At 55.7% G+C, this 57365-nt stretch carries 60 protein-coding genes (2 of these 60 cut by a window edge); 40 read left to right on the top strand and 20 right to left on the bottom strand.

The annotated features are described in order from the left end of the window. The 7 genes from BN1135_RS17825 to BN1135_RS17795 all read right to left on the bottom strand — a co-directional run. Positions 1–1613 carry the beginning of an NAD-glutamate dehydrogenase gene (locus BN1135_RS17825; RefSeq protein ID WP_042023383.1) on the bottom strand. Its footprint begins 3226 nt before the window's first position, so 1613 of the gene's 4839 nt are visible here — the first part of the coding sequence; the start codon lies at positions 1611–1613; its stop codon lies off the left edge, out of view. Between the two features lie 278 nt (positions 1614–1891). Further along, complete coding sequence (locus tag BN1135_RS17820; protein WP_042023382.1) at positions 1892–2113, bottom strand: DUF2835 domain-containing protein; 222 nt, start codon at positions 2111–2113, stop codon at positions 1892–1894. 71 nt (positions 2114–2184) lie between these two features. Next, a complete protein-coding gene (pepN, locus tag BN1135_RS17815; protein WP_042023379.1) occupies positions 2185–4809 on the bottom strand; it encodes an aminopeptidase N in 2625 nt (874 codons plus the stop codon). 161 nt (positions 4810–4970) lie between these two features. Next, complete coding sequence (prc, locus tag BN1135_RS17810; RefSeq protein ID WP_042023378.1) at positions 4971–6986, bottom strand: carboxy terminal-processing peptidase; 2016 nt, start codon at positions 6984–6986, stop codon at positions 4971–4973. A gap of 8 nt (positions 6987–6994) precedes the next feature. Continuing rightward, positions 6995–7633 (bottom strand): RNA chaperone ProQ, encoded by a 639-nt coding sequence (proQ, locus tag BN1135_RS17805; RefSeq protein ID WP_042023376.1) that lies wholly within the window; start codon positions 7631–7633, stop codon positions 6995–6997. Between the two features lie 102 nt (positions 7634–7735). Then, complete coding sequence (locus tag BN1135_RS17800; RefSeq protein WP_042023375.1) at positions 7736–8194, bottom strand: GAF domain-containing protein; 459 nt, start codon at positions 8192–8194, stop codon at positions 7736–7738. Between the two features lie 98 nt (positions 8195–8292). After that, the gene (locus tag BN1135_RS17795; RefSeq protein WP_042023373.1) at positions 8293–8754 is read right to left on the bottom strand and encodes a hypothetical protein; all 462 of its coding nucleotides are present in this window, start codon (positions 8752–8754) and stop codon (positions 8293–8295) included. Positions 8755–9034: 280 nt separating this feature from the next. Between BN1135_RS17795 and ccoN the strand changes: the two genes are divergently transcribed. From ccoN to ttcA, 11 genes are all read left to right on the top strand, one after another. Then, entirely contained in the window at positions 9035–10459 is a 1425-nt protein-coding gene (gene ccoN, locus BN1135_RS17790; RefSeq protein WP_042023370.1) for a cytochrome-c oxidase, cbb3-type subunit I, read from the top strand. A 16-nt stretch (positions 10460–10475) separates the two neighbouring features. After that, positions 10476–11090 carry a cytochrome-c oxidase, cbb3-type subunit II gene (gene ccoO, locus BN1135_RS17785; RefSeq protein WP_042023367.1) on the top strand — a complete coding sequence of 205 codons (615 nt, stop codon included), beginning with the start codon at positions 10476–10478 and terminating at the stop codon, positions 11088–11090. Positions 11091–11100: 10 nt separating this feature from the next. After that, complete coding sequence (locus BN1135_RS17780; RefSeq protein ID WP_042023364.1) at positions 11101–11283, top strand: CcoQ/FixQ family Cbb3-type cytochrome c oxidase assembly chaperone; 183 nt, start codon at positions 11101–11103, stop codon at positions 11281–11283. Next, positions 11280–12263 (top strand): cytochrome-c oxidase, cbb3-type subunit III, encoded by a 984-nt coding sequence (gene ccoP / locus BN1135_RS17775; protein ID WP_042023362.1) that lies wholly within the window; start codon positions 11280–11282, stop codon positions 12261–12263. The genes BN1135_RS17780 and ccoP overlap by 4 nt, the downstream gene beginning before the upstream one ends. 140 nt (positions 12264–12403) lie before the next feature. Beyond that, on the top strand, positions 12404–12904 hold the full coding sequence (locus BN1135_RS17770; protein ID WP_223290157.1) for a FixH family protein: 501 nt from the start codon (positions 12404–12406) through the stop codon (positions 12902–12904). Between the two features lie 86 nt (positions 12905–12990). Further along, the gene (locus BN1135_RS17765) at positions 12991–15387 is read left to right on the top strand and encodes a heavy metal translocating P-type ATPase (protein ID WP_042023360.1); all 2397 of its coding nucleotides are present in this window, start codon (positions 12991–12993) and stop codon (positions 15385–15387) included. A 139-nt stretch (positions 15388–15526) separates the two neighbouring features. Next, the gene (gene ccoS, locus BN1135_RS17760) at positions 15527–15715 is read left to right on the top strand and encodes a cbb3-type cytochrome oxidase assembly protein CcoS (protein WP_042023359.1); all 189 of its coding nucleotides are present in this window, start codon (positions 15527–15529) and stop codon (positions 15713–15715) included. Then, positions 15699–16385, top strand: a complete 687-nt coding sequence (locus BN1135_RS17755) for a sulfite exporter TauE/SafE family protein (RefSeq protein ID WP_042023357.1) — start codon at positions 15699–15701, stop codon at positions 16383–16385. Before ccoS ends, BN1135_RS17755 begins: the two co-directional genes overlap by 17 nt. 68 nt (positions 16386–16453) lie before the next feature. Then, the gene (locus BN1135_RS17750; protein WP_042023353.1) at positions 16454–17209 is read left to right on the top strand and encodes an FNR family transcription factor; all 756 of its coding nucleotides are present in this window, start codon (positions 16454–16456) and stop codon (positions 17207–17209) included. A 147-nt stretch (positions 17210–17356) separates the two neighbouring features. Beyond that, on the top strand, positions 17357–18298 hold the full coding sequence (gene uspE / locus BN1135_RS17745; protein WP_042023351.1) for a universal stress protein UspE: 942 nt from the start codon (positions 17357–17359) through the stop codon (positions 18296–18298). 88 nt (positions 18299–18386) lie between these two features. Further along, positions 18387–19295 (top strand): tRNA 2-thiocytidine(32) synthetase TtcA, encoded by a 909-nt coding sequence (gene ttcA, locus BN1135_RS17740; protein ID WP_042023349.1) that lies wholly within the window; start codon positions 18387–18389, stop codon positions 19293–19295. A 103-nt stretch (positions 19296–19398) separates the two neighbouring features. On the opposite strand, the gene BN1135_RS17735 is transcribed toward ttcA, so the two are convergent. After that, on the bottom strand, positions 19399–20082 hold the full coding sequence (locus BN1135_RS17735) for a DUF2987 domain-containing protein (RefSeq protein WP_042023346.1): 684 nt from the start codon (positions 20080–20082) through the stop codon (positions 19399–19401). Positions 20083–20098: 16 nt separating this feature from the next. Further along, positions 20099–20839: a DUF2189 domain-containing protein gene (locus tag BN1135_RS17730; protein ID WP_042023344.1), complete on the bottom strand. Its 741-nt coding sequence runs from the start codon at positions 20837–20839 to the stop codon at positions 20099–20101. 459 nt (positions 20840–21298) lie between these two features. Between BN1135_RS17730 and BN1135_RS22585 the strand changes: the two genes are divergently transcribed. The 10 genes from BN1135_RS22585 to BN1135_RS17695 all read left to right on the top strand — a co-directional run bounded on the left by BN1135_RS22585 (position 21299) and on the right by BN1135_RS17695 (position 30520). Further along, positions 21299–21421, top strand: a complete 123-nt coding sequence (locus BN1135_RS22585; protein ID WP_263053674.1) for a hypothetical protein — start codon at positions 21299–21301, stop codon at positions 21419–21421. A gap of 287 nt (positions 21422–21708) precedes the next feature. Then, positions 21709–22701 (top strand): ParA family protein, encoded by a 993-nt coding sequence (locus BN1135_RS21800; protein ID WP_082186832.1) that lies wholly within the window; start codon positions 21709–21711, stop codon positions 22699–22701. Further along, complete coding sequence (locus BN1135_RS21795) at positions 22698–23567, top strand: SIR2 family protein (protein ID WP_082186831.1); 870 nt, start codon at positions 22698–22700, stop codon at positions 23565–23567. The genes BN1135_RS21800 and BN1135_RS21795 overlap by 4 nt, the downstream gene beginning before the upstream one ends. A 195-nt stretch (positions 23568–23762) precedes the next feature. Next, positions 23763–24380, top strand: a complete 618-nt coding sequence (locus tag BN1135_RS17725) for a glutathione S-transferase family protein (RefSeq protein WP_042023343.1) — start codon at positions 23763–23765, stop codon at positions 24378–24380. A 221-nt stretch (positions 24381–24601) separates the two neighbouring features. Continuing rightward, entirely contained in the window at positions 24602–25021 is a 420-nt protein-coding gene (gene rbsD, locus BN1135_RS17720) for a D-ribose pyranase (RefSeq protein ID WP_042023342.1), read from the top strand. A 21-nt stretch (positions 25022–25042) separates the two neighbouring features. After that, positions 25043–26578, top strand: coding sequence for a ribose ABC transporter ATP-binding protein RbsA (gene rbsA, locus BN1135_RS17715; protein ID WP_042023341.1), 1536 nt, complete (start codon positions 25043–25045; stop codon positions 26576–26578). Then, positions 26575–27543: a ribose ABC transporter permease gene (rbsC, locus tag BN1135_RS17710; protein WP_042023338.1), complete on the top strand. Its 969-nt coding sequence runs from the start codon at positions 26575–26577 to the stop codon at positions 27541–27543. Before rbsA ends, rbsC begins: the two co-directional genes overlap by 4 nt. 35 nt (positions 27544–27578) lie before the next feature. Next, the gene (gene rbsB / locus BN1135_RS17705; protein WP_042023335.1) at positions 27579–28454 is read left to right on the top strand and encodes a ribose ABC transporter substrate-binding protein RbsB; all 876 of its coding nucleotides are present in this window, start codon (positions 27579–27581) and stop codon (positions 28452–28454) included. Positions 28455–28562: 108 nt separating this feature from the next. Next, positions 28563–29495 (top strand): ribokinase, encoded by a 933-nt coding sequence (gene rbsK, locus BN1135_RS17700; protein ID WP_042023334.1) that lies wholly within the window; start codon positions 28563–28565, stop codon positions 29493–29495. Continuing rightward, entirely contained in the window at positions 29495–30520 is a 1026-nt protein-coding gene (locus tag BN1135_RS17695; RefSeq protein WP_042023332.1) for a substrate-binding domain-containing protein, read from the top strand. Before rbsK ends, BN1135_RS17695 begins: the two co-directional genes overlap by 1 nt. Positions 30521–30585: 65 nt before the next feature. Here BN1135_RS17695 and cobB read toward each other — a convergent pair whose 3' ends face one another. From cobB to BN1135_RS17645, 11 genes are all read right to left on the bottom strand, one after another. After that, positions 30586–31359 carry a Sir2 family NAD+-dependent deacetylase gene (gene cobB, locus BN1135_RS17690; protein WP_042023331.1) on the bottom strand — a complete coding sequence of 258 codons (774 nt, stop codon included), beginning with the start codon at positions 31357–31359 and terminating at the stop codon, positions 30586–30588. 60 nt (positions 31360–31419) lie between these two features. Next, on the bottom strand, positions 31420–32061 hold the full coding sequence (locus tag BN1135_RS17685; protein WP_042023329.1) for a hypothetical protein: 642 nt from the start codon (positions 32059–32061) through the stop codon (positions 31420–31422). Positions 32062–32064: 3 nt separating this feature from the next. Further along, positions 32065–33309: a response regulator gene (locus BN1135_RS17680; protein ID WP_042023328.1), complete on the bottom strand. Its 1245-nt coding sequence runs from the start codon at positions 33307–33309 to the stop codon at positions 32065–32067. Further along, positions 33296–37267, bottom strand: a complete 3972-nt coding sequence (locus tag BN1135_RS17675; protein WP_042023326.1) for a response regulator — start codon at positions 37265–37267, stop codon at positions 33296–33298. The genes BN1135_RS17680 and BN1135_RS17675 overlap by 14 nt, the downstream gene beginning before the upstream one ends. Before the next feature lie 15 nt (positions 37268–37282). Next, positions 37283–37579, bottom strand: a complete 297-nt coding sequence (gene ihfA / locus BN1135_RS17670) for an integration host factor subunit alpha (RefSeq protein ID WP_005300715.1) — start codon at positions 37577–37579, stop codon at positions 37283–37285. 3 nt (positions 37580–37582) lie between these two features. Continuing rightward, entirely contained in the window at positions 37583–39982 is a 2400-nt protein-coding gene (gene pheT, locus BN1135_RS17665; RefSeq protein WP_042023325.1) for a phenylalanine--tRNA ligase subunit beta, read from the bottom strand. A gap of 12 nt (positions 39983–39994) precedes the next feature. Beyond that, on the bottom strand, positions 39995–40978 hold the full coding sequence (pheS, locus tag BN1135_RS17660; RefSeq protein ID WP_042023323.1) for a phenylalanine--tRNA ligase subunit alpha: 984 nt from the start codon (positions 40976–40978) through the stop codon (positions 39995–39997). Between the two features lie 425 nt (positions 40979–41403). Continuing rightward, entirely contained in the window at positions 41404–41631 is a 228-nt protein-coding gene (locus tag BN1135_RS22580) for a tyrosine-type recombinase/integrase (RefSeq protein WP_254783828.1), read from the bottom strand. Position 41632: 1 nt separating this feature from the next. Next, positions 41633–42427 carry a phage integrase gene (locus BN1135_RS22575; protein WP_254783830.1) on the bottom strand — a complete coding sequence of 265 codons (795 nt, stop codon included), beginning with the start codon at positions 42425–42427 and terminating at the stop codon, positions 41633–41635. Positions 42428–42677: 250 nt separating this feature from the next. Next, a complete protein-coding gene (locus tag BN1135_RS17650) occupies positions 42678–46208 on the bottom strand; it encodes a hypothetical protein (protein ID WP_042023321.1) in 3531 nt (1176 codons plus the stop codon). 140 nt (positions 46209–46348) lie between these two features. Continuing rightward, entirely contained in the window at positions 46349–47038 is a 690-nt protein-coding gene (locus BN1135_RS17645; protein WP_042023318.1) for a LexA family protein, read from the bottom strand. 124 nt (positions 47039–47162) lie between these two features. On the opposite strand from BN1135_RS17645, the gene BN1135_RS21790 reads away from it, so the two are divergent. The 19 genes from BN1135_RS21790 to BN1135_RS17550 all read left to right on the top strand — a co-directional run. Then, complete coding sequence (locus BN1135_RS21790; RefSeq protein WP_082186830.1) at positions 47163–47474, top strand: Cro/CI family transcriptional regulator; 312 nt, start codon at positions 47163–47165, stop codon at positions 47472–47474. Between the two features lie 21 nt (positions 47475–47495). Then, positions 47496–47765 (top strand): hypothetical protein, encoded by a 270-nt coding sequence (locus BN1135_RS17635; RefSeq protein ID WP_042023315.1) that lies wholly within the window; start codon positions 47496–47498, stop codon positions 47763–47765. 37 nt (positions 47766–47802) lie between these two features. Beyond that, a complete protein-coding gene (locus tag BN1135_RS17630; RefSeq protein WP_042023312.1) occupies positions 47803–48312 on the top strand; it encodes a phage regulatory CII family protein in 510 nt (169 codons plus the stop codon). 8 nt (positions 48313–48320) lie between these two features. After that, positions 48321–48545 (top strand): Ogr/Delta-like zinc finger protein, encoded by a 225-nt coding sequence (locus tag BN1135_RS17625; RefSeq protein WP_042023308.1) that lies wholly within the window; start codon positions 48321–48323, stop codon positions 48543–48545. Between the two features lie 48 nt (positions 48546–48593). Then, on the top strand, positions 48594–49052 hold the full coding sequence (locus BN1135_RS17620) for a hypothetical protein (RefSeq protein WP_042023304.1): 459 nt from the start codon (positions 48594–48596) through the stop codon (positions 49050–49052). A gap of 65 nt (positions 49053–49117) precedes the next feature. Continuing rightward, entirely contained in the window at positions 49118–49306 is a 189-nt protein-coding gene (locus BN1135_RS17615) for a hypothetical protein (protein WP_042023303.1), read from the top strand. A 2-nt stretch (positions 49307–49308) separates the two neighbouring features. Then, the gene (locus tag BN1135_RS17610; protein ID WP_042023302.1) at positions 49309–49569 is read left to right on the top strand and encodes a helix-turn-helix domain-containing protein; all 261 of its coding nucleotides are present in this window, start codon (positions 49309–49311) and stop codon (positions 49567–49569) included. Then, positions 49566–49766 (top strand): hypothetical protein, encoded by a 201-nt coding sequence (locus BN1135_RS17605; protein ID WP_042023301.1) that lies wholly within the window; start codon positions 49566–49568, stop codon positions 49764–49766. The genes BN1135_RS17610 and BN1135_RS17605 overlap by 4 nt, the downstream gene beginning before the upstream one ends. Further along, entirely contained in the window at positions 49763–49969 is a 207-nt protein-coding gene (locus BN1135_RS17600; protein ID WP_042023299.1) for a hypothetical protein, read from the top strand. Before BN1135_RS17605 ends, BN1135_RS17600 begins: the two co-directional genes overlap by 4 nt. Further along, positions 49966–50166 carry a hypothetical protein gene (locus BN1135_RS17595; protein WP_042023297.1) on the top strand — a complete coding sequence of 67 codons (201 nt, stop codon included), beginning with the start codon at positions 49966–49968 and terminating at the stop codon, positions 50164–50166. Before BN1135_RS17600 ends, BN1135_RS17595 begins: the two co-directional genes overlap by 4 nt. Continuing rightward, a complete protein-coding gene (locus BN1135_RS17590) occupies positions 50144–50455 on the top strand; it encodes a hypothetical protein (protein ID WP_042023295.1) in 312 nt (103 codons plus the stop codon). Before BN1135_RS17595 ends, BN1135_RS17590 begins: the two co-directional genes overlap by 23 nt. Positions 50456–50475: 20 nt before the next feature. Beyond that, positions 50476–50709: a hypothetical protein gene (locus tag BN1135_RS17585; protein WP_396027178.1), complete on the top strand. Its 234-nt coding sequence runs from the start codon at positions 50476–50478 to the stop codon at positions 50707–50709. After that, positions 50706–53042 (top strand): replication endonuclease, encoded by a 2337-nt coding sequence (locus BN1135_RS17580; protein ID WP_082186829.1) that lies wholly within the window; start codon positions 50706–50708, stop codon positions 53040–53042. Before BN1135_RS17585 ends, BN1135_RS17580 begins: the two co-directional genes overlap by 4 nt. Positions 53043–53044: 2 nt before the next feature. Next, positions 53045–53527 (top strand): hypothetical protein, encoded by a 483-nt coding sequence (locus BN1135_RS17575; RefSeq protein WP_071287632.1) that lies wholly within the window; start codon positions 53045–53047, stop codon positions 53525–53527. Positions 53528–53731: 204 nt separating this feature from the next. Further along, positions 53732–53962 (top strand): TA system antitoxin ParD family protein, encoded by a 231-nt coding sequence (locus BN1135_RS17570; RefSeq protein WP_005308760.1) that lies wholly within the window; start codon positions 53732–53734, stop codon positions 53960–53962. After that, positions 53937–54260 (top strand): type II toxin-antitoxin system RelE/ParE family toxin, encoded by a 324-nt coding sequence (locus BN1135_RS17565; RefSeq protein ID WP_042023289.1) that lies wholly within the window; start codon positions 53937–53939, stop codon positions 54258–54260. Before BN1135_RS17570 ends, BN1135_RS17565 begins: the two co-directional genes overlap by 26 nt. A 537-nt stretch (positions 54261–54797) precedes the next feature. Then, positions 54798–55394, top strand: a complete 597-nt coding sequence (locus tag BN1135_RS17560; protein WP_042023287.1) for a P22AR C-terminal domain-containing protein — start codon at positions 54798–54800, stop codon at positions 55392–55394. 403 nt (positions 55395–55797) lie between these two features. Further along, the gene (locus BN1135_RS17555) at positions 55798–56601 is read left to right on the top strand and encodes a hypothetical protein (RefSeq protein WP_042023285.1); all 804 of its coding nucleotides are present in this window, start codon (positions 55798–55800) and stop codon (positions 56599–56601) included. Between the two features lie 143 nt (positions 56602–56744). After that, on the top strand, positions 56745–57365 hold the 5' portion of the coding sequence (locus BN1135_RS17550; RefSeq protein WP_042023284.1) for a DUF4760 domain-containing protein. Its footprint extends 15 nt past the window's final position; only the first 621 of its 636 coding nucleotides appear in the window; it begins with the start codon at positions 56745–56747; its stop codon lies off the right edge, out of view.

Raw genomic sequence — 57365 nt, 5'->3', positions numbered from 1 at the left:
TCGGCCACGGCAGAGCCCGGCAGCACATCTTCCTTGTAGGCACGGGGGAAGGCGGTGCAGAAACGGCGGCGCAGCTCGTTGCCACGGGCCTCGCCATAGTGGGAGAGCAGCACGGAGTCGAGTCGGTCATCCCAGCTGCGAGCCGCTTCAATCAGGTTGTTCTGTACTTCGTTCACATCCACATCCACGTTGTTGTTGTTGACCCGCACTATGTAATGGGTCCGCGCCAGCACACCCTCGGTGAAGTAGACGTTGAACTCCACCTCCTCGTTGCTGCCAAAATACTTCTGCAAAATTTGCTGGGTCTTGATCCGCAGCGCGGTGTTGTAGCGCTCCTTGGTGACATAAACCATGCAAGAGAAGAAGCGACCGTAGACATCACGGCGCACGAACAGCCGCAGCATGTCCCGCTCCTGCATCTCCAGCACGCCGAGACCGGTGGCCAGCAGCTCCTCTTCGCGGGCCTGGATCAGCTCGTCGCGGGGATAGGTTTCCAGCACGTTGAGCAGCGCCTTGTAGGCATGGGAGCCCTTCTCGTGACCGGAGGCGGCCATGATGCGCTCGAGGCGATGGCTGATGAGCGGGATCTGGGTCGCGCTGGTGTTGTAGATGGAAGAGGCATAGAGGCCGATGAAGCGATCTTCCCCGATCACCTTGCCATGCTCGTCGAAGCGCTTGATGCCGATGTAATCCACATAGGCCGGACGGTGCACCCTGGACTTGCTGTTGGATTTGGTGAGGATCAGCAGATCGGAGCTCAGGGCGGCGTGACGGGCGCTGGCAGGCATGTTGCCAAGGCGCTGACCCACCTCCTTGATGGAGTTCTTCATCAAACCGAGGCTGGAGCTGGCCTGCGGCAGGATCTCGTGATCCCCCTCCACCGCCTTGACGTCGTAGCGGCGATAGCCCATCAGAGTGAAGTTGTGGGCTGCCACCCATTTGAGGAAGGCGATGCAGGAGGCCACCTCCTCCTTGCTGACCGGGCTCTTGCGTTTGGGCAACTCGTCGATGATCTCATTGAGCTTGGCCAGCATCGGCTGCCAGTCGCCGACCGCCAGCGCCACTTCACCGGCCACCGAGTTGAGCTCCGCTGCCAGCGCGGCCATCTGCTCCTCGCTGGTGAGGTGGTCAATCTCGATAAGGAATGCCGTTTCAACCGAGGTCTGTCCATCGGTGTTGTCGAGCTCCAGAATGGCGCCAATCTTGCCATCCGCGCTACGAATGAGGTGAAGCGGTTGGTGCAGCATCATGTGGGCGGTGATATTGAGCCGCTTGAGCGCCATCCTGATGGAGTCCACCAGGAAGGGCGAATCCTGCAGGATCACCTCGACGATGGTATGGGGCGATTGCCAGCCGTGACGGGTCAGCTCGGGATTGTAGACCCGGATGTAGGGGTCGGTGCCGGTGCGCTGATTGAGGGCATTCCACAGGCTCAGGGCCGCACCGTAGAGATCGCTGTCATTGCGATCGTGCAGATCGGAGCTCGCCATGTTGCCGTAGAACTTGGCAACGAAGCGCTCGACCAGCGAGGCACTGTTTTTGGGCAACTTCTGATGGATCAGGCTGAGAACGTTTTCGAGCAGAACTGAGGTAGGGGCGTCTTTCAATGCCATTTTTATATTCCTTATCGGACGACATTAACCACCGACGCAGAGGCAACCACCCTGGTTACCCGCTGGTGCAGAGTTGTTGCGAAGTGTAATGGCTTGGATAAGGGAAGGCGAGGATAGGTGCTAACGAGATGTTAAAAACAAGGTGCAGATCACGGCTTAAACTGTAAGAAATTTTGTAAATAACCAAAAATACAGAAATTCCCACTACCTTTGTGCCAGTTTACCGGATAGATAGTGACGCAAAGCAGATAAACAGTCGGTAATCTGTTCGATTTTTGTTAATTTATGCGTTCGAGACTGATAAAGCGGTAATCATCCTGAGTTTTCAGCCGAAAGTAGCCATGAACACCATTAATGGCGACAAAGGGCCGTATTTTTTCTATGCCAAGTTCCAGGGTCAGCCCCTGTTCGCTGCGCACCACCAGCCGTTTGGCATGGCCCTGATACATCAGCATCACCTCGTCGCTGCTCAATGAGAGCCGAAAAGTAAACTGCTTCACGCTTGCTCCTGATCACACGGCAAATCACACAATGAGGGGCAGGCGCGTTCACGCCCCTGCCCCGTCGGTACTTACTGCTGCAGTGCCTTGCTTACCTTCTCGAACAGATCCCGTGCCAGCCCCTCAAGGTTGGCTAGACGGGTCAGCTCGGCGCGGATAAGGGCCTTGCGCGCCTCATCCAGTCGCTTGAACTGGATCAGCGGCGTGATGAGGCGGGATGCCACCTGAGGGTTCACCTCGTTAAGCTCGATCAGCAGATCGGTCAGGAAGCGGTAACCGCTGCCATCCACCGCATGGAACTGCACCTGATTGCTCATGGCGAAGCTGCCGATCAGCGCCCGCAGCCGGTTGGGGTTGCGAATGCTGAAGGTGGGGTGACTCATCGCCTGTTTCACTTCGCCCAGCACATCGGCAGCGGGCTTGCTGCCAATCAGCCGCAGCCAGTTGTCCAGCACCAGTCCATCCTTGGCCCACTTACCCTCAAAATCGGCCAGCAGCGCGGCGCGGCATGGCAACAGATAGCCGTTGGCCACCTGCAACGCCGTCAGGGTGTCAGTCATGTTGTCGGCAGTTGCATACTGCTCGCGCACCAGCGCGTCGGCATGCTCAGAGTCCAGCGCCGCCAGATAGCCGAGCACCACCCCTTTGAGGGCCCGCTTGGCCATGTCGGCGTGCACCACCTGATAGCCGCTCAAACGCAGGCTCTGGTAGATAGCCGCCAGCCGCGCGCCAAAGGCCTCGGCAAGACGGATGTGGATCGCGTCGCGCACCTGATGGATGGCGTCGATATCAGCCACCTCGAACAGCTCGGCCAGGGTCGCCTCACCGGGCAGCGCCAGCAGCTCCGCCTTGAGGGCTAAATCCAGCTCGCTGTCGTCCAAAATGGCGACAAAGGCTGCCAGCAGGGTCTGGGAGAGCTCAACACCCTGCCCGTGCTGTACCCGTGCCACCCCTTCGATGACCGCCTTGTTGATCAGCATTTGGGCGGCATCCCAGCGGGCAAACTCGTTGCGGGCAAAGCGCATCAGGAAGGCGAGCGCTTCATCGCTGTAGTCATAGTGCAGCTTGACCGGCGCGGAGAAGTCCCGCAGCAGGGAGGGAACCGGTTTGACCGGCACCTGATCGAATTCGAAGGTCTGCTCCGCTTCCAGCACGTCGAGCACGTTGCCGATGGCCTTGCCCTGATATTGCAGCGGGATAATGGCGCCTTGTTGGTCATAGAGCTCGATGTCGAGGGGAATGTGCAGCGGCAGCTTCTGCGGCTGATCCTGGGTCGGTGGGGTGTGCTGGCTCACATGGAGGCGATAGATACCGCTGGCGGCATCGTACTCGTCAGTGACGGTCAGCTCCGGCGTGCCGGACTGGCTGTACCAGCGGCGGAAACGGCCGAGATCGACACCGGAAGCATCCTCCATCGCCTGCACGAAATCATCGCACGTAGCGGCCGAGCCGTCGTGACGCTCGAAGTAGAGACGCATACCGGCTTGGAAGGCATCTTCCCCCAGCAGGGTGTGCATCATGCGGATCACTTCCGACCCCTTCTCGTAGACGGTCAGGGTGTAGAAGTTGTTCATCTCGATCACCACATCCGGGCGGATCGGGTGCGCCATGGGGCCGGCATCTTCGGCAAACTGCGGGCCGCGCACGGTACGCACGTTGTTGATGCGATTGACGCCACGGGAGCCCAGATCGGAGGAGAACTCCTGATCCCGGAATACCGTCAGCCCCTCTTTCAGGCTGAGCTGGAACCAGTCGCGGCAGGTGACGCGGTTGCCGGTCCAGTTGTGGAAATATTCGTGACCGATCACCCGTTCGATACCGTGGTAGTCGCTGTCGGTGGCGGTGGCCGGATTGGCCAGCACGAACTTGGAGTTGAAGATGTTGAGCCCCTTGTTCTCCATGGCGCCCATGTTGAAGAAGTCCACCGCGACGATCATGTAGATGTCGAGATCATACTCGAGGCCGAAACGCTGCTCGTCCCAGCGCATGGAGTTGATGAGGCTCTCCATGGCAAAACCGGCGCGGTCGAGGTTGCCCTTGTCGACGAAGATCTCGAGGGCCACCTTGCGGCCGCTCTTGGTGGTGTAGTGACTGCGCTCCACATCGAAATCACCGGCGACCAGCGCAAACAGGTAGCTAGGTTTGGGGAAGGGATCCTGCCACTGTACGAAGTGACGACCACCATCGAGCTCACCACTGTCGACCTTGTTGCCGTTGGAGAGCAGGAAGGGGAACTGAGCTTTGTCGGCGGTAATGCGGGTGCTGTAACGCGCCAGAATGTCGGGGCGGTCCAGATAATAGGTAATGCGGCGGAATCCTTCCGCTTCACACTGGGTGCAGTAGGCATCGCCAGACTTGTAGAGCCCTTCCAGCGCGGTGTTGGCGGCCGGATCCAGCAGGGTGACGATAGTCAGCACACATTCGGCAGGCAGGTTGAACAGGGTCAGGCTGCTCTCGCCTTGCTCGTAGTGGTCACAGGGAATGCCATCAATGGCAACGCTTTTCAGGGGCAGCTGCTCGCCATCGAGTACCAGCGGCGCATTATGCTCACCGTTGCGGCGAATGCGGGTGATGGCGGTGACCTGGGTCAGCGGCTCCTGCAGTTGGAAATCGAGGTCGAGGGTGTCGATCCAGTAGAGCGGCGCCTGATAATCCTGGCGATATTTGGCCGTCATGGCCTGGGAGTGATCGGTCATTATTGTCTGCTTCCACGCTTGTTAAAGGCGAGAAAGAGGCTGTCACAACCAACTGGCGGGGTCAAACAATTTGCATATCGTCAGATATGCCAGACAAAAAGAAAGGGCGACCGGAGTCGCCCTTGTTCATTATGCTAGCTTACTCAGCTTACTCAGCTTGCTCAGCTGCGCTTACTGGACTTGACCAGATCCGACGTGATGTTGGCCGCTTCGATGAGATACTCATCGGGCGCTTCAAAATCAGTGGGCAGTTCATCCAGACTCTTCACCGCCGGCTTGCCAAGACGAGCAAGACGCTCGTTGGTGCGCTTGAGCGCTTTCTCATCCTGTTTCGCCTGCTCTGCAACACGCTCCGCCTCGTTGAGGGAGACCGACTTCTTGTCTTTCTCCTCCTTGTAGTCGGCGATGTCCTGCATCACATAAGCAAATTCAGGATCCTTGGCGATCCGGGCCTCATGAGCCGACTGCAGTTTGGGCAGCTGACTGGTGAAGTTACCGAGCCTCTGGTAGTTGGCGGAGGCAATCTTGTCCCACGGCAACGCATTGAACTCGCGGCTTTCACCCGTCTCTTGCGGGGCAACCGGCGTCGGGAAGCTGATATCCGGCGCCACGCCCTTGTTCTGGGTGCTGCCACCGTCGATCCGGTAGAACTTGGCGATGGTGTATTGCACGTGACCCAGCGGCTGCTCGTAGAAGTCATAGACCTTGGCGAGGCTGCGATGCTGCTGCACCGTGCCCTTGCCGAACGAGTTTTCACCCAGGATCAGGGCGCGGCCATAATCTTGCATGGCAGCAGCAAAGATCTCGGACGCCGAGGCGCTGTAGCGGTCGATCATCACCGACATGGGGCCGCCGTAGTAGACGTTGCCATCGTCATCGCCATTGACCGTGATACGGCCCATGTGATCACGAATTTGCACCACGGGACCGCTGGCGAAGAACAGCCCGCTCAAGGCAGAGGCTTCGGTGAGGGCACCACCGCCGTTACCGCGCAGATCGATGATCAGACCATCGATCTTTTGCTTGTTGAGGCTGGAGAGCTCCTTGATCACGTCGTCGTGGAGATTGACGTAGAAACTGGGGATCTCGATGACACCGATCTTCTTGCCTTCGGCAGTGACTACCTTTGACTTGGCCGCACGATCTTCGAGGCGCACCTTGTCGCGGATCAGCTCGACCTGCTCGGTTTTGAGTGCAGCACCTTTGCCACGCTGGATCTCCAGCTTCACCTTGCTCCCTTTTGGCCCTTTGATGAGCTCGACCACGTCATCAAGACGCCAGCCAATCACATCGACTATCTTGCCATCTTCCTGACCAACACCGGTGATCTTGTCATCGGCCTTGAGATGGGTAGATTTGGCAGCCGGACCACCGGGCACCAGGGAGCGGATGACGGTAAAGTCATCTTCGGCCTGCAATACAGCACCAATGCCTTCCAGCGAGAGGTTCATCTCGGTGTTGAAACGATCGGCATTACGGGGAGAGAGATAACTGGTATGCGGTTCGATGGCGCGAGCGAAGGAGTTCATGAAGAGCTGGAACACATCCTCGCTCTCGGTCTGGGACATCCGCTTGATGGCGTTGTTGTAACGCTTGCCAAGCAGCTCCTTGATCTCGGGCCACTCCTTGCCACTGAGCTTGAGGCTCAGGGCATCGAACTTGACCCGTTGGCGCCACAACTCATTGAGTTCGCCTTCGTCCTTGGGCCAAGCCGCCCCTTCCCGATCAAACTGATAGTTGTCGGTCTGGGTAAAATCAAAAGGAGTATCAAGCAGTTTGAGGGCGTATTCGAACCGCTCATAACGCCGTTGCTGACTCAGGTTGAACATCTCGTAGGCAGGTGCCAGACGGCCTCTTTCGAGGTCGGTGTCAAAACCGTTACGGTATTTGTCAAAACGGCTGATGTCAGAGGCCAAAAACAGATTGCGGCTGTAGTCCAGATTCTCCAGATATTTGTCAAAAACAACGGAGGAAAAGGCATCATCCAGCTTGAACTGTTTGTAGTGCGAGCGGGTAAACAGATTGGCAATTCGCTTGCTGGCCGTAGCATGTTGGCTCTCTTGAGCCAACACAGGCAAATCACTCTCCTTGAGCACCGGCTCGATGGCCTGTGTAAGCCCGGCAAGCGCCAGGCTACAGGCAACGAGGGAAAAACGAATTACGCCATGCTTCAACATTTGTCTCCTTAGAGAACCAAGTGCTCTGATTTGACCCGCACCATCATGCCAGTCTGCAGTTGGACCTGCACATCATCCTTGGTCACTTCCTTGATAGTTGCCGGAACCGGGAACCTGCCCATGACGACTCGTACATCCTGCCCAACTTTCAGCGTAGCGGCATCCACTTTGACCAGCGGCGCTTCTGCTACCGGCGCTTTGGCTTCAACCTTCGGCTTGGCAGCTACGTCAGCTTTTTCAGCTTTACGCGCAGCAGGACGGCGGGGCTTTTTGGCCTTTTCGTCCTTCTCTTTGGTGTTGGTGCGACGGCTGGCAAACACACGCTCTTTGCTTTCTTTGAGCGCTTGCTTGGCATGCTCGATGTGCTCTTCGGTCAGCACTTCGCCCGGGTTACCGTCCAGGTCTACACGAGCCTGGCCAGCTTTGAGGCCGTGCAGATAGCGCCAGCTGGAGGTGTATTGACGCAGTGCAGAACGCAGCATGGTCTTGGAGACTCTGGCATCGTCAGCAAGACGCTCGGCCAAATCCTGGAAGATGCCAATCTTGAGCGGCTTGGCCTCTCCTTCAGCAACGAAGCAGGCCGGGAATTTCTCGACCAGGTAGGCAACGATCTCTTTACTGTTCTTCAGCTTCTCAGTGTTTTCCATGTATAACCTTGGCTTTCATATAAACGCACGGGCATAACCCGAGCACAACAAAGGCCCCATTATAGAGAGCTTGGGGCCTTTTGCGAACCATCTAGCAATGACTTAAAGCATGCTTTCCAAAATTTGTACTGTTTCTTCGAGTCCAATCCGGTCTTGCTGGTCGAAACGGTTAAAAATCGGACTATCGATATCCAGCACCCCGATGATCTCGCCATGACGGCGCACCGGAATGACAATTTCAGCATTACTGGCCCCGTCACAGGCAATATGCCCGTCAAACTGATGCACATCGTCCACCAGCTGGGTCTTGCCCTCTGCGACTGCCGTACCACATACACCACGACCGACCGGAATGCGCACGCAGGCCGGTTTGCCCTGAAATGGTCCCAACACCAGGGTGTCCCCTTGCAACAGATAAAAACCGACCCAGTTGATATCGGTCAGTTCCTGTCCAAGTAGCGCTGACAGGTTGGCCAAATTGGCAATCAGATCGGTTTCCCCCTCAAGCAACGCCTTGGCTTGCCGGTTGAAGGTGCGGTAAAACTGTGTTTTTTCAATCATGATTAAATCGATTTCACTCCCTGTGGCTTGCAGGCAAGGTAACGCCTGACAGGAAAATTTCAAATATTTTTTCACGGTAACCATCAGCCACGGTGGCGTTATTCCCGCGCCACTGACAGCACTAATTGCTGACGTTGTCCATTGCTCCATTCAATATTGAGTAGCCACACCATCATGGAAGAGGTGCAACTCCCCACCAGAGTAGTGCCCTGCCACCCCCCTGCTATTTGTTCAAAGCTCACCGGAATGGAGCCCATAAACATATCTCTGCCTTCGAGCCAGGCTTTTACCGGCTTGATGGCCGGATCACCACCTGTCAGGCGCACGATAAAGTCCTGTTCTGCACGTACCGGTAACTCACTAATCGCCGCGGTCAACGACTTGCCACCAATCAATTCGCTGCAACTGCTGTGGGAAAGATCACAAATCTGATCTTTTATCTGATCAACCGTTGCACTGTTATCAACCGAAAACCAGGTGCGGTAGGCCACCAGCGCCAACAGTAGCGCCAGCACCAGTGAGAGGTGGAATACTTTACGTGCACTCAATTTCTCTTTCATTCAAACAGCCCCGATAAGGTGTAATAAAAATAGTATTTTTGTGATCTCGGACAAGGTAAAGAGCCCTAAAAACGGGCGCGGCGGAGCCAAATATATCACTGTTTATACTGTTATTTTACCTGTCAGTTCAGTATCATTCCCATGAAGTTTTCATTTAACTATCTTTTGCTTTTCCTTTCGTTAACAGGTGTTAACAAGCGAGGGCGGTAGTTCGATGAAGCCAGTCCGGTTGTCCGGATACAAAACCAAACAACAGCAGCATCGGAAGCGGAATATAACGATGAGCCATACAACAAACCACCCTGAGTACAACTACACCGTTGTTCGCCAGTTTACCGTCATGACGATTGTCTGGGGAATTGTCGGCATGTCGGTTGGCGTACTGATCGCAGCCCAGTTGATCTGGCCTGCCCTCAACTTCGACACTCCGTGGCTGACTTACAGTCGTCTGCGGCCCCTCCACACCAACGCAGTGATCTTCGCCTTCGGCGTCAGCGCACTGATGGCCACCTCGTTTTACGTGGTACAACGCACCTGCCAAGTCAGACTGTTCGGTGGCCGTCTCGCCTCCTTCGTGTTCTGGGGCTGGCAAGCGATAATCCTCTCTGCCGCCATCTCTCTGCCGCTGGGTTACACCTCCGCCAAAGAGTATGCCGAGCTGGAGTGGCCGATTGATATCGCCATCACAGTGGTATGGGTCGCCTATGCCATCGTCTTCTTCGGCACCCTGATGAAACGCACCACCTCCCACATCTACGTGGCGAACTGGTTCTTCGGTGCCTTCATCATCACCGTTGCGGTGCTGCATATCGTCAACAACATGGAAGTGCCGCTCTCCGGCATGAAGTCCTACTCCATGTACTCCGGCGCCATGGACGCCATGGTGCAGTGGTGGTATGGCCACAACGCGGTAGGCTTTCTGCTGACTGCCGGCTTCCTTGGCATGATGTACTACTTTGTGCCCAAGCAGGCGGGTCGTCCGGTTTACTCCTATCGCCTCTCCATCGTGCACTTCTGGGCGCTGATCTCCCTCTATATCTGGGCCGGTCCCCATCACCTGCACTACACCGCGCTGCCTGACTGGGCTCAGTCTCTGGGCATGGTGATGTCCCTGATCCTGTTCGTGCCCTCCTGGGGCGGCATGATCAACGGCATCATGACCCTCTCCGGTGCCTGGCACAAACTGCGTTATGACCCCATCCTGCGCTTCCTGATCGTCTCCCTGTCGTTCTATGGCATGTCGACCTTCGAAGGCCCGATGATGGCGATTAAAACCGTCAACGCCCTCTCCCACTACACCGACTGGACCATAGGCCATGTTCACTCCGGTGCGCTGGGTTGGGTTGCCATGGTCTCCATCGGTGCGGTTTACCATCTGATCCCGAACCTGTTCGATCAGGGCCGGATGTACAGCATCCGATTGATCAACGTGCACTTCTGGCTGGCAACGGTCGGTACCGTGCTCTACATCGTTGCCATGTGGATTTCCGGCGTGATGCAGGGGCTAATGTGGCGTGCAGTCAACGAAGACGGCACCCTGACCTACAGCTTCGTTGAAGCGCTACAGGCATCCTATCCCTTCTATTTCGTGCGCTTCCTGGGAGGCTGCTTCTTCGTCACCGGCATGTTGCTGATGGCTTACAACGCCTATCGCACCATCACTGCGCCCAAAGGTTCCCTGGAACCTGTCGCCCAGCCAGCATGATTGAAGAGGTCAACCCATGAGCAACAATAACCGTCACGAAATATTTGAAAAAAGCGTTCCCATGCTGGTGGTCGGCATCATCTTCGCCATCAGCCTTGGGGGCCTTGTTGAAATCACCCCGCTGTTCTTCCAAAAGCAGACCACCGAGCCAGTGGAGGGTCTCAAGCCCTACACCGCCCTGCAGATGGAAGGGCGCGACATCTTCATTCGCGAAGGCTGCACCAACTGCCACAGCCAGATGATCCGTCCGTTCCGTGCCGAGACCGAGCGTTACGGTCACTACTCGGTCGCCGGTGAGAGCGTCTGGGAGCACCCCTTCCTGTGGGGATCCAAGCGTACGGGTCCGGATCTGGCCCGTGTTGGCGGTCGTTACTCCGATGCCTGGCACCGTGCTCACCTGATCAATCCGCGTGATGTGGTACCGGAATCCAACATGCCAGGTTACCCCTGGCTTGACACCAACGTGCTGACCGGCGAGCTGACCGCCAAGAAGCTGGCGCTGTTCCGTGACCACTTTGGGGTGCCTTACACCGATGCCGATATTCAAGGTGCGAGCGAGGCAGTCAAGGGCAAAACCGAGCTGGAAGCGCTGGTGGCCTATCTGCAATCACTGGGTCATGCCCTGAAATAAGGAGCCTAAAATGGACTACGGCACATTTCGCGGTCTGTATACCCTGCTGTTGATGGTCATCATGATTGGCATCATCGTCTGGGCTTACAGCAAACGCCGCAAGACCTCTTTCGACGAGGCTGCCAATCTGGTTTTTGCCGATGATGAGCAACCCGGTGCTGATAAAAAGAACGCAGGAGCGAAACAAGAATGAGCACTCTGTTTAGTATTTTCGTAACCGTCATTACCTTGGGAACCATTCTCGGCTGCTTCTTGCTGCTGATGTGGTGCCTCAAGGACAAGATGGGTGTTGAAGAAGGCAAGCCGATGGGCCACGCCTTCGATGGCATCGAGGAGATCAACAACCCGCTGCCGAAGTGGTGGACCTATATGTTCCTCTTCTTCATCGTCACCGGTCTGATCTACCTGGTCGCCTTCCCTGGTCTGGGTAACTGGAAAGGGGTGCTGGGCTGGCAGAGCTCCAACCAGGATGTTCGCTCACTGGCAGAGTCCAAAGCGGCGACCGAATCGGCCAAGGCCGAAGGTCGTGCGGTGGAGTATGACCGCGAGGTTGCCAAGGCTGACGAGATCTACGGCGCCAAGTTCCGTGAACTCACCTATGAAGCGGATGGCAAGACCTATCGTGCCATTACCGAGATTGCCAAGGATCCGGAAGCCCTGAAAGTGGGTCAGCGTCTGTTCCTGCAGAACTGTTCCCAGTGTCACGGCTCCGATGCCCGTGGTGGTCGCGGTTTCCCGAACCTGACCGACAGCGAATGGCAATGGGGCGGTCAGCCGGAGAACATCAAAACCACCATCATGGGCGGTCGTCAGGGGATAATGGCTGCCTGGGGTGAAATCCTCGGCAAGGATGGCGTGCAAGAAGTAGCATCCTATGTGCTGAGCCTCTCCGGTCGCAAGGTCGACCTGGTGGAAGCGAAGAAAGGTGAAGCCCGCTTTACCATCTGCGCTGCCTGCCACGGGGCCGATGCCAAGGGGGGTATCGCCGTCGGTGCACCAGACCTGACAAACAACACCTGGCTCTACGGTGGTTCCCGCGAGGTAGTGGTACAGACCATCACTCATGGTCGCCACGGCGTGATGCCTGCCTGGAAGGACATTCTGGGTGAGGATAAGGTCCACCTGCTGGCCTCCTACGTTTACAGTCTGTCTCATCAGCAGTCTGCCAAATAAAGTTCGCCTATAAAGATGTAACATGTGATAAACACGTGATTACACAGCAAAAAGCCTCGACTACTCGAGGCTTTTTGTTATCTTGTGTTGCGTAAACACCATCTTCCACGTTAATCATTCGTTTCACGGTAGTAGCAATCATGACCCAGCCCATCATCAAGCCATGGTATCGCCAATTCTGGCCCTGGTTTATCATCGCCCTGCCAAGCACAGCGGTGATCGCAGGCATCGCCACCGCCATTATTGCCAGTAAAGATGGCGTCAATCTGGTGGCCGAGGACTATTACAAACAAGGGAAAGAGATCAATCAGGATTTGAGCAAGTTTGACCGCTCTGAAGCCCTCAATATCCGCTTTGGGCTGGAGGTTGACGGTCACGAGCTGACTCTCAAACCCATCAGCGGCGATATTCCCGCCGGGCAAGCTCTTTATCTCTCATTGTTCCACCCGACGTTGGCCGGACAGGATAGCGAACACCTGATCACCGCCGATGCCAGTGGCACCTATCGCTTCCATTTCGACAAGCCGCTGGTCGGAAAATGGCATATCCGGGTCGATGCCTTCGATCACCAGTGGCGCTTGCAAGAGACGGTACAACTGCCAACCCAGTCACCTGTCGAACTCGATCCGAAAGGACGCTAAGCCATGACCGGCTGTTCTCACTGTGGCGAGCCGGTGCTCGCCATCAACCCTGCTGCTCGCATTCTTCATTCAGGGGGCCATAAACCATGACCTCTTGCTTCCATTGTAGTGAGCCAGTACCCGCCAATAGTCACTATGCGCTGGAGATAAAAGGGATAGTCCGTCCCATGTGCTGCCCCGGCTGTCAGGCGGTGGCGGAAACCATCATGGAGTGCGGCCTCGCCAGTTACTACGATCACCGCACCGCCCCCGGCACCAGGGGAGATCTAGTTCCCGAGGAGCTGGCCGCCCTCAGCCACTACGATCTGGCCGAGATACAGCAGGAGTTTGTCACCGACAGTGGTACTGGTAACCAGACAATCCGCGAAATCCAGCTGACGGTTGAGGGGCTCACCTGCGCCGCCTGTGCCTGGCTTATCGAGCGCCACCTGATGACGTTAAGCGGTCTGCGCTATATCAACGTCAACACCACCACCCATCGCGCTCGCATCAAATGGGATCCCGCCCAGCTATCTCTCAGCGACATCCTCAAGGGCTTCGCCCAGATTGGCTATCGTGCCTACCCGTTTCAGGCCCATCAACAGGAAGCGCTCTACGCCAAAGAGGTGCGCAGCTACATGTTCCGGTTGGCACTGGCAGGGCTGGGCTCGATGCAGGTCATGATGTGCGCTGTGGCCCTCTACATGGATCTTTTCATCAGCGTCGAAGAGGAGTTCATGGTCTACTTCAAGTGGATCAGCCTGTTGCTCTCCACCCCCATCATGATCTACTCGGCCCAGCCCTTTTACATCAATGCCTGGCGTAGCCTGAAACAGGGTCATCTGTCGATGGATGTATCGGTGTCGCTGGCGCTGATCGGTGCTTTTGTCGCCTCCATGTGGGCCACCGTGTTCAATACCGGCGAGGTCTATTACGACTCCATCACCATGTTCGTCTTCTTCCTGCTGCTGGGCCGTTTTCTCGAGTTGCGGGCCCGGCGCAAGGCGTCGGAATCGAGCTCCAACCTGGCACGGCTGGTACCCATCATGGCGACCCGCATCGATGATGAAGGGGAACATGAAGTGGCGGCCAAGACCTTGCAAGTCGGCGATCGGGTACGGGTGCTGGCCGGTGCTACCTTGCCGGCCGACGGCATCATTATTGAAGGGCAAGCCAGCCTCAACGAATCCATGCTGACTGGCGAGCAGCTGCCTCTGCTCAAACAGCGCGATGATCAGGTCTATGCCGGCACCATCAATACCGATGCCCCGCTGCAGATCCGGGTCAGCCACCGTATCGAAGAGTCGCGGATCGCCCAGATCATGCGGCTGCAAGATCATGCCCTTGACGACAAACCGGCCATCGCCCAGATGGCGGATAAGCTGTCACGCCACTTTATTCTGGTACTGCTGATCATTGCCGCGGCGGTCTGGACCTTCTGGCACTTTCATCAACCGGAGCAGGCGTTCTGGGTCACCCTCGCCGTGCTGGTCGCCACCTGCCCCTGCGCCCTGTCGCTGGCCACCCCGACGGCACTGACCTCCGCCACCGCCAATCTGACTCGTAATGGTGTTTTGCTGCGCCGGGGCCATGTCCTGGATATTCTGACCAAAGCCAACCGGATCGTGATGGACAAGACCGGCACGTTAACGACCGGCGAAATCAGCTTGACGGGCATCACCATATTGGCAGAGGTTGACGAGACGCACTGCCTCGCCATCGCCAGAGCACTGGAAGCGCAATCCGAACACCCGATTGCCCGCGCCTTCCGGCTGCCCGCCGATAGCGTTACTGTGCTGCCCCATACCACAGACATCAGCCCTGTCATCGGTCACGGCATCACTGCGCTGGTGGACGGCGCACGCTACCGCATCGGCAGCGCGCGCTGGCTTGGGCTGGATCCGGCACAAGAGCGCGGCCGCGGTCTGGCTATCTATCTGGCCGACGAGCAGCAGGTATTGGCCCGTTTCAATCTGGAAGATACCCTGCGTCCCGATGCCAAGGCGCTGATCGCGGCATTCAAGGCGGCCGGTTTGCAAACCACCGTACTCACGGGGGACAGCTCTCTGCAAGCAGACGAGATTGCCCGCGAGCTGGGTGTCGACGAGCTGGTCAAGGGGGTTTCACCCGATGGCAAGTTGGCCTACCTCAAGGCCCGTGAAGCCCAAGGGGATATCAGCATCATGGTGGGCGATGGCATCAACGACGCCCCCGTGCTGGCCGGGGCACACGCCTCGTTCGCCATGGCCGGCGGCACCGATCTGGCGAAGAACAGCGCCGATGCCATCCTGCTGGCTGATGACTTGAGCCGACTGCTCGGCGCCAGAGTGCTGGCAATGCGTACCCGCAAGATCATCATCGAGAACTTCAGCTGGTCCATCGGCTACAACCTGCTGGTGTTGCCGCTGGCGGCCTGCGGCTGGCTGCCCCCCTATCTGGCGGCGGCTGGCATGTCACTCAGCTCGCTCATCGTGGTGACCAACTCCATGCGTCTCAACCGATAAGCAAACCGTCAGATAAATAGGTGCAAATGTGGCCTGCCTCCGATGCAGGCCACATTTCTAACTGATAGCGGCTGGCCCCCTGCCCGAACAGGGTTACCATAGGGGACGCTTGCCAAAGATGAATACCTGGGTACCTCTCATGAACATAATTTTTGTCCTGATCCCCATCGCCATCCTGTTTGTGATCATCGCCGGGGTCGTCTTCTTCTGGGCCATTCGCTCCGAGCAGTTTGAAGATCTCGACCGGCAAGGTTCCAATATCCTTTTTGACGAAGATCAACCCGCCCGCAAACCCGCAAAGCCTGCTGACCATGACTCACAGCCTTGATCTGGCAGGGGCCCTGCTGGTAGGTCTGGCAGGCTCCGCCCACTGTATCGGCATGTGCGGTGGCGTTTCTGCCGCGCTATCCATGGCAATCCCTGCCAACAAGCAGCACTTCTGGGGGCGGCTCGCTTATCTGCTCAACTACAACCTCGGCCGGATCCTGAGTTATGTGATGGCTGGCGCGCTGGTGGGTGGACTGCTGGCGACCACCAGCGAACTTGGCGCAGGCAAACACGCCATCGCCGGATTACGCCTCGTGGCAGCATTGTTGATGATTGCACTTGGCCTCTATCTGGCGGGCTGGTGGCAGGGGATCTTGCTGCTGGAACGGCTCGGCGCCAGGCTGTGGCCCCATATCAAACCGCTGGCGGGCAAGTTTCTCCCCTTCACCTCACCGCTGCAGGCGCTGCCCTTTGGTATGGTGTGGGGCTGGCTGCCCTGCGGGCTGGTCTACTCCATGCTGACCTGGAGCGCGGCGGCTGGTTCGGCCAGTGGCGGAGCGCTGATCATGCTCTTTTTTGGTCTCGGTACCCTACCCACCTTGTTTGCGCTGGGGGGGCTTGCCGATCGCCTGAGATACTGGCTGACATTACGCAGTTTGCGCCTTGGCGGTGCCCTGCTGCTCATTTTGTTCGGAGTCCATACCCTGTGGATTGGCATTGCTTCCTTTTGAAACCCTATCCAAAACGGATGAGTTGATGGTAAACTTGTTTGATATAAATCAATTATTCGTATGAGCCTATGATCCCGGAAAAGAAACCAGGCAGACGTATCCAGAGCGGTGGCTGTGCAATTCATTGCCAGGATTGCAGCATAAGTCAGCTCTGCATCCCCTTTACCCTGAACGAGAATGAGCTTGATCAGCTGGATAGCATCATCGAGCGTAAAAAGCCGATCCAGAAGGGTGAAGAACTGTTCAAGGCCGGTGATGAGTTCAAATCGCTCTATGCTATTCGTTCCGGGACCATCAAGTCTTATACCATCACCGAGCAAGGGGATGAGCAGATAACCGCGTTTCATCTGGCAGGTGATCTGGTGGGTTTTGATGCCATTCACCGACAAGCACATCCCTCCTTCGCCCAGGCGCTGGAAACGGCCATGGTGTGCGAAATCCCGTTTGAAATACTCGATGATCTGTCTGGCAAAATGCCCAAGCTGCGTCAGCAGATCATGCGGCTGATGAGCAACGAAATAATGGGCGATCAGGAGATGATCCTGCTGCTCTCCAAGAAAAATGCCGAGGAGCGGCTGGCCGCCTTCTTGCACAACCTGTCGGTACGCTTTTCCGAGCGCGGCTTCTCTGCCAAAGAGTTTCGACTGGCCATGACCCGCGGCGACATCGGTAACTATCTGGGTCTTACCGTCGAGACCATCAGTCGACTGCTAGGTCGTTTCCAAAAGTCGGGGCTTATCGGCGTCAAAGGCAAATACATCACAGTACTCGATCAGGTTGCGCTCGGTGTGATGGCAGGCGCGACACGTCCTGCTTGCGGCTGATTTCGCCACATCTCCCCTCTTTTCTTCTCTTTATCTGCCGGATCCTTTCCCCTGAATGTGATCCGGTACATTCCAGCCCCCCTCCTCCTGCGCTAAGCTATAGAAGCTAAGATTCTGCTGTCATTGGACTTTTCCAAGGAGGAGAAGATGGTCAAATATCAAAATATTCTGGTGGTTATCAACCCGGAGGAGGAGCGTCAAATCGCCCTCGAACGGGCAGTGAAGGTCGCCGAGCTGGACGAAAATGCCCATCTGACCCTGCTGCTCACCATCTATGACTTCTCGTATGAAATGACTGCCATGCTGTCGGTGGACGAGCGGCAAGAGATGCGTCATGGCGTCATTTCACAACGACGTGAATGGCTGGACGAAATCCTCACCCCCTATCGAGCAAAGGGGATCGACTGTGAAGTGAAAGTGATCTGGCACAATCGCCCCTTCGAATGCATCATTCAGGAAGTGCTGGAACAGCGCCACGATCTGGTGGTCAAGGCCACCCATCATCACAGCTTCCTGCAAACCTTCATTTTTACCCCGACCGACTGGCATCTGCTGCGCAAATGTCCCTGCCCTGTGCTGCTGGTCAAAGAAGGGCTCTGGCGGCGGGATGGCAATATCATCGCCGCCATCAACTGCTCAAGCGACGACCTCGATCAGAAACTGCTCAACGAACGGATCACTCAAGAGGGCAGCGATATCGCCGAACTGCTCGGATCCAACCTCTATCTGGTCAATACCTACCCGGGCACGCCGGTCAATGTAGCCATCGAGCTACCCGAGTTTGACCCCAACGCCTACAACGAGGCAATCCGCAAGCACCATGAAAGCCTGATGCTCGCCCATGCCGACAAGTTCGGGATCGGTCCTCTCTGGACCCGGGTAGCAGAGGGGCTGCCTGAAGAGGTGCTGCCGGACATGGCCGAAGATCTCAAGGCGACCTTGATGATCATGGGGTGTGTCGGTCGAACAGGTCTCTCTGCCGCATTGCTCGGCAATACCGCCGAACATGTGATTGACCGGCTATCATGCGACATTTTGGTCCTCAAACCGGCCGATTACAGCTGCCCGATCGACAGCCGTAGCACGTAATCGTAACTCGCCTTTGCGCGAGGTATCTTGCCCTCCCCCGGGACATGGCTATAATAACGCGCTTATTTGTGTCCCGGGTTTTACGAGCATGCTAGAAGAGCTGAACGCCAAAGATAAATACAGTTTTAACAAACTGCAAAAGCGCCTGCGGCGCAACGTGGGTCAGGCCATTGCCGACTTCAACATGATTGAAGAGGGCGACAAGGTCATGGTCTGCCTCTCCGGCGGCAAGGACAGCTTCGGTATGCTCGACATACTGATGAGCCTCAAAGCCAGCGCCCCTATTCATTTTGATCTGATAGCGGTCAATCTTGATCAGAAACAGCCCGGTTTTCCCGAGCATGTGCTGCCTGAATACCTCGCCTCACTCGGCATCGAGTACAAGATTGTCGAGGAAGATACCTACTCCATCGTCAAGGATAAGGTACCGGAAGGCAAAACCACCTGCGCACTCTGCTCACGGCTGCGCCGCGGTATTCTGTACCGCACCGCCCTGGAGCTGGGCTGCACCAAGATTGCCCTCGGTCACCACCGTGACGACATCCTCGAGACCCTGTTTCTCAACATGTTCTACGGTGGCAAGCTCAAGTCCATGCCGCCCAAGCTGGTGAGCGACGATGGCAAGAACGTGGTGATCCGACCGCTGGCCTACTGCAAAGAGAAAGATCTCATTCGCTATGCCGAGGTGAAATCCTTCCCCATCATCCCGTGCAACCTGTGCGGCTCCCAGGAGAATCTGCAGCGTCAAGCCATCAAGCAGATGATGCAGGATTGGGATCGCCGCTTCCCCGGCCGTATCGAAACCATGTTCACCGCCATTCAGGACGTGATCCCGAGCCACCTGCTCGATCACAAGCTGTTTGACTTCAAGAGCATCAACCGCGACTCCGGCATCATCGATGGTGGTGACAAGGCGTTTGATCCGCCCGAGCTGCCAAAGGCCCCGCTGCTGGACATCGACGAGATGGACATGCTGGATGTGATTGAAGTGCGCTAAGCCGCTATCACATGGCAAACGCCACCCAATAAAAAAGGAGCGATTATCGCTCCTTTTTTGCTTTCTTGATGTACCTGTCACTGGCGTGACAGCGCCACCGGCATCAGCCCTTGTGCAGCCAGGGGGTCAGTCGCAACACCTCGCCCTGCACCATCAGCTGCCCGGCGGCGAAGTCTGTCAGCTGCTCGTTGCTCAGTAGCAACTGCCCATGCTGCCAGGGAAGCGCCTCTTGACGATCGCCATCCTTGAGGTACGCAGTGCCACTTGGTTCAACCAGTGCAATCCGCACCCCCTCCATCTTCGGCAAGAAGTGCTTGCCGACCATCCCCGCCATCTTGTCGAGCAGTGACTGCATCTGTTGCTGACGGGCCGCCAGCTCCGCCAGCGGCAGTTCGGGCCCGTTCGGTGCATCGGCCATCACCTGCACCGCCAGATCGCAGCTCTTATGAGGCTCCTTGAGGGTGACCACCACTGTGCCTTTGTCGAGGTTCAAGTCATTATCAAATGGCAACCGCAGCTCGCTGTCTACCGTCACTTCGGCGGGCACCTGCTTGTCCTGGGTGGACACCCGAGCGGAGACCAGACCACAAAGCTGACCATTTTGCGGATCGGTCAGATAAAAGCCCAGCCTAGCGTGGCCAAACTCGCCCTTGGCAAAAGTCTTCATCTGGCTGTAGAAGGTGCTGTATTGCAGATCCAGCGTCGGCGCGGCCATCGCCACGGCTGGCAACAACAGACTGGCCAGCAGGGTATGGCGCACGGCCGAGGTCACTCCATAACGAGTCATTCAAGATCCTTTTGCATCATGCATTGAAATGGTTGGGGCCTTCTGTCACCTCATTGACCTCTACCCCCACTCCGCAGAGATCGCGATAGAGGATCCCCTTACAGTTAAAGTAGAGCGGTGCCACCCAGATAAGACCCAACCCCATGGGGATCAGCGCCACCAACAGCAGTACAGCCATCACGCTGTGAAACAGCACTATGCTGGGCCAACCGCGTACAAAGAGCTTGAGAGAGACCAAAATGGCCTGAGGTGGCGTCAGGCCACGTTCCAGCACCAGCGGTACGGTGAACACCAGCCCCATGCCGATCAGGGCCGAGGGAATAAAGGCCAGCACCGCTGGCAATCCCACCAGATCGAACAAGGGCCCGAACAGGCTGGTCAAGGCGCTGCCCAGCAGGCTCAACATGCCAAGGCGCACAAAGTGGCGGAAAAAGTCGAACACCTGATTCGCCCGGGCCCGAACCCCGACCGCTTGCTGCAATCCCAACATATCGAGGGAGCTGGTCATGGGGGCCATGACCACGGTGATAAGGAGGCTTAGTAGCATGGCCACATTCATCTGCTCATCGTCGCCGCCAAGATAGGGCACCAGCAACGTATTGCTGAACAGGATCCAGATTGCCGTCACCCCGACAGTGGCCAGCAACAGACCGAGTCCATTGCTGCGGGTCTGTTTCCAACCCTCCTGGATGACTGCTTTTACATCAAGGCGATAACCCTGGTTCAGAGACTGCTCAAGGGAGCCGCCAATACGCATTTTATTACTCAATTGACTATCCAATATCGAAAACGATCAAATCAGGTGGCGCATTATAACGGTTTAGCCCGCTATTCGTAGCCGTTTTTCCTGACCACGCAGGGTGAAACTCGACGAAAAAGCCTTCGATTTCAGGTGCTCGCGGCATAGAACGCGGCCCTCTTTCAACACGATGGCCACTGCCTAGTGGTGAGACCGGCGGATGATGAACAACCCACAAGTCATTGTTGCGCTGAACAATATCAGCAAAATATCCGATGGCAAGCGGATCCTGACCAACCTTGATCTTGATCTTGAGACCTATGACGGTGAGTTTCTTACCCTGCAGGGTTCCTCCAGCGGTGGCAAGCGCACCCTGCTGCGCCCCGATGTGGTCGCCAAGGTGGCCGAAGCAATTGGCTACCCCACCCGGTCAAGGATGCCACTCCCCTGCTCACCCCGGCATTTCGCAACAACCCCATGGTCTTCCCGAGCGACGAGATCAAGCGCAAGGGGGAGTTCCAGTCTGATGTAGGGGACGCCTCCCGCCTCTACGAGCAGTACTTCCTGCAACTTAAAGCCATGGTGGCCAAGGCCGGTTAAGTCTGCTTTTTACGTACCCTGACGGGATCAATGAATTAAGGGAGCAATAGCTCCCTTTTCTTCGTCATCACCTCTGCGAGGCCTAATCACAACGGCCCCCCACCTGCAGATATCAAAAGTTGATAAATGTGAACACTCATGCATTGAAATGCGTGACCAGACTCGTTAGAGCTAGTAACCTATTTGCAAGTGAAGGCAAAGGTAGGATACCCTCATGATTTCTATGAACATGAATACACTTACCGATTGCAGCATAACTTCAATGAACATTGGAAAAAGGTTTTTATATGAAATCAATCGGCTTTTTCAATAACAAAGGTGGAGTGGGGAAAACCACTCTAATATGTAATCTTGCTGGCTCACTAGCCATCAAAAATAATAAAAAAGTTCTTGTTATTGACGCAGACCCACAATGCAACGCTTCAGCATATTTACTTGATGAAGACAAATTGCAATCCATTTTGATGGACAATAAACATTATAGTGTAGATGCATTCTATGAACCCATTCGTCGTGGGCAAGGCTATCCAAAAGAAACACCTACAATTGTAAGAAGTGAACGATTTAATGTAGATCTGATTGTCGGTGACCCCAAATTATCAATTAGAGAAGATTTACTTGCTACTGACTGGGCTGAGACAAGAAATGGTGAGCCAAGAGGTTTCCAGACCACTTATGCTTTTAGGGAACTTGTTAGCAGATTTGAACAATATGACTATGTATTGATCGATATGGGACCATCACTCGGTGCATTGAATAGGTCTGTTCTATTAGGTGTAGATTATTTTTTGATGCCATTGTCCGTCGATATTTTCAGCATGATGGCGGTTGAGAATATAATTAAGTCACTAACATCTTGGAAATCCGCTCTTGATGGTGCTATCCAACGACACTATGAATCTGAAGGGCATAACTTTCAAATCGCGGGTAAAGATGTTGGCTGGTCTTTGAGCTTTGCTGGCCATGTAGTTCAACAATATAGAGCCAAAAAAAGAGAAGGGGTACGGCAAGCCGTTGGTGCATTTGAAAGAATAATGGAAAAACAATTATTTGAATTAGCAGAACTATGTAGATTCTTTGATGTGGACCCTAAATTGGCAGACTTGGGTGAAGTTCCTACTCTAAGTAGTGTTGTCCCTCTTTCTCAACAAGCCCATGCACCAATATTTGACTTAAATGCTAAAGATGGTGTTGTTGGAGCACATTACACTAGAGTTTATGAGGCAGCATCGTTCTTCCATTCAATTTCCGATAAATTCATTGCGAGAATAGAATCATGATAAACTGGAGCAATGAACTTATAGAGGTGATTGCTCGGCGTCGTTGTGTAATAATGATCGGGGCTGGAGTTTCTAAAAACTCTTCCAACAAAGATGGCAAAAGACCATCGACATGGGAAGAGTTTTTGAAGATTTGTGCTGTAGAAATCGAAGATGATGGTTGTATTTCAAATTTAATTAGCAATAAAGATTATCTCACTGCCTGCGAAATAATTAAAAAGAAACTTTCAAGAGATGCATTCATTGATAAAGTCCAGCATGAATATCAGCGAGCTGGCTACCGTCCAGCAAAAATTCATGAACACATATATAACCTAGATGTCCCTATCGTTGCCAGCCCTAACTTTGACTGTATTTATGATAATTATGCATCTAGCGTATCCTCTGGCACTGTTGTAATCAAAGATCACACTAGTCCGGACACGGCTAACTATTTGTTAGGTGGCAACAACAGACTAATATTGAAAACTCATGGCTCAGTAAACAATCCAGAAAACCTTATATTCACACGACAAGATTATGCTGAGGCAAGGACGAAATATATACTATTCTATGAGATTTTAAAATCCCTCGTCTTAACACACACATTTCTATTTTTAGGGTGTGGAACAGATGACCCAGACATTAGAACGCTTTTTGAAGATGTTAAGTTTGCTCATGGCCGTACACCATTTCATTTTATGACTATTCCAGCAGGGGAAGTTCATCCTGATGTTTTATCTATTGCATCAGACTCTATGAGAATAAAGTTCCTAGAATATCTACCTGATAATGGGCATGCTGAACTTACAGAGTCACTCGTAGAACTCGTTGAAAAAGTTGAAGAATATAGAACCAGTGAGCTACGAGATTCACTAAATTGGTGAGAGAAGCATAAATAAGCCGCAGCTATCGATAAGGTTGCTAAGGTCGATTAATTCTGAGCTTTTTCATCGTCCCTTAGGGGTGTAGATTGGTTGGGGGGCAAACGTTGCCCCTCTCTTTTTCATGACTGCCCGTAGTGCTCAGCGAAGCAATCTTTCGCCGATATCGCGGGTGGCCTGAGCCAATCAGGAGTATTCATGTCCGATCTGACCCTCTTTTTCGCTCCCGGCACCTGTGCCATGGCCGTGCAGATTGCCCTGCTGGAAGCGAATGCCCCGTTCCAACCCCGTCTCGTCAACCTCGCTGCAGGGGAGCAGCGTGATCCCGCTTATCTTGCCATCAACCCCAAAGGGCGCGTACCGGCCCTCATCACCGAACATGGCACCCTGACCGAAACCCCGGCCCTGCTGCTCTATGTAGCCCAGCGCTTCCCCGCAGCCAAGCTGGCGCCGCTGGACAATCCGTTCCTGCTGGCCCGCATGCAGGAGGTCAACAGCTTCCTCGCCTCCACCGTGCATGTCTCCCACGCCCACGGTCGCCGTGGCAGCCGCTGGGCCGATGACGAGCAGGCCATTGCAGCCATGCAGCAGAAAGTCGCCAGCAATATGCGCGATGGTTTTGATCAGATTGAGCGGCACTATCTGGCAGGCCCCTGGGTACTCGGCGAGCAGTTCAGCGTGGCGGATATCTACCTGTTCGTGGTCGCAGGTTGGCTGAAAAGCGATGGGGTCGAGATCAGTGAATTCCCCAAGGTTGCCGATCATTATCAGCGCATGCTGACCCGTCCGGCGGTCGCCAAGGCGCTGGCTAACTAACCATAAAATCAATAAAGAGGGGTGTCAGGCTCTGCTGGCACCCTTCTCTATCGCTGCTCTGCACATCTTCTCCCGCCTTTGCGATCGTTTTCACATTTCCGCTGTTTTGCCGTGGCCGTTTTTCGCGAAATGGCCTACCTTTGCAGCACAAAGCAACCGGTTGCGTAACCGGTTGCCCCGCGATTCACAGATTGACGGGCCAAGGCCTGATGAGGTGTTGTATGAAACGAGGCGTACTGCTCAATGCTCCCCTGAGTGCTCTGGTGGCACAGATGGGCCACACCGACGAGATCACTGTCTGCGATGCCGGCTTGCCCATTCCGGCTGGTCCGGAGCGGATCGATCTGGCGCTGATGGCAGGCACCCCCAGCCTTGGCACCGTACTGACCGCCCTGTTCACCGATCTGGTGGTGGAGAAGGTGATCATGGCGAGCGAGATCAAGCAGATCAGCCCCGCAGCCCATCAGGTGCTGGTCGATCAGCTTGAGGCCCACGCCGCCGCCCAGGGCAAGCCCATCACCATCGAATACTGCCTGCACGAGGAGTTCAAGACTCGCTCCCGCCAGAGCAAGGCTATCGTGCGCAGCGGCGAGGTGACTCCCTACGCTAACCTGATCCTCTGCGCCGGTGTGGCGTTTTAAGCCTCTTCAAGGAAGCTGCAAATGAGCACAACATCCTCCTCGCCCCTTTCTCCCATTCTGGAGCTCACCGGGATCGTCAAGACCTTCCCCGGTGTGCGCGCCCTCGACGAAGCGGGTCTGCGGGTCTATTCCGGTCAGGTGATGGCCCTGCTTGGCGAAAATGGCGCTGGTAAATCTACCCTGATGAAGGTGCTGACCGGCATCTATCAGGCCGATGCGGGCAGCGTCAGCTACCGCGGTCAGCCGGTCCACTTCAAGGGCCCCCGCGACTCTCAGGATCAGGGGATCAGCATCATCCACCAGGAGCTAAACCTGCTGCCGGAGTTGTCGATTGCCGCCAACATCTTCCTGGGTCGCGAACCGCGAACCCGTTTTGGCAGCATCGACCACAAACAATTGCGCGAGCGGGCCAGCGGCCTGCTGGGCCGACTCGGCGTCAAACATGGCCCGGATACCCGGCTTGGGGATCTCTCCATTGGCGAACAGCAGATGGTGGAGATCGCCAAGGCGCTGTCGTTCGATGCCAGCGTCATCATCATGGATGAACCCACTGATGCGTTGACCGACACCGAGACCGAGCAGCTGTTTGTGGTTATCCGCGAGCTGCGCCAGCAGGGCTGCGGCATCGTTTATATCTCCCATCGCCTCAAGGAGATCTTCCAGATCTGCGATCGGGTCACAGTGCTGCGCGATGGCAAATGGATTGGCGAGAAGGCGGTGAGCGATCTCGACGAAGACAAGATCATCGAGATGATGGTCGGTCGGCGGTTGGAAGAGCAGTACCCGCGTCTTGCGCGCGAGCTTGGCCCCGTCAGCCTGCAGGTGAAAAATCTGGCCGGCCCCGGCGTGCGCGGGGTGAACTTCTCCCTGCGTCAGGGGGAGATTTTGGGCTTCAGCGGCCTGATGGGCTCTGGCCGCACCGAGCTGATGAAGCTTATCTACGGCGCCAGCCCCATCAGCACCGGTGAAGTGGAAGTTGACGGTCACGCGCTGGTACCCCGCAGTCCGGCCGATGGGCTGGCCGCAGGCATCGCCTATATCTCTGAAGATCGAAAAGGAGATGGGTTGGTGCTGGAGCTGTCGGTACGGGAGAACATGAGTCTGTGCGCCCTCGGCGAGTTCATCCACCACGGCAAGATCGACGGCAAGGCCGAACGGCAGGCGGTGAGCGACTATGTGCGCCTGTTCAACATCAAGACCCCGAGTCAGGATCAGCTGATCAAGCTGCTCTCCGGCGGCAACCAGCAGAAGGTAGCCATCGCCAAGGGGCTGCTGACCCGGCCCAAGGTGTTGATCCTCGACGAGCCGACCCGCGGCGTCGACGTGGGGGCGAAAAAGGAGATCTATCAGCTGATCAACCAGTTCAAGAAGGAGGGGATGAGCATCATTCTGGTCTCCTCCGAGATGCCGGAAGTGCTCGGCATGAGTGATCGCATCATGGTGATGCACGAAGGGCGCATCAGCGCAGAGTTCAACACCCGTGACGCCAATCAGGAGAAGCTGATGGCGGCGGCAGTCGGTAAACAGTGGCAAGCAGAGCAAGAGGCATCCCAATGACAACCCAAACCCTTTCCCGCCGTGGCGTCATGAGCAAGGCCTGGTGGATCGAGAACAAATCCCTGGTCGCCCTGCTGGTGCTGATTGGTGTGGTCTCCTTCCTGAGTCCCAACTTCTTCACCGCCGATAACCTGCTGAACATTCTGCGCCAGACCTCGGTCAACGCCATCATGGCGGTCGGCATGACGCTGGTTATCCTCACTGCCGGTATCGACCTGTCGGTCGGCTCTGTGCTGGCCCTGTGCGGCGCGCTGGCGGCCACCATGGTGGCCATGGAGCTGCCGATCTGGCTGGTGGTGCCCCTCACCCTGGGTGCCGGTGCCCTGCTTGGCGGCGTCAGCGGCCTCATCATTGCCAAGGGCAAGGTGCAGGCGTTCATCGCTACTCTAGTCACCATGACGGCCCTGCGCGGCGTGACCATGGTCTATACCGAGGGGCGCCCCATCTCCACCGGTTTTAGCGAGGGGGCCGATCACTTTGCCTGGCTCGGTACCGGTTACCTGCTCGGCCTGCCGGTCCCGATCTGGTTGATGGCCATCGTCTTCCTGCTGGTCTGGTTCATGCTCAACCACACCCGTCTCGGTCGCTACATCTACGCCCTCGGCGGTAACGAATCTGCTACCCGCCTCTCAGGGATCAATGTGGATCGGGTGAAGCTGGCGGTGTATGGTCTGTGCGGCGCGCTCTCGGCGCTGGCGGGTCTTATCGTCACCTCCCGTCTCTCCTCTGCCCAGCCAACGGCAGGCATGGGTTACGAGCTGGATGCCATCGCCGCCGTGGTGCTGGGTGGCACCAGCCTGATGGGGGGCAAGGGCCGCATCATGGGGACTCTGATCGGGGCTCTGATCATCGGCTTCCTCAACAACGCCCTCAACCTGCTCGACGTATCCTCTTATTACCAGATGATCGCCAAGGCCAGTGTGATTTTGCTTGCCGTGATGGTCGATAACAAAAGCAATCGATAACAACGTAACACCAGCCACACACAAGGAATGAAATGATGAAAAAGCTCAATACCCTGCTCGCTGCCGCCATCATGTCCGTGCTGGGCACTGCCCAGGCCGCCGATCAAACCCTGGCCATGGTGGTCTCCACCCTCAACAACCCCTTCTTCGTCACCATGAAAGAGGGGGCCGAAGCCAAAGCCAAGGAGCTTGGTTACGAGCTGGTGGTGCTGGATTCCCAGAATGACCCGGCCAAAGAGCTCTCCAATATGGAAGATCTCACCGTACGCAAGGTCGGTGCCATTCTGATCAACCCCACCGACTCCGAAGCGGTCGGCAACGCCATCCGTCTGGCCAACAAGGCCAACATCCCGGTGCTGACCCTGGACCGTGGCGCGGCGCAGGGTGAGGTCAAGGCCCACATCGCCTCCGACAACGTAGCCGGTGGCAAGCTGGCCGGTGACTTCATCACCGAGAAGCTGGGTACCGGTGCCAAGGTGATCCAGCTGGAAGGGATCGCCGGTACCTCCGCTGCCCGTGACCGTGGCGAAGGCTTTGCCCTGGCGGTGGCCGCCAACAAGCTGCAGGTACTCGCTTCCCAGCCGGCCGACTTTGACCGCACCAAGGGTCTGAACGTCATGGAAAACCTGCTGGCGGCCCACCCGACCGTACAAGCCGTGTTCGCCCAGAACGACGAAATGGCGCTGGGTGCCATCCGCGCGGTACAGGCTGCCGGTAAAGAGGTGATGATCGTCGGCTTCGACGGCACTGATGATGGCAAAGCTGCGGTAGCCAGAGGTAAACTGGCCGCCACCGTGGCCCAGCAACCGGCACTGATCGGTGCCATTGGCGTTGAAACTGCCGACAAGGTGCTCAAGGGTCAACCGGTAGAGAAATCCATTCCGGTGCCGCTGCAAGTGGTCAGCAAGTAATTAACATTGGGGAGGCTCGCCTCCCCTTTTTCCTTTCAATCGCGGTGCCTCCCGGCTTGGATTCACCCTAGCAAGTGTTCAAGCCAAGATGCATCAGGAGTAATCAACATGAATCGTCTCGTCGTTATGGGCAGTGTCAATGCAGACCATGTGCTGCGCGTACCCCACTTTCCCCGTCCGGGTGAAACCCTGACCGGTCACAGCTATCAGGTTGTCCCCGGTGGCAAGGGTGCCAATCAGGCGGTCGCCGCCGCGCGCCTTGGCGCTCCCGTCTCCTTTATCGCCCGTATCGGTGATGACGCCATCGGCCACCAGATGAAAACTGGCTTTGCCAAGGATGGCATCGATGTGAGCGCAGTCGAACTCGACGACACCCTGCCCACCGGCATCGCCATCATCTATGTCAGCGATGAGGGGGAGAACAGCATCGGCATCTCCGCCGAAGCCAACGGGGCCCTCTCCCCTGCGGTGGTAAAACGCCATGAAACCATGATCGCCAACGCCCATACCCTGCTGCTGCAGCTGGAAGTGCCGCTCGAAAGCGTGTTCGAAGCGGCTCGTCTGGCCCGCGCCCACGGCACCCGGGTGGTGCTCAACCCCGCCCCCGCCCGCCCGCTCTCGAGCGACCTGCTGGCGCTGGTGGATCTCATCACCCCCAACCAGACCGAAGCCGAGCTGCTGACCGGCGTAAAAGTCACCGACGAAGCCAGTGCCCGCGAGGCGGCGGCCCGCTTCCACCAGATGGGGATTGCGGACGTAATGATCACGATGGGCTCCCAAGGAGTCTATTGCAGCAACGGACAACAGCAACAGCTCATCCCGGGTTTTCGGGTCAAAGCGGTAGACACCACAGCTGCCGGCGATACCTTCAACGGCGCCCTGCTGGCGGCGGAACTGGCCGGTGCCGAGTTCAGCGACGCGGTGCGTTTTGCCCACGGTGCAGCGGCGCTCTCGGTCACCAAATTCGGCGCCCAGAGCTCAATCCCCAGCAAAGCTGAGGTGGATGCCTTCTTGCTGACGCAAGCGGCTCCGGAGCGCTGATGGCCAATATCAAGGAGGTGGCGGCGAGGGCCCAGGTCTCTACCACCACCATCTCCCACGTCATCAACGAGACCCGCTTCGTCAGTGAAGCAACCCGCGAGCGGGTCTTTACCGCCATGCGCGAGCTCAACTACGCCCCGAGCCTGGTGGCGCGCAGCCTCAAGGTAAAGGAGACCAACAGTATCGGCATGCTGGTCACCACCTCCAGCAACCCCTTCTTTGCCGAAGTGGTGCGCGGAGTTGAGCGTTACTGTTTCGAGCAGGGCTACAACCTGATGCTGGGCAACACCGAGGGGCAGGCCGAGACGGCGCTGTCCTACCTCAAGATGATGCTACGCAAGCGGGTCGATGGCCTGCTGATCATGTGCAGCGAAGGGCAGCAAGAGGTGTTCAACCAGCTTGACTGGCTCAAGAGTCTGCCGGTGGTGGTGATGGATTGGGGTCTGGTCAGCGCGGATGTGGATCTGATCGCCGACAACTCTTTTCACGGCGGCTATCTGGCGACCCGTCATCTGATTGAGCTGGGCCATACCGCCATCGGCTGCATCACAGGCCCCCAGAGTCGCGCCCCCGCTAACCAGCGGCAGGCAGGCTTTGAAAAGGCACTGTTGGAGTCGGGTCTCACCGTCAATCCGGCGTGGATCCAGGAGGCGGACTTTGACTGCGCCAGCGGCTTTGCCGCCATGGAGCGGCTGCTGGCACTCCCCGCGCGCCCTACCGCACTCTTTGTCTGTAACGACATGATGGCGATGGGGGCCATCAGTGCCGCACATCAGGCTGGCATTGTGATACCACGGGATATCTCCATCGTCGGCTATGACAATGTGGCGCTGGCCCAATACCTCTCACCACCGCTCACTACCATCAACCAGCCCAAAGAGGAGCTGGGACGCCTGGCCGTCACCCGGCTGCTGGCGCGGATCAACGGCGAGGAGGTAGAGAACCACCTGATCACCGTCGACCCAGATCTGGTGATCAGGCAATCTTGCGCCCCTCTCTGCTCCCCTCTGCCCGCTCAATCGTAACGGGCACTGACCAACAAAAAGGCGACTCCCCGAGTCGCCTTTTGCTTTTCTGCCATCCCTGCTGCTTAGCGTTCACGCATCTCCATCCAGTTGTGCCCCTCCACCTGTTTGGGCTGATGGATGCCGCATGCCTCCAGCAACTCATCTACATAGGCGGGGACCAGCAGGGAGGCGGGGCCATAGCGCTTCTCGTCAAACTGGCTACCCACCTCGCTCGGCTCGAGATTGAGCTCAATGGTGTGCGCACCGTTGAGGCCTGCCTCGTGAACAAAGCCCGCCGCCGGATAGACAGCCCCCGAAGTGCCAATGGAGATAAAGAGATCGCACTGGGCCAGCGCGCTGTAGATCCGATCCAGCCCGAGCGGCATCTCGCCAAACCACACCACATGGGGGCGCATCGGCTGGGGAAACTGGCAGCAGGAGCAGAGCTCATCCTGATGGAGATCACCGCGCCACTCGATCACCTGACCGGACTCGGGGCAACGGGCCTTGAGCAGCTCGCCGTGCATATGGATAAGGTTCTTGCTACCAGCACTCTCGTGCAGATTGTCGATATTCTGGGTCACCAGGGTGACCGAACCCGGCAGAAGACGCTCGAGGCGGGCCAGCGCATAGTGAGCGGGATTAGGATGAACCTGGGGTTGTTGCAGCTGTTTGCGGCGAGAGTTGTAAAACCCGAGCACCAGCTCGGGATCCCTGGCATACCCCTCGGGGGTCGCCACATCCTCGACCTTGTGCTCTTCCCACAATCCATCACAGGCTCGGAAGGTCTTGATGCCTGATTCGGCAGAGATGCCCGCTCCTGTCAGGATCACGATATGTTTATATGACTGCGCCATAAGCTGCTCCGTCTATCCCCGCATAATGAATGTGACCTTAGCACAGGGTAAAAAATGGCTCTATTCGCCCTTGGTCTTAAAGGGTCCGGCTGGCGGCACTGGCAACCAGGGATCCAGCGCCGACAAATCAAGCCTGACAAATACCATCTCTCGACCAGTGACCAAGGTCAGCGGCAAGCCCAACCGCTTTAACAGGGTGAGCATAGGCCGATTCTGGGCCAGCACTTCCGCCGTCCAATCCAGGATCCCGTCCGCCCGGGCCAGCAGTGCCAGCGACAATAAAATGCGTCTGCCTGCCCCCTTATGCTGGAAATGGTCCGCCACGATACAGGCAAATTCTGCTCGATCGGGATGCAAACGGCGGCGGATAGATTGAGCCTGAGCCAACGGCTGACCCGCCAGATCCGTTAGCAATAATGAGATTTGATGATCGGGATTGTAATCAAGAAACTGTGCGACCTGTTCCGGTGCTGGCGTTCGTTTGGCACGCATAAAACGCAGATAGATGCTCTCTTCACTGAGTGCATCATAGGCTGCCAGCATGCGAGCAGGCTCTACACCATGCAGCTCCCGTAGCAGACAAGGTACGCCTGTAACGCTCATCGCCAGCGGCAGCGCGGTGCGCGAAACCGGATGAGGCCAACCATCGAGCCCCTTGGCCAGGCGCTCCCTGTGTATCGGCCAGCAGAGGTAGCGCGGCATGAGTTACCAGCGCCCCGCAATACCGCGATCTCGCCACACTTCGACATCGAGCAAATTGTAGGGATCATCAAGATAGATGGTAATCCCCAGCTCTCCGACCCGGGTCATAAAACGTCCCAATAAGGAGTCTGGCGGCAAAGCATCGAGCTCAGGCAGGATCCCCTGCCCCAGTAATACGGCCTGCAACGGCAGCCGCTCCAGCAGGTCGAAGGGCAGATGCTGGCTGCTATCGAGCAGCAGAGCCAGCTTGCTGCCCGCCAGACTGGCTTGCAGCACCAATGCGAAACGATCCGCATTGCTCAGCAGGTGATCGCGACGGTGGATCAGCAGGGTCAGTTCGGACGGGGTGCGCGACTGCTCCGCCAACCACTCCTTGAGCGCTTCCCAGCGGCTCGGCAAGCCAGTCACCGCCAACCAGACCGGATGCTGGAAGCCAGGGCTGGAGAGCAGACCAAGCTGCCCCAGCACAGCCCCCTGCCACAGGCGGATAGTTCGGCGCTGACCACTTAAGCGCTGCTGACGCAACGGGCCCAGATAGAGTCCGCGCAGTAACCTGAGCAGTGCATCGCAATCAAGCGGCTTGGCCAGTGCGGCCAGAATATTGAAACCGGCATCGTGGAGCAACCGGCGGGCACCATCGATCAGGGTCTGCTCGTGGGCAGAGAGCAGCACGATGGGCAGCCCAGCCTCCTGCAACTGGGGCTGGCTCATCAGCAGGCTGATGGCATCCTGTTCCACCAGACTGAGATCGCACACCAGCAGGCTGATATCGCCCGCCTCCAGCGCCGCAAGACAAGTCGTTTCGTCCTGCACCCATTGGCAAGAAAGACCCAATGCTGCGATGGTTTGCTGCATTTGCACTCCTTGGAACGGATGATCTTCGAGCAGCAAAATCTTGCGCGCCGCAAGCCAGTTACACCAGTCACGGTAACTGGCCACGAGGCCTCCCTGCCAATCTTCACCAATGGCATAGATCCCCTCATGCTGTTGCAGTTGAGGAAGGTAGTCAGCCTGCTGATGCGCACCAGGATCGTAAAGCGCGATGGCACCAGCCGCAAACAGCCCTTGCCACTGCCAGCAGGCATCCGGTTGGGTGCGGATCAGCGTGACATAGGAGGGCAATGTCATGGCGCTGGCCAGCTCATGGGAGGTGCGATCGAGGGCATAGAGCACAATGGGGCAAAATCCTGCCGCCTCATGCTCTTCCGAATCGAGCAACGCCAGTAATTCTTCATCAGTGATGATCATCTTGAGCCCTCTTTGAAAACTGCTGGCTGAACTGCTCCAATGCCCGGTTCAATCTGGCTTGCAGCGCCGGATGGGGCGCTTGTTGCCACTCTTCAATGACCGCCACCAACCCGGTCGCTCCGACCATTCTGGCGGCCCCCTTCAATTTATGTAAAGCAGCTTTCACGCCAACATCATCTTTAGCTAAAAAAGAGCGATCAAGTTCAGCCAGATCATCCCGGGTAGCCTTGAGATAAAGGGCCGCCAGTTCATCGGTCAGCAGCGAAGCAACCGGTGTCGGGGCGACGGCATTGCCCCCCTCTCTGGCAATATGGCGCAACAGAGTCGCCAGCTCCTTGAGGGCGACCGGCTTGTCGAGATGACCATCGCAACCACAGGATTGCAGCTCACTAGCTGCCTGCTCACTGAGATCTGCGGTGATCACATAGACGGGAAGATGGGATAAGCGGATCGATTGACGCAGTTGTCTGCAAAGATCGGCGCCGTTCATCACCGGCATCTGCAAATCGGTCAGCACCACGTCCACCTCATGCTGTGCCAGCACTTCCAGCGCCAGTTGCCCGTTGGCGGCGGTCACCACAGTGGCACCGAGTTGCCCCAGCTGCAGGCTGATCAGCTCGCGATTGACATCGTGATCTTCAACCAGCAGCACCCGCATACCCAGTCCGGGTTGGGTGCCAGCGACCGGTTGGCCAGGGATCAAGCGTGGCTGCAGCAGGGTGATGATGGTGCCGGGGACCCAGGACTCCCCTTGCCATGCCCAATAGTAGAGACCCTGTTCATCAACCTCAGCCTGCAATTTATGGTGGGCGTTGCTGGCGATAACGATCCCGAATCGGGTGAGCCAGGCTGCAATATTCAGCGCCTCATCATGGGGTAAGGAGAGCGCCAGTTGTCGTACCTTGGGCTGCCAGTCCGGCTTCTGCTGCACCCGCTTCAGGGGCAACTCGCAGAAGAAGCGGCTGCCGCCGCCGACTCGCGCCTCAACATCGATATGCCCCCCCATGTGTTCGATCAGTTGCTTGCAGATCGCCAAGCCAAGACCGGTGCCCGGCGCCCGCAGCTGGCCTTCAACGGCAAACTGTTCGAAGGGCATAAAGAGCGTAGGGCGCATTTTGGCGGTGATCCCCGGCCCCTCATCATCGACGCCGAAGCGCAAGGTCGACGCGGCCTGCTCGGCCCACAGCACCACTTCCCCACGCTGGCTGAACTTGATGGCATTGGAGAGCAGATTGTGCAGCACCTGCCGCACCCGATGGGGATCGAGGGTCTGCAGGGCTGGCAGAGCCGGGTCCAGCTGCAGGCGCAGTTGCAATCCCTTGGCCCGCGCCTTAGTCCAGTGCACCGCCGCCACGTGCTCGCACAGCTCGGTAAAATCGGTGGGCTGGGGCGAGAGCGCGAACTTGCTGTTTTCGTTGCGGCTGAAATCGAGCACATCGTTGAGCAGGCCAAGCAGTTCATCTCCCGCCTGACGTACCCGTGCCAGTGCAGACCCTTGTTCCTGCGACAATGGTGTGCTGGCCAACCACTCCAGCAACCCGAGTATTGCGTTCATCGGGGTGCGGATCTCATGGCTGATGGCAGCCATGAAGCGCCCCTTGGCCAGCACCGCTTGCTGCGCCTGCTCATGGGAGTGCTGCAATGCCTGATCCTGCTCGATACGTGTCGTCACATCCTGCATCACCGCATATATCCGCCAGCCTTGTGACTGGGTACGACCACGACCATAGAGCTGCAACCAGCGTTCGCCTTTGGTGGGATGGTGGTAACGCAGGGTGAACGAGAAAGGCGTACCGCCCTGCAGCATGGCAAACATCTCGCGGCGGACCTGGCGGCGATCTTCACGCTCCAGCATTGTGAGCACCCGTTTCGGTTCACGGCGGATCTGCTGGCTGGCCAGCCCAAGCAACTCATAGCAACCCCGGCTGATAAACTCGATGTTCCCTACCCGCCCCCGCTCAAACATAAATTGCAGCACGACACCGGGAACCGTATTGGTCAAGGCACGCAGCCGGCGTTCACCCTGGCGCAAGAAACGAGCTTGCTCACGTAACACACTGATGTCCGATAACGCGATAAGGTCGGTCGCGGGCGCTTGTTTATCCAAACGCAAGGGGTGCTGGGCATAAGCAAAAACCTGTTCGCCCAACACCAGCTCGCCTTCACTCTTCTGATGTTGTACCGGAGGCAGCATCAGCTGCTCCGCATAACGGATGGCCAAGCGCCGACCCTGTTTGTTGGACTTGATCACCTTGCCCTGGCTGTTGCGTAAAAAAACCGGAACAGGCAACGCTTGGAACATGGTTTCACGCAGTTCACTCTCGATAGCCAGCGCCTTCTCAACTTCTTGGCGCTGGGCTATCTCCCGGGCCAGTTGCTGACGGGAACGCCAGATCATCGAAATCACACTGATGCTGATCAATAACGCCATCAAGATGGAGCCAAACCAGGCGGCATAACTCACCCCAGGCTGCTGTACCACCAGCAGGCGGCGCCAGCGCTGATTGAGTTCATCCATTTGGGTACTCGTCAGGATCATCAGATTGCGGTCTAACACCCCGGCCAGCTCAATCTCCTGTTTGTTCATCGCAAATCCAAGACCAAACTTGTCTTCCAGCTCTTCGATATCGAGCCCTTCCAGCAGGTTGGTACGCTGCGGGTATTGCAGCTGATACAGCTCGCTCAACATGGCATCTGCTTTGCCCTGACGTAAAGCGGCCAGCCCTTGCGCCACATTATCGGTACGGATCCACTCCTGCTGGCCCAGCTGAGCCAACAAGGAGGGATCATAGAGCGACTCAGGGACCAGAATACGTTGCCGTTTAAGCTGACTGATATGGTCAGTTGGCACTGTGTGCTTGCTGATCAAAGCAAAGCGGTTGATGGAGATCATCCTGCTGAAGGTAAACTCATCCGCAAGGGCCGGTGATTCGGGCAACCCTGCCATCATATCCGCCTCACCTCGACGCAGCTTATCTATCGCCTCCGCCTTGCTGGCTGCGGGCACCAGTTTGAATGTCAGGCCGGTCTCCTGCGTGACCCAGCGCAACACATCCGCGCTCCACCCTTTCGTCTCCCCTTGCTCATTGATGCCGCTATAGGGCATTAACTCGGGGTTCACCACCAAGCGCACCGTGCGCTGTCTGCCGGACAACCAGGCCTGCTCAATATCGGTCAAGCGCAGCTGGTCGATATAAAGGGACCCTTGGTCGAGATAGCGACCCAAATCAGCGTACAGGCTACCGGCAGGCATATAGCGAATTGCTGTATCAATCAATTGAACCAACTCAGGTCCACCACGCATCATCAGTCGATAGCTGACTACCCGCTCATTCCCGAGCAAACGCCGCAAGCGCAAGCCATCCGCGGGGAACTCACGCATCATATAGCGCAGTTGCAAATAGTCCCCCAGATAGGCGTTGCCTTTGCCACTTTCCAGCGCGGAGTAAAGATTTTCCTGTTTAGACAATGGCTTGATCACCGCATCAGGGTAGAGGTCCTTTAGCGTTCGAGTGGAGCCCATGGCGGGTGAGGCTAAAAATGTCGCGTTATGCAGATCGCCACGATAGAGAATGGCCGAGTCGGTCTCCAGCATAGCGCGACTCACCCGCATGTTGGGTAGTACGGCGGAGATGGGGCCGACATGAGGGACAATATCGCAACGCCCCTGTAGCAGGGCATCACGCACAGCTTGCCAGTCAGGTAATTCATGAATCGTCAGCGGCACCGGCAATACGTCGGCCAGTCTGACCAAACGATCCTTGAACAAGCCCCCCTCCGCTAACAGGTAAGGAGGTGGAAGTGTCGCCGGATAACAGACTTCCAACTTCTTGATGGAGTCCACATAGGCTTGGGTCGCGGGCGGGAGGGGCAGTACCATGGCATGCAGCGGCATGGCCAGCACGGCGCCCAGGAAAAAAATGGGGAGTTTTGTCATCTGAAAACAAAAGCCAGGCATCTGCCTGGCTTTTTATCACTCGTTGGGTTCAACATTTTCTACCCTGGCCTTCAGTTTCTGGCCAGGCCGGAAGGTCACCACCCGACGGGCGCTGATCGGAATATCTTCGCCCGTCTTGGGATTTCGTCCAGGACGCTGATTCTTCTCACGAAGGTCAAAGTTACCGAAGCCTGAAATCTTGACTTGTTCACCACGCTCAAGCGCCTGTCGGATTTCCTCAAAGAAGGCTTCCACCATATCTTTGGCTTCACGCTTGCTCATCCCGAGTTGGGTGAACAGGTGCTCTGCAATGTCGGCTTTGGTAAGCGCCATAGATCAATCCCTCAAGGATGCATTCAACTCTTCACCAAGGACCCGCACGACATTGTCTACGGTCTCGGCAATCTCTTTCTCCTCCAGAGTGCGCTGGGTATCTTGCAATACAAGACTGATGGCCAGGCTCTTCTTGTCCTCTGCCATACCAGCACCCTGGTATACGTCAAACAAGTTTATTCCAACTACCTGATTTCCGCCAACTTTTTTAATTACTGCAAGAACATCACCTGCCAGAACCTGACGGTCGACCACCACGGCGATGTCACGACGGTTCGCCGGGAACTTGGAAACTTCGGCAGCCATCGGCACCTTGGCCGGAGTCAGCTTGTCCAGCTCCAGTTCAAACATCACCGCACGGCTCTTGAGGCCCAGCTTCTTCTCGAGGCTCGGGTGGATCACGCCGATGTGGCCGATGACCTCGCCATTACGCAGGATGGCTGCGCTCTGGCCCGGGTGCAGGGCGCTGTGCTCGGTACGCTCGAAGGTAAAGGTGGCCCCTTCGGCGGTCAAGTCCAGCACTGCTTCCAGATCCCCTTTCAAATCAAAGAAGTCGGCTGCGCGGGTTTTGATGTCCCAGTGCTCGTCGCTCTGGTTGCCAATGATGATACCTGCCAGCATCGGCTCCTGACGGATGCCGTTCTCGGCGCTTTCATCCTTGATGAAACGCAAACCCTGCTCGAACAGACGTACGCGCGGCTGCTGACGGTTCTGGTTGTAGACCACTGCCTGTACCAGACCCGGGAACAGAGAGACGCGCATGGCGGACATCTCGACCGAGATCGGGTTGGGCAGCACGATGGCATCGCTCTGCGGGAACAGGGTTTGCTGGGTCTTGGGATCGACGAAGCTGTAGGTGATCGCTTCCTGGAAACCGCGGTCAACCAGCAGATCACGTACCCGCTTGAGGGTCACCTGCCCTTCTGCCTGCTCAACCATCGCCAGAGAAGCGGCGGGTTTGAGGTTCGGGATGTTGTTGTAGCCGTAGATGCGGGCCACTTCCTCGATGAGATCTTCCTCGATGGCGATATCGAAACGCCAGGAGGGCGCCAGCGCAGTCCAACCGTCAGCATCCACAGTGACCTGCATGCCGAGGCGGGTCAGGATCTCGACCACCTGAGCATCAACCACGCTGATACCGATCACCTTGTCGAGCTTGGTGCGACGCAACTTGATGGGCGCAGCCTTCGGCAGATGGGCATCGGATTTGACTTCGATGACCGGACCCGCTTCACCGCCGCACTCTCCGCCACAAATGTCCAGCAGCAGACGGGTGGCTCTGTCCATCACCTTGGCTTGCAGCTCGGGATCAACCCCGCGCTCGAAGCGATGGGAGGAGTCGGTGTGCAGACCGTAGGCACGGGCACGACCGGTGATGGAGAGCGGCGCGAAGAAGGCGCACTCCAGCAGGATGTCGGTGGTGGTCTCGGAAACGCCAGTGCGATTGCCACCGAAGATACCGGCCATGCAGGCAGGACCTTTGGCATCGGCAATCACCAACGTGGTCTCTTTGAGCTTCACTTCGTTGCCGTCGAGCAGGGTCATCGGCTCATCGCTATGGGCGCGGCGCACCACCAGTTCCCCTTCAAGCGCCGCCAGATCGAAGGCGTGCATCGGCTGACCGTATTCCAGCAGCAGGTAGTTGGTGATGTCTACGATGGCGTCGATGGAGCGGATACCACCACGGCGCAGCTTCTCTTGCATCCAGAGCGGGCTCTGGGCCTGCAGGTTCAGCCCCTTGATAACGCGCCCCAGATAACGGGGGCAATCGGCGGTTGCTTCAACCCGGATCGGGAAAGTTGCGTCAATAGTGGCAACAGCAGGTGCCCAGGTCGGCTCGACCACGTCCACGCTGTTGAGCACGCCGATCTCACGGGCCAGACCGGCGATACCGAGGCAATCGGCACGGTTCGGGGTCAGATCCACGTCGATGGAGACGTCGTTCAGATTGAGGTAGTCGCGAATATCGGTGCCGATGGGGGCATCGGCCGGCAATTCGATGATGCCGTCCGCCTCTACTTCGATACCCAGCTCACTGAAAGAGCAGAGCATGCCGTGAGACGGCTGGCCACGCAGCTTGGCTTTCTTGATGGTGAAATCACCCGGCAGGGTCGCCCCTACTTTGGCCACGCACACTTTCAAGCCCTGACGGCAGTTCGGCGCGCCGCAGACGATGTCTAGCAGCTCGGCCTCACCCACGTTGACCTTGGTCACCCGCAGCTTGTCGGCGTCCGGATGCTGGGCACACTCGACCACTTCACCCACGACCACATTGTTGAACTGGCCAGCCACCGCTTCCACGGCGTCCACTTCCAGACCAGCCATGGTGATCTGCTCGGCCAGTGCGTTGTCACTCAACTCGGTGCGGACCCACTCCATCACCCAGGATTTACTGAATTTCATGTTCTCTCGCCCTTACTTGAACTGCTTGAGGAAGCGCAGGTCGTTTTCGAAGAAGGCACGCAGGTCGTTGACCCCGTAACGCAGCATGGTCAGGCGCTCAACGCCCATGCCGAAGGCAAAGCCGGAGTATTTTTCCGGATCGATACCGACCGAACGCAGTACGTTCGGGTGCACCATGCCGCAGCCAAGCACTTCCAGCCACTTGCCGTTCTTGCCCATCACATCCACTTCGGCGCTCGGCTCGGTGAACGGGAAGTAGGACGGACGGAAGCGAATGGTGAGATCTTCCTCGAAGTAGTTGCGCAGGAAGTCGTGCAGAATGCCCTTCAGCTCGGTAAAGCTGGCATGCTCGTCAACCAGCAGACCTTCAACCTGATGGAACATCGGGGTGTGGGTCATGTCGTAGTCGTTACGATAGACGCGGCCCGGCGCAATGATGCGGATCGGCGGCTGTTGTTGCTGCATGGTGCGGATCTGCACACCGGAGGTGTGGGTTCGCAGCATCAGATCAGGATTGAAGTAGAAGGTATCGTGATCGGTACGCGCCGGGTGATGAGCCGGAATATTCAGCGCATCGAAGTTGTGGAAGCCATCTTCAATCTCGGGACCACGGGCAACCTTGAAGCCCATCTCGCCAAACAGGCGCTCGATGCGTTCAATGGTACGGGTCACCGGATGCAGACCGCCATTCTCGATACGGCGGCCCGGCAGGCTGACATCGATGGTCTCGGCGGCCAGTTTCTGGTTCAGAACGGCGACTTCGAGGGCTTCACGACACTCGTTCAAGGCATCTTGAACCTGCTGTTTGGCCTGGTTGATCACGGCGCCCGCGGCGGGACGCTCTTCAGCAGACAGGGCGCCCAGGCCCTTCATCTGCTCGGTAAAAAAGCCTTTTTTGCCCAGATATTTGACCCGGATCTCATCGAGGGTAGCGATATCGCTCACGCCCTCAATATCGGCCTTGGCTTGGCCTACTACTTCTTCAAGCTGTTGCATGTCTTCCTCGTCACCACTCCGAAACAGGAGCCTTTAGGCTAAATAAGGTCAAGAGGGGAATAATACAAAAAAAGGCCCTTCACTGACCATAGTTATGGCCTGCTTTTCTCCCTATAAATCATTTTGTTATATCAAGCGAGTCTCAACTCCTACCCTATCCTCTTGAAATAGTGGCCACCCAACTTTGTTTGTTGGCATATTTATAGGTATCGAGTCAGCTATCCGAGCCGGTCTTTTGTGGTTTATTTAAAGTGTGGGGGAAGACGTTGATGGCAAAACAGAAATAACAAAAAAGGAGGCCTGAGCCGCCTTCACATACCTAATAAAAACAACAACTTAGATGGCAATCAATGAGTTAGGCACTACAGGGGGTGACGCTTAGTCACCCCAGATGACCCTGTTTGGGGCAATTTGTGGACACTTTGTCATGTGGTGGGCAGCGGATTTTCCAGCGGGTTGAAGCGCACTGCATCGCTCAGGTAGTCCGGTGCGAAGTGGGCATAAGTCATGGTCTGCTGGATGTTGTGATGGCCCAAAATTTTTTGCAGCGCGAGGATGTTTCCCCCGGACATCATGAAATGTGATGCAAAAGTGTGCCGAAATACATGCACCGCCTGCCCTGCTGGTAGATCTGGCGCCACTGACTTGATCACCTCACGCACCAACATCTGGCGCCACTGACTTGATCACCTCACGCACCAACATATAGTCGAGGTCACGGAACAGCGGGCCCCGATTCACCCCATTTGTTATCTCTTTCGTCAGCTCGACAGAGATCGGCACTGTGCGGTTCTTGCCATTCTTGGTATTGATATAAGTCACCCGACCGGCCAGCACATCCTCGCTGCGCAGATTGGCCGCCTCACTCCAACGCGCCCCTGTGGCCAGGCAGAGTTTGACCACGTTCAGGTTATCCCCCGATAGCTTGCCTAAAACTTCGCTGATCTCTTCCTGGGTAAGATAGCCCATCGACCGCTCAACCAGCTTGACCTTCTTCATCTCTTTGAGCGGATGTTCATGGTGGTAATGGCCGAGATCAATGAGGACCGAGAACACCCCACCCAGCATCTCTTGTTCACGATTGACCGTCTTGGGCTGACGGCCAGCATGCAGTCGCTGCGCCCGATACTCGGAGAACAGCGCCCGGGTTATCTGCCTTGCTAACGGCTTGCGCAAAGCGGCATCTATATTGTGGAGTTTCTTGCGTACCGCCTCCCCTGCTTTCAGGGTCTGGCCATGGTAGCGCCACCAAAGCTCGATGAGCTCAGAAAGCGGCCGGTTATCTGCCGGACGATCCACCCACTCTTTATTATGCTCAGTGGCGATCACCCAGCGCTCGAACTGCTGGGCCTCGGACTTGGTCTTGAAGCGCTTGCGGATCCGCTTGCCCTCCCTCCCCTGCGGACGGATATCGACCAAGTACCCCTCGGGAGTGGACTTGATGCTCATCATTCCTCCTTATACAGGTGGGCACTCACCCATCCCCACGGCCCACACATCGAGACCACTCCCAGCCACAGCTGTCTAACGTCCATAGTAACTCCGCCAAACCACTGTGTATTTATACAGGAATAAATTAAGAATGGGAGTGTTTAATATGGGGCAAGGCATACATGAGAAGGTCACGAGTTAAAGCGATTATCTATGGGCAGATGTCAAAGGAGGCACAATTGCGCCTCCTTTATCAGTAAGTTAGAGATTAATCTTCATGCCGGTTGATGATACGTTCGGCATCTCGGTCATAGCCGTCAGCAACCTCTCGTAACGTAACTGCAAGCCGTACAAAACCAGCGTTCTCTACTTCTTCAGCCTTTCTTCGGTATTGCTCAGCCAATTCTCTTTCCTGCTTTCCACTTGGGTCAACCCAATGGACGCCACGCGAGTTATATATCGCACTACTAAAACCATCTCGCATGGACTCAGCATCACGGCCATTCAGTACATCAGCAACAACACGACGTATCCATAACCCATTTATATCAGGTGGGGTATGAATCAGCACTTCACCAATTGTGGTAAGTGCAACCTCTAAATGTCCTGATTCCGTACATATCTCTTTTACACTCCGAATCCATTCGACAAACCTCTCTTCACTAAACGTTCCATCTTCTTGTGTTCCCGGTGGGGATTTCCACTCGCGAAGCAATTGCCAAGCATTTGTGGCAATCATTTTTGACGTTTCTGTGACCTCCCCTACTGGCTGATCATTTTTCTTAGAGCGATAGATCAGTCTAATTAGTTCTGAAAAGAACTCGGGCTCAGTAGCGAGTTTTCTTTCAAGGCATTTGGGGGCTAACCCACTATGTCGGTCCAGCAAGGGAAGATATGCCCACTCCACCCTAAAGAGATGATCTTGTTCAACCGACGGCTCGGTTTGAAGATACTTAATCAGCTCGATAATACTGTGACGGTTCATTGTGGAGCTATCCTCTTCGGAAGACAGCGCACCCAGTAGAGCACGAACACATTGATCAGCATTAAGCACCTGTTTGGTATGGCGCATAGCACTCAAACAACTGATTGCTGCGTGTGGTCTCCCATGCTCAATGAACTTATCAATGGCTATGGCTGGATCTCCATCGATCTGATATGCATTTGCATGAACACGACTCCAATATTCATTCTCTTTATTCAGAAGCCAATTGGCAGCCCTTTTCCAAGCCTCTTTTGAAAATGGAAGGCACGCAAGAAACTGACCAATTTGCACTGGTGTCCAGCTAGTTCTATCTATGCTATCAACCCATTCCCAGCCATTTATTCTGGTTTTGCGATAAATAAAACTGCTCACCAACATGCGGTGTTTATTATCGTCTGAATCAAGAAGGTTTGGTAACAGTGCTCGCTCAATATCATTATTGACAACATGACAAATTGAGTACCCTACATGATGTGGAGATGATACTGATTCAGCAAACCGAATAACACCATCCATACCATATTTATTAAAAATTTCTGATATGGCCATTTCTCGTTGTAAGTCAAGCTTTTTGGCCTGTTCTTCCCAATCCCCATTTTCATTGTAAAATTCAGTTTCACGGTCGCTAAAGATCTTCTGATATAGATTGAAAGGATCTATAGGTGCAAGCAACGTAGCTACTTTCTCAATACGAACAATTAACTCTTCTGGTAAAGCCCAATTTGTATCTGAGAATTTACGGTGCTTACTGGTAAATTTATTAAGCCTATTCCAAATAGGAAGTCTTTTTTCTTCTGAAAGGGTATATATAGGCTCAGAACTCAATACATTAACAAGCTGTTCAAAAGCCGGCTCAGTCAAACTATCAAAACGGTCAATCAACTTTGTAAGGCGTTCTATATTATTACCAGCGGCAGCCACTGCACGCTCTGCATAATAAGAAGACTGTTGCCAATACTCCTCTGGTTTAACACCTTTCTCCCAATTTTCCGGGATTATCCCGCGCCAAATTGGCTTATGTGTCCCAAAAGAAGTCCTATGCTCGTCAGGTAAAAGTTGGATTATCAACTCCCAAGCGATCTCAGGAACTTCTTTCAGGAGTGTATCGACTGCCACCTTGCGCTTCTCAATGGATGCCAATGTTTGTGGCATCCATGGAAGCAAGATAGTTGTAAGTGAATTGGAAGGCCTGTTAGCCCATCGACCACCAGGGTCATGGCTAGCAATTTCACCAAGCACAACACAGACACGTACTAGGTATTGTTCATCCCAAGCAAGCCCTTCGAGAGACCAAAGCAAGCCAGTTAAATAATTACCCCCAGTTATACCATCACCTTCTTGGGAAAATAGCTCATCAAAGGGGCATGGCTCCAGTCGTATGGCCGCCTCAATGGCAGCAAGATATTCACCAGGAGCAGCTTCAGCCAGGGCGGGTAATAAACCGTCCAAGCTTCCCCAACGAATCCAATCAGCAGCAGCCAGAAGCTCTCGTATAACTAACACGCTGGTAACTTCTGCTTTTCCTTGCGAGCAGTGGTTACATGAGCCAAGTTGGGACGCAAGAATAGCTAAACCTTCGGCAACACCTTTTCGTAGTACTCTCGAATACTGAAGTTCTTTGCCATAAATGCTAGCCGCATACCTGTCCTTTGCTGGTAATTCAAAAGCAGGATCAGACTCTTTCAGAATAGAAATCGCTAACCTCTTAAACGTGTCTAGATCCTGGTCAATAATACGTGATCCGAGTTGTTTCCAAAGTTCGGTCCGATTGACAACATTCCAAATCCCATTTTTTAGAGAAAGTGGGCTATCGGGACAATGTAATAAATCCTGTGCCTTCCGGAGCCATTCCTCATGGTCTATTCCAAACAACTGAGTTATCGCTTCAATATCATGTATATTCTTGTCATTCCAAGAGCCAAGTAGTACTGCAAGGGCCAGATAAGTAGCATCCGTGTGCTGCAACCAATTATTATTGGATTTTACAGGAGGTGCTTTGAGTATCGTTGGCATCTCCATTTTAGCTTTTTTCTTAAAAGCCTCCCGAAGGTCTTCAGGCAAATTGCTATGAGTTATAGTGCCAGCATCTTTACCCCATATTTGTACAGTTTCAACAACTCGAGACCAGACACCCAACGTATGTTGATGTTCAAACTGTGAGATATGTGAATGCAGCAGTGACAATACGACTCCTGACTCGTTGCCAAGATCGTAGCCAAGGAGTTTAAAACAATTTAGGAAATCATATAATTCGTCATTTGAAACATCAACCCCATCATTAGCTACTTTTAGATGATGCTGAAAGACTTCAATCTTTACTTTGCTTTTGGGTGGACTGAAGTTTGCCTGTTGCACGTACCTAAAAAATTCATCCGAGTTTTTTGTATGCCTTGCAGTGTTCAAGAGCCAAGAGACCGTATGCTGATCCGTTGCACTGAGTGGGCCAGTGATCAACGCAATTACATCTCTTCCCTTATTGAACAAATCGGGATTATTAAAATCATTCCAAGCTGCTTGTATCACTTCAGCAAACACCGGGTTGTGCAAAGTAATGCCTATAGAATGCTTGACTTGCCCGAGGAGCTTACGTCGTTCTTTACTATTTACGTCTTCTATAAAGACTATAAGGTCATCAGTATCAAAACCATCAACTTTGCCTTGAAGTTTAATCTCTGTAATAGGCCAGCAGGGTAAGTAAGGAACATGCCCGCCAGTAAGCATTAGCGTAACAAACGATGCTTGTACATGTGCTTCAAAATGACCACCCCCACTTCCAGTTGAAAATGAGTTACTGAGTTTTTTCCTTTTCGCCATCTGCAGCCCTCCGATCGCACCAAGTTGTTTTTGAAGTTATTTATACCCGCGGTTTTACAAATTGGGCTACAACATCAAGCTCGTTTATGAATTATCGATAGCAGTTCAACTGCAACCATCCCCCAACAAAAAAGGGCGCATTAGCGCCCCGTTTGTCTTTTTCTATATGATCTGTGTTCTACCATCACCCCGATGATCTGGATGTGCTGTCGGTCGGAATGCATGGTGGGGTAATCGTCGTTGAGGGGGACCAGCTCAAACACCTCTTGACCATTCTCATCAATTCCGCGAGGCCGGTATTTTTTGAAGGTGGCCTCACCGCTGCCGTTCTTGGCAACGACGTAATCCCCTGGCTGGGGTCCTTCGTCTGGATCAACGATGATGAGATCCCCTTCCTTGAACAGCGGCACCATGGAATCACCACGGAGCCACAGGCCAAAGCCGTACGGGCCAATCTCGCTACTTGCTGCTACGAATTCGACATTGCCATCGAAGTTGCTGGCCTGCTCGCACATCTCGCGCCAATTGCCCGCCTGGACATAGCTGAGCACAGGGATCCGCTTGCCGGGCAGTATCACCGCTGGTTCGACGTTGTGATAACCGGGTAAGGGCTGGTGTGTTGTCTGGTCAAGACCAGTTCCAGTCAGAAGCCAATCAACGGTAACTTCCAACGCCTCCGCCAAATCATTGAGGTAGCGGCCTTTTGGTTCAGCCCCTCCCCTCTCCCAATGGCTAACAGCCACCCTCGTTACACCAACTCGGGCAGCTAGCTGTTCTTGTGTAAACCCACAGGCTGATCGCCGGGCTTTAATGCGTTCGCTTACGTTCATGTAAGAGAGATTACACCCCAAATTACGTAATTTGATTTACCTTTTGGGTAAATTAACTTGCGAGCATCTGCATTTCGATCGTAAAGTAAGTTTCGTAAGTTAGTTAACTATCGAGGTGAAGAGCATGAATACAGCAGATGCAATAGCACATTTCGGGGGGATAGCCCCTCTAGCAAAAGCCTTAGGAGTGAAGACGCAGGCGATCTCTCAGTGGAAAGAGAAAGTCCCTGAGTTACGTTCCTACCAAATAGAGGTGCTGACCTGTGGCCAACTCAAAGCCGAGCCCACTGCATCAGCGCAGACCGACTCTTCGCGAGTCACTCAACGCGTCGATGCGGCCACCTCTCCACAAAATTTTCCGAGCGTGAAACGGGCTATCGCGACTGCAACGGCCCTTTCAAATAGCGCACCGCCACAACCCACCCCGTGTGTTTGAACCCCCTAAGAAGGATTCATCATGACTACTCGAATCAAACCTATCCGCATCCCCAGCGATGTAAGCCAGTTGCCGCTTGATTACCCCTTTGGCAATCGCGTCAGCGAAAGCCTGGAGGAGTATGCCAAGCGCCAAGGCATGAGCATTGGGGCCATCAAGAAACGCGCCGATCGCGGCCAGTTGCCCATCTTGCAAGACGGCCCGGGCGCACCGCGCGAGGTCAATCTGTACGCCCTGTTCCTGCAGGCCCGTTACCAGGCCGAGCGCTACGTCACCATGACGCTCGCGTGAACCTACAGACACCATAACGGGTCAAGGAGAACTTCACATGTTTACGGATAGCACCAACAAACATCCGCACTGGATCAGTGCCTGCCAGCGCTTTACGGCTAACCAAAACGTGGCCGAGATCGCCGAGCTGGCAGGCATGAACCCGCAGACCCTGCGCAACAAGTTAAACCCAGATCAGCCCCACGAACTGACCGTGGCCGAGCTGATTGCCATCACCCAGGCGAGTGATGGTGATGAAACCCTGTTCGATGGCGCCCTGTTCTGCTGTGGCCTGACGGCCATTGCCATCCCCGAATCGGAGAAGGGCCCAAGTCTGGCCCATCAAGTGATCGACACCACGGCCAAGGTAGCCGGGCTCGGCGCGCAGGCGCTGACAGTGGTAGAGAGCGGCCGCGTCACCAAGGGGCAGCGCAATGCGCTGGTCGGGGCGGCGACGGCAGCCATGGGCAACCTCGCCCTGCTGATCACCGAGATCGAGCACAAATACCAAGCCATTCCCTCTCTGTCTTGTGCGCTGGATATGGCGCGCATGGCGGCCGGAGCTTAGGAGAACCCATGAGACTGATTTGCCCCCACTGTGGTGCCCGCGCCAGCACTCGCACATCCACCCGGATGAGCCCGCTTTGCGGCATCGCTACTTACCAATGCAGCAATGTGGATTGCGGCCACACCTTCAAGGCGGGGTTCGAAATCATCGCAACCATCAGCCCAAGTGCCATGCCCAATCCGGCCATTGTGCTGCCCATTGTCCCGCGCAGGGTGAAAGAGGTGGCCCAGTGACCCGTCACTGGCCACCAACTTCTGCGCCCAGGTGAAGGAGAAACCCGCATGCAACAACAACACATCAATCACGACGAACGCAATCTGGCAGGCCTGACGCCTGCGGAACAGGTCGCCATGAACACAGCGGGCTGCATGCTGCTGCGCGAGTTGTTCGGCAAGACCCGCAGCAGTCTGGATACCGACTGGCTGGCCATCAGTGCCGCCAAGAAGGCCGCCATCTGCACCATCGCCCGTCAGTCACGCGGCCAGCTGATGACCGCAACCTTGTCCACCCTGCCCCATGCGCAGCGCGAGGCGATCCGCCTGGCGGTGCTGGAGCTGGATTATCAGGGGGAGTTTCGCGGCGGCTGTGACAGCAAGGTGTGGCACCCGGCGCCCATCACCCGCGCTAGCGGGGATATCGAGCGGGAGAAGAAGGAGCGGGCCGCAAAGCTGAAACAGCGGCGCGCAATCGCGGCAGCTGTTGCGATGAGCCAACAGGGCCCGCGCGCAATCGGGCAATAAAAAGCCCGCTTAACGGAGCAGCAACTCCAAGCGGGCATTTATCAACAACGTACGAGGAAGTCGACATGGCAACTTTAGCGATCCCCTGCGCGCTGCGCAACCTTCGCATCCAACAACGCAAGCTGACGGGCCGGTATGGCGCCCGTCTTACCCAACATCCTGATGGTATTGCGCTCGCCGAGCGTTCCACTGCGCTGGCGTGGGCCTCCCTGTTCAGCTGCATCCATCCCTGCACAGCTCAACAAGGAGCCTGACCATGACCGCACAACCGACTCACATCAACCTGCTGAACCACCATGCCGCCAAGCGCCTGCGCCAGTTGCGGGAGCAGTTGGACCTAAGCCGCCCCAAGTTTGCCGATCTGCTGGGCATTCCGCCCACCACGCTCAAGAACTACGAGCTGGGATACCGCGAGATTGGCGGTGGCCTGTTACTGCTGATCGCCAACCATCCAACGCTGAACCAGTACAGCCAGTGGCTGCTGACTGGCATTGCCACGCCGGAGGTGCAGCCATGAAGCGGCTCTTCCATCCCGTATCAGAACAGGAGGCGCTGACCGAACTGCCGCGCCTTCAGCAACGGCTGACAGCCAAAGCCCGCCCTTCCTCCTTTATCTATCGCAGATCAGAGGGCAAATCCCTGTTAGTCCAGGCGCAGCAGTCCTTGCGCTGGCACCAGCTGTTTCACCACCTCAACCGGAGGATCTGCCCATGAGTGACGCCATCAAGATTGCCAGCCAGGCACCCAAGGTGATCGAGGGACTACTGGCCGAGATGTTTGCCGCCCGCGCCGAAGATAACCGCATCGCCCTGGGCGAACTCTACTCGGGGGATGAATACATCCAGGTGCAACTGGTGGTAACCAGCAAGCAGGCAGATCTGCTCGATGACGATTTGGTGATGGGGGATGAGGCATGAGCACCACGCTGTTCACCCTGGCCAGCCTGAAAACGTGGTTGGCCCAAAACGAGCCGCACCTGCTGCCGACCGCCCCGCTCTGCTGCGGGGGCGAGCTCGGTATCTCTATCCGGATCGAGGCGAGCCATATCGTCATCGATGAGCCGAACTTCCACGCCATAGATGAGGCATGTGATGAGCAATTTAGAGCTGTTTGAGCTGGACGCTCAACAAGCGCAGGGCGAAGCCGGCCCCGCGCATATGCAGCCCACCAAACCAGTCAGCCAGCTGGCCACTCACTGGTTTGCTGCCCGCGCCGAGTTTATCGCCGCGGGCAGCGATGCCAGAGGCAACCGGGATCAAGCGGCCGAACTGTTAGCGCTGGGGGCTATGCGCACTGTGTATTGGTTGGCCGTAGCCAATGTGGAGTTGGCGCTGGCCCGGGAAATTGCCGAGTGGTGGGCCGAGTGCGCACCACTGCATGGACAGGGGGAGATCATCAAATGAGCCACCGTCTGATATCAGAAATGGAACGGAACTTAGGTTGGTGGTGGGAAGACCTGCGCAGTGTTAGTGCACGCCTGCGCAGATATCAGCGCCAGCTCATCGAGTGCCGCCAGCTTTCACCACGACCACGGGCCACCATCGAGCTGACCCTGCGCCAGTGCGCTGCAGCCAGAAAGCTGCGCGCCCACACCACCACAGTGATCACGGGGCTGCGCCGCGACCTCAACGAGCTGTCGAGTAACCATCTCCAATGAGTAACAAACCCAACACAGGGCCAGCCGCTGAGGCTGGCCAATTTGGCTTTGCCATCACCCGGCTGCCAACACCCAAACCCAACCAGTTACCGCTGTCAAAGAAGACCTTGCGCCAGCGCATCGACAGCTTGGCCAACTCTCTGCCCGGCATCAACCTTGCTACCACCTTTGTCAGTGCGCCCGGCCAATCAGATCTGGTCTGGGCCATTCAACTGCTCGATGGCCTGTCACCTCAGCTCACTCTTTCCCTATTCAAGCAGTACGTGCGCCGCCGCAAAGATGGCACCACCCGCCACTGCCGCAATGCCAACATTTGGCTGCGTGAGCGCACCAAGTGGGTAAGAGGCCTTATCCACACTATCCCGGTTAATCCGCAGCAGATGCGCAATGACGAAGGGCGCAAGCGAGTGGCCCACCAGTTTGCCAACCAGACCGCCGCCATCTGGCGCCATATCGAGCAAGGCATCAAGGCAGGGAATGAACCAGATCTGGTGCAGACCTTTGAAGAGGTGCGCCAACCGGCTGATCAGTGGGGTTTTATCGGCGATCTGCCGAAATTCAAAACGGAAGAGGCAAGGGATAACTGGATCTTGAGCGTGATGGTACGTCTGCTCTCTGCCAAATGGTGGGAGAAGCGCATCAACCGCTGCTGGGATCGGCTGCAAGAGCACATCAATATTCTGCTTGGCAAGGTGCGCAAGGGGGTGTCGGCGTATGTATCGAACGCCACCATGAAGGTGGTGCGCGAGCGCAAGCGGGCCATGATGCGCTGGCTGGCCGAGTCGGAGGTGATGAACGAACGGTATGATCTGGTCGTGTCGATGAAGGATTGCTGGGAGGCCAGCACCTCCAATCCGGTCAACCGCCGCAACGAGATGATGACCCGGATGCGTGGCTTTGAGGATTACGCCGAGCAGCAGGGCCATGTCGGGGTGTTCTTCACCTGGACAGCCCCGAGCCGCTTTCACGCCTGGAAGACAGGACGCAACGGCAAAACCATCGAAAACGACAAGTACCAGGGAGCCACCCCGCGCGAAACCTGCGCCTATCTGGCCAAGCTCTGGAGCCTCACCCGTGCGTCACTCAAGCGCAATGATGCCCCCGTCTACGGCTTTCGGGTCTGCGAGCCGCACCACGACGGCACGCCACACTGGCACATGTTGCTATTTATGCGCCCGAGCGATCGCAACAAGGTGATCAGCACCCTGCAGCGCTATGCCCTGACCAACGACAAAGCAGAGCTGGAACGGAATCCCATCGCCTCCCCCGCCTTTACCGATATCAAACCCCGTTTCGACTGGAAGCTGATCGACCCCACCAAGGGCGATGCGACCGGTTATCTGGCCAAATACATCGCCAAGAACATCGACGGCGCCTATGTCGGTGACGACGAAGAGGCCAACACCCCTGCAGATCATGGCGCGCGGCATGCCTGCGCCTGGGCAAGTTGGTGGGGCATTCGATCCTTTCAGCAGATCGGCGGTGCCCCGGTCGGGGTCTGGCGCGAGCTGCGCCGGATCAGCAACGCCAAGAAGCATGGCGATCTGGTGGGGCCACCCAAGCCGGTGTTGCAAGATCCGCGCTTTGAGGCCGCCCGTTATGCCGCCGATAACGCCATCTTTCGCTGCTACCTCGAAGCCATGGGCGGGGCGCTGGCCACCCGTGCCGAGCACCCCATCAAGCTGGCGCACCTGATCGAGGCGCAAGCCAACTGCTACGGCGAAGACATCAAGCGGCTGATGGGGCTGCACTCCGCCAACCTTGGCATCAAGACCCGCCTGCAAGGGTGGGAAGTGGTACCCACCGGCACCCATGCAGCCACCAAAGCCGCAGGGGTTGCCGGTGTGGGTGTTGGTGTTCAGTCGGGCGACAGCCCGGCACCTTGGAGCTCTGACAATAACTGTACGCGGCCGGATCCTGAGGCCTTCGCGGATCAGTTAATGGCAGAGCAATGGGGTTTATCGCCCTTCTCCATCGGGCGTTTGCGCTCAGGCGCCAGCGTCAGAGCGGATGGTTTCACCCTCTGGCTGGAAAACGGACAGGTGCAGTCAGGCCGCGCACTACCAAGCGAGCCGGATTGGCTGCCAGCTGGCCAGCAATCCGTAGAACAGGGCCAGCCGGATGAGTACGCGGTACCGGAGGGGGATGAAGATTGGTCGATGCTGGTTGAGCTGTGCGGCAAGGTTTACAAGGCACAGGGACACGCTGGGGCGCACCGCTGGATCGAAATGCTGCCGCAACCCTATCAGTCAGAGATGTGGAAGGTATTGGAGGGGCTGGACACGCCCGAGTGGTTGCAAGAACAGGACGGCTACAGCGAGAAGTGGGCATGAACATGAACAGCAAGCAAACCGTCAGCCGGGAAGATTACCGCCGCCTGGATAATCGGGTGACCTGCATTCTGCAGCAGCGTTGGCCAGCCAGCGAGATCAGCCAGTGGGTGGGGCTGCTCAAGGGAAAACAACAGGCAGTGGCCTGCGCCATCCTGCGCCGCCACCCTCGCCCAACATCGCTGGCCCTGCCGGCCTTCACTCCCGAGGTGCCGAACCCGTATCAGGCCAGCACCAACCGCCCCACCGTGCCAGTGCGCTCACCCGATGGCCGCACTGTTGGCCGCCGCCATATCGTGGAGGAGCTCACCCCCGTAGCCATCGACCAGAGCGGCTGCATTCGGTGCGCCGTTACCGGTCGTACCCTCTTCATCGCACCGGGCAGCATCACCTATCGCGCCAACCCGGGGGCAGCCGAACAACTCAACCCAAGGTACCAGCCAGCCCTGCACCAGGTAGTGGCTGACCATTGCAAGGAGAACGAATGAACCCTACAGCGACCGACGTATACAGTGCCAGCGCGCGAGACAGATTATCTTTAAATGCGACAATTTGTTGCAAACCATTAAGTAAGATATATACTCACGACAAATCGACGGACCAAGCCTGTCGACAATGTAGACCGTGTGAACCGAGTAGACCGAGTAGACCGAGTAGACCGAGTAGATAGGGAAAATCCCAGAGGAGAGCGAATGGCTCAAACAGTGCGCTTAGACGATGACTTTATCGCTGACGTGAAGATCCACGCGTCTGCAGCACATCGCTCTTTGCCGAAGCAGATTGAGTACTGGTCCAAGATCGGCCGCATGGTCGAGGACAACCCGGACCTGCCTTTCAGCTTCATCAAAGACGTGATGCTCGCCGCAGAGCAAGTCAAAGAAGGGCAAGTAACCCGCTATGTCAGAAGAACAAAACGAGATTGAGGTTTTTGAATCTGGCCTGTTTAGCAAGCAGCTCAAAAAGCTCCAGACGAACGACCTGAAAGTAGTGGAAGACGAGATCGAGCGGGTCATCAACGACCCCGAGATCGGCGAACAAAAGAAGGGGGACTTATCGTATCTGCGGGTACACAAGTTCAAGCTCAAGGGGCAGTTGGTGCTGCTGGGCTACTCTTGGAAAGATGCGGAACTACAGCTCTACCTGCTGAGTGTCGGCCCCCATGAGAACTTCTATGACGCCCTCAAAGAGCGTCGCAAAGCCGATTTGAAGTTGATCGGCTGACCCTAAATGGGCCCTCTCGGGCCTATTTTTCTATCTAGGTGTCGCCGACGAGAAGGTCACATTGACCATCCCGGCCGCATCGGGGCCGCTCGCGCCCTGTGTATGTCTCCCGCCAAAACTAACATCCCCTTCCCTCTTTAGAACCGTTACCCTGCAGGCGGGGTGATGGTGCTGATTTTCCCTGATAAGCACCAATGCGGGCCGCAAAGGCCCACAAAGGGACAAAAAGGGAGAATCGGGGACTATTGGGGTTGATTGATGCCGCGCTGTTGCGCGATACTGCGCAGGCAACGGCAAAATCCGTTGCCGGGTTTCGCAGCCCGCAAGCATTCCAAGCGCACAACACGCGCCCGCGTGTTTTTTATTGTGCGGCCCAGTAGTACCCGCAATCTCAGTTATGGCGGGCTGGGCAGGGCAGCCTATGGCTGGCCGGTTTCCTTGGATGCCCGGTACTGCGAACCCTGTTCAGCTCGTCACCAGTCAGAGATCGCAGCTCTTGGTGACGATTCACATGCATCGCATCCGAGGAATCACACCATGAAAAGCATCAGCTTCCATGACACCCAGTTCACCGTTATCCCCCATCACGGCCAACCCTGGCTGACCGCCGCCCAGATTGGCGCAGCTTTAGGCTATGCGGACGACAAAGCCATACAGCGTATTTACACCCGCCACAGCGATGAATTTACAGAGTCAATGACAGGGGTGGTCAAACTGACCACCCCTTCTGGTAAACAAGATGCGCGTGTCTTCTCCCTGCGCGGTGCCCATCTGATCGCCATGTTCTCTCGCACTGCGCTGGCCAAGGAGTTCCGCCGCTGGGTGCTCGATGTGCTGGACCGGGAGACCGCCGCTCACCCGCGACCCATCACCACCCTGACCGATGACGAACTGCATTCGCTCGCCTGGTTGTGGCGCGCCGCCGACCGGATGATGAATGCAGCTAAAGCCATCTACCCACTGCTCGACGTTGCCGAGCACAGCGCAGCCAGCAGCTACTACTCCATTATCCACGAATACCCGATGACCCTGCAGCGTGCCCAGCAGATCCTGGTCGACAAGACCCGCCATATTCAGAGCGCCACCCACGGTGAGCGAGACTGGCGGCGCCTGCTCCCCCACCTGCACAGCTAACCCGCAAAAATCGGTAATGTGTCTGCCCAGGGCCTGCTGGTATGAGTACCAGCAGGCCCTTCCCTTTACCTTCGCTCTCGCTCCGCCGCCCTACATCTTGGCCAGCTACACCATGTGATAGGTGGCCTCGATCACAGTCCGAACTTGTTCACGAAGACGAGGCTTGCTGGCGCTTTCCATTGCAGCTCCTTGAGTGTATTGTTGCACCGCGAAAAAATCGGAGCCAAAAGAGGAGCGGCTGCGGATACGTTCAGCACCAGAGGCAGGCTGATAATATCATGATTTAAAATGAATTTTTTCGGGGCGGTTATCAGGGCTATTCGATGTTATATGGAAGGCTCTATTAACGGATTAGTACCGCCTTCCATCTAATCACTGTTAACACTACAAATAAGGTAGTTTTGTGGAAGTAAGAAAAGATTTAATTGAAGTAGAAGCGTTGATGCATAGGTTGCTATCAATTGGAGAGGCATTTTCCAAGAATATTGATTATTGGAGCCACTTGAAGAACAAAGAGGACTTTAGGTTCATTTGTCGAATTCCATTTAACGAGCGTCATTTGGTCGAGGCGGTCTATGCTAATGGTCGAGATATGGCTCAGTTTATGGCTTGGACTATCGGAGATACGAATGAAGTTTATGCAGACTTTCCTACATTAACGTCAATCATTGATAAATTTGAGGGTACTTGGGTTTATGGTGCATACGACGCAAATGTTCCCGATGTAGCAAAAAGTGTTTGTGATAAGTATGGAGAGAACCTTTGGTCAGTAAATCAGATGATCGAACTGTTTCGTAATCAGGAGCGCTCGTTATCAGCGGTAAAGGTTACTCTTCAAATGCTCAAAGAAAGTGATTTATATAAAAAAGAAAATGGGATCGAAATTGTGAAAGAAGTAAGTTCAACAATTAATGTGTCAGGTGTAAGTGGTTCTGCGATTAACATTCATTCAAGCGGTGCAACTGCACAAGCTACTACCCACACTCAATATAACGAACCAGCGATCTTTGCTGAAATGCTTGAGAGTGTCAAAGGTAGTGGTCTTGATGAAACAACTGCCCAGATGTTGACAGAAAATGTAAACATGCTGGCAACTAGCCATGAAACGGGTACTTTTTCTAACGCATACAAAGATTTCATGCAAAACGTATCTGCTCATATTACAGTCTTTACACCGTTTATCGCTGGGCTAACTGCGCTATTGTAGTGTTAACAAACTGTTTAAGATGGATTCGCAACGCGTGGCATTTTCACTATGCGTTGCGTTTGGTGTTTAAGGTGGTTTGCGGCGGCTTCGGTATTGTGTTGCTCACCCCTTAACAGGGTGTTATGTAACCAAAGGAGAATTTGATGCAAGAGTTTAGAGATTATTTAGAAATTGCATACTTCATATCAGGAATTGTCGTTGCAATTGCTGCTTTAATTGCTTTGTATCAAATAAAAATAGCGAAAGAGTCTTTACAAACGCAATCCAAAAGAGATGCTCTTTCTTTAACTGCTAGCCAATGCAGTCATTACAATACTCGTATCATAGAATTACAAAATAAGCTTTATGACAAGAGAGTGTCCTCAAAATGTACTTTTTTTGACTCATCTAATTGGGAAATAGATACAGACGGTAAAGATGTATTGGTCAAAAATGTAGGAAAAAATAAACCGTCAATTGATGAGCTCGATAAAGTCTCACAGGAACTTTTAGATGTTGTAAATGCAATGGACAGCTTTGCGGTCTATTTTACTTCTAATGTTGCAGATGAAAGTGTTGCGTATAAATCAGTTGCGAACACATTTATTTCTACAGCAGAACGTTATATGCCCTGGATCATTCACGCCTATAATACTGACGACTATTTCGCAAACATAATAGACTTATACGTGATTTGGAAAAACAGGAAAAAGCAAGAATTGTTGAAAACAAAAATGGAACATCTCAAGAATGAGCTTGATAAAAGCACCTTAAAAACTGAAAAG

Source organism: Aeromonas sobria (assembly GCF_000820145.1).
Lineage (GTDB): Bacteria > Pseudomonadota > Gammaproteobacteria > Enterobacterales > Aeromonadaceae > Aeromonas > Aeromonas sobria.
Note: the sequence above shows the minus strand (reverse complement) of the source record. Positions and strands in the feature narration are given on the sequence as shown.

Coding starts and splice junctions, on each gene's coding strand:
- BN1135_RS17590 (WP_042023295.1), top strand. CDS start 50,144: ATGAGCAATTTAGAGCTGTTTGAGCTGGACGCTCAACAAGCGCAGGGC.
- BN1135_RS17570 (WP_005308760.1), top strand. CDS start 53,732: ATGGCTCAAACAGTGCGCTTAGACGATGACTTTATCGCTGACGTGAAG.
- BN1135_RS17645 (WP_042023318.1), bottom strand. CDS start 47,038: ATGAACGTAAGCGAACGCATTAAAGCCCGGCGATCAGCCTGTGGGTTT.
- BN1135_RS22575 (WP_254783830.1), bottom strand. CDS start 42,427: ATGAGCATCAAGTCCACTCCCGAGGGGTACTTGGTCGATATCCGTCCG.
- ccoP (WP_042023362.1), top strand. CDS start 11,280: ATGAGCACTCTGTTTAGTATTTTCGTAACCGTCATTACCTTGGGAACC.
- BN1135_RS17595 (WP_042023297.1), top strand. CDS start 49,966: ATGAGCACCACGCTGTTCACCCTGGCCAGCCTGAAAACGTGGTTGGCC.
- BN1135_RS17730 (WP_042023344.1), bottom strand. CDS start 20,839: ATGCGTATTGGCGGCTCCCTTGAGCAGTCTCTGAACCAGGGTTATCGC.
- BN1135_RS17735 (WP_042023346.1), bottom strand. CDS start 20,082: ATGACTCGTTATGGAGTGACCTCGGCCGTGCGCCATACCCTGCTGGCC.
- BN1135_RS17675 (WP_042023326.1), bottom strand. CDS start 37,267: ATGCCTGGCTTTTGTTTTCAGATGACAAAACTCCCCATTTTTTTCCTG.
- BN1135_RS17725 (WP_042023343.1), top strand. CDS start 23,763: ATGTCCGATCTGACCCTCTTTTTCGCTCCCGGCACCTGTGCCATGGCC.
- ttcA (WP_042023349.1), top strand. CDS start 18,387: ATGCTAGAAGAGCTGAACGCCAAAGATAAATACAGTTTTAACAAACTG.
- BN1135_RS17795 (WP_042023373.1), bottom strand. CDS start 8,754: ATGAAAGAGAAATTGAGTGCACGTAAAGTATTCCACCTCTCACTGGTG.
- BN1135_RS21800 (WP_082186832.1), top strand. CDS start 21,709: ATGAAATCAATCGGCTTTTTCAATAACAAAGGTGGAGTGGGGAAAACC.
- BN1135_RS17630 (WP_042023312.1), top strand. CDS start 47,803: ATGTTTACGGATAGCACCAACAAACATCCGCACTGGATCAGTGCCTGC.
- ccoO (WP_042023367.1), top strand. CDS start 10,476: ATGAGCAACAATAACCGTCACGAAATATTTGAAAAAAGCGTTCCCATG.
- rbsC (WP_042023338.1), top strand. CDS start 26,575: ATGACAACCCAAACCCTTTCCCGCCGTGGCGTCATGAGCAAGGCCTGG.
- BN1135_RS21795 (WP_082186831.1), top strand. CDS start 22,698: ATGATAAACTGGAGCAATGAACTTATAGAGGTGATTGCTCGGCGTCGT.
- BN1135_RS17685 (WP_042023329.1), bottom strand. CDS start 32,061: ATGCCGCGCTACCTCTGCTGGCCGATACACAGGGAGCGCCTGGCCAAG.
- proQ (WP_042023376.1), bottom strand. CDS start 7,633: ATGGAAAACACTGAGAAGCTGAAGAACAGTAAAGAGATCGTTGCCTAC.
- BN1135_RS17615 (WP_042023303.1), top strand. CDS start 49,118: ATGGCAACTTTAGCGATCCCCTGCGCGCTGCGCAACCTTCGCATCCAA.
- uspE (WP_042023351.1), top strand. CDS start 17,357: ATGGTCAAATATCAAAATATTCTGGTGGTTATCAACCCGGAGGAGGAG.
- BN1135_RS17780 (WP_042023364.1), top strand. CDS start 11,101: ATGGACTACGGCACATTTCGCGGTCTGTATACCCTGCTGTTGATGGTC.
- BN1135_RS17585 (WP_396027178.1), top strand. CDS start 50,476: ATGGAACGGAACTTAGGTTGGTGGTGGGAAGACCTGCGCAGTGTTAGT.
- BN1135_RS17620 (WP_042023304.1), top strand. CDS start 48,594: ATGCAACAACAACACATCAATCACGACGAACGCAATCTGGCAGGCCTG.
- BN1135_RS17755 (WP_042023357.1), top strand. CDS start 15,699: ATGACTCACAGCCTTGATCTGGCAGGGGCCCTGCTGGTAGGTCTGGCA.
- ccoN (WP_042023370.1), top strand. CDS start 9,035: ATGAGCCATACAACAAACCACCCTGAGTACAACTACACCGTTGTTCGC.
- BN1135_RS17610 (WP_042023302.1), top strand. CDS start 49,309: ATGACCGCACAACCGACTCACATCAACCTGCTGAACCACCATGCCGCC.
- BN1135_RS22585 (WP_263053674.1), top strand. CDS start 21,299: ATGGTCTTCCCGAGCGACGAGATCAAGCGCAAGGGGGAGTTCCAGTCT.
- BN1135_RS17750 (WP_042023353.1), top strand. CDS start 16,454: ATGATCCCGGAAAAGAAACCAGGCAGACGTATCCAGAGCGGTGGCTGT.
- BN1135_RS17635 (WP_042023315.1), top strand. CDS start 47,496: ATGACTACTCGAATCAAACCTATCCGCATCCCCAGCGATGTAAGCCAG.
- rbsB (WP_042023335.1), top strand. CDS start 27,579: ATGAAAAAGCTCAATACCCTGCTCGCTGCCGCCATCATGTCCGTGCTG.
- BN1135_RS17580 (WP_082186829.1), top strand. CDS start 50,706: ATGAGTAACAAACCCAACACAGGGCCAGCCGCTGAGGCTGGCCAATTT.
- pepN (WP_042023379.1), bottom strand. CDS start 4,809: ATGACCGATCACTCCCAGGCCATGACGGCCAAATATCGCCAGGATTAT.
- rbsD (WP_042023342.1), top strand. CDS start 24,602: ATGAAACGAGGCGTACTGCTCAATGCTCCCCTGAGTGCTCTGGTGGCA.
- rbsA (WP_042023341.1), top strand. CDS start 25,043: ATGAGCACAACATCCTCCTCGCCCCTTTCTCCCATTCTGGAGCTCACC.
- BN1135_RS17575 (WP_071287632.1), top strand. CDS start 53,045: ATGAACAGCAAGCAAACCGTCAGCCGGGAAGATTACCGCCGCCTGGAT.
- BN1135_RS17765 (WP_042023360.1), top strand. CDS start 12,991: ATGACCTCTTGCTTCCATTGTAGTGAGCCAGTACCCGCCAATAGTCAC.
- prc (WP_042023378.1), bottom strand. CDS start 6,986: ATGTTGAAGCATGGCGTAATTCGTTTTTCCCTCGTTGCCTGTAGCCTG.
- BN1135_RS17565 (WP_042023289.1), top strand. CDS start 53,937: ATGTCAGAAGAACAAAACGAGATTGAGGTTTTTGAATCTGGCCTGTTT.
- BN1135_RS17605 (WP_042023301.1), top strand. CDS start 49,566: ATGAAGCGGCTCTTCCATCCCGTATCAGAACAGGAGGCGCTGACCGAA.
- BN1135_RS17800 (WP_042023375.1), bottom strand. CDS start 8,194: ATGATTGAAAAAACACAGTTTTACCGCACCTTCAACCGGCAAGCCAAG.
- cobB (WP_042023331.1), bottom strand. CDS start 31,359: ATGGCGCAGTCATATAAACATATCGTGATCCTGACAGGAGCGGGCATC.
- pheS (WP_042023323.1), bottom strand. CDS start 40,978: ATGCAACAGCTTGAAGAAGTAGTAGGCCAAGCCAAGGCCGATATTGAG.
- BN1135_RS17625 (WP_042023308.1), top strand. CDS start 48,321: ATGAGACTGATTTGCCCCCACTGTGGTGCCCGCGCCAGCACTCGCACA.
- ccoS (WP_042023359.1), top strand. CDS start 15,527: ATGAACATAATTTTTGTCCTGATCCCCATCGCCATCCTGTTTGTGATC.
- BN1135_RS17680 (WP_042023328.1), bottom strand. CDS start 33,309: ATGATCATCACTGATGAAGAATTACTGGCGTTGCTCGATTCGGAAGAG.
- rbsK (WP_042023334.1), top strand. CDS start 28,563: ATGAATCGTCTCGTCGTTATGGGCAGTGTCAATGCAGACCATGTGCTG.
- BN1135_RS17600 (WP_042023299.1), top strand. CDS start 49,763: ATGAGTGACGCCATCAAGATTGCCAGCCAGGCACCCAAGGTGATCGAG.
- BN1135_RS17560 (WP_042023287.1), top strand. CDS start 54,798: ATGAAAAGCATCAGCTTCCATGACACCCAGTTCACCGTTATCCCCCAT.
- pheT (WP_042023325.1), bottom strand. CDS start 39,982: ATGAAATTCAGTAAATCCTGGGTGATGGAGTGGGTCCGCACCGAGTTG.
- BN1135_RS17650 (WP_042023321.1), bottom strand. CDS start 46,208: ATGGCGAAAAGGAAAAAACTCAGTAACTCATTTTCAACTGGAAGTGGG.
- BN1135_RS17695 (WP_042023332.1), top strand. CDS start 29,495: ATGGCCAATATCAAGGAGGTGGCGGCGAGGGCCCAGGTCTCTACCACC.
- BN1135_RS17770 (WP_223290157.1), top strand. CDS start 12,404: ATGACCCAGCCCATCATCAAGCCATGGTATCGCCAATTCTGGCCCTGG.
- ihfA (WP_005300715.1), bottom strand. CDS start 37,579: ATGGCGCTTACCAAAGCCGACATTGCAGAGCACCTGTTCACCCAACTC.
- BN1135_RS21790 (WP_082186830.1), top strand. CDS start 47,163: ATGAATACAGCAGATGCAATAGCACATTTCGGGGGGATAGCCCCTCTA.